Annotated in this window: 56 protein-coding genes and 1 tRNA gene (1 of these 57 running past the window's edge); 22 read left to right on the forward strand and 35 right to left on the reverse strand. The window is 58.8% G+C overall.

Translation table 11 applies throughout. From position 1 onward, the window contains the following. Positions 1–239: 239 nt before the first annotated feature. Positions 240–749, reverse strand: coding sequence for a flavin reductase (locus AC1DYF_RS10040; protein WP_477876579.1), 510 nt, complete (start codon positions 747–749; stop codon positions 240–242). A gap of 141 nt (positions 750–890) precedes the next feature. Here AC1DYF_RS10040 and AC1DYF_RS10045 point away from each other — a divergent pair, with 141 nt between their 5' ends. From AC1DYF_RS10045 to AC1DYF_RS10095, 11 genes are all read left to right on the forward strand, one after another. Next, a complete protein-coding gene (locus AC1DYF_RS10045) occupies positions 891–1964 on the forward strand; it encodes a branched-chain amino acid ABC transporter substrate-binding protein (RefSeq protein ID WP_477876580.1) in 1074 nt (357 codons plus the stop codon). A 68-nt stretch (positions 1965–2032) separates the two neighbouring features. Beyond that, positions 2033–3034 (forward strand): P1 family peptidase, encoded by a 1002-nt coding sequence (locus tag AC1DYF_RS10050; protein WP_477876581.1) that lies wholly within the window; start codon positions 2033–2035, stop codon positions 3032–3034. A gap of 89 nt (positions 3035–3123) precedes the next feature. Continuing rightward, entirely contained in the window at positions 3124–3630 is a 507-nt protein-coding gene (locus AC1DYF_RS10055; protein WP_477876582.1) for a hypothetical protein, read from the forward strand. Positions 3631–3825: 195 nt separating this feature from the next. Further along, a complete protein-coding gene (locus AC1DYF_RS10060; protein ID WP_477876583.1) occupies positions 3826–4227 on the forward strand; it encodes a hypothetical protein in 402 nt (133 codons plus the stop codon). Between the two features lie 99 nt (positions 4228–4326). Beyond that, positions 4327–4794 (forward strand): YaiI/YqxD family protein, encoded by a 468-nt coding sequence (locus AC1DYF_RS10065; protein ID WP_477876584.1) that lies wholly within the window; start codon positions 4327–4329, stop codon positions 4792–4794. Between the two features lie 53 nt (positions 4795–4847). Then, complete coding sequence (gene crcB / locus AC1DYF_RS10070; RefSeq protein ID WP_477876585.1) at positions 4848–5225, forward strand: fluoride efflux transporter CrcB; 378 nt, start codon at positions 4848–4850, stop codon at positions 5223–5225. A gap of 42 nt (positions 5226–5267) precedes the next feature. Further along, positions 5268–6263 carry an RluA family pseudouridine synthase gene (locus AC1DYF_RS10075; protein WP_477876586.1) on the forward strand — a complete coding sequence of 332 codons (996 nt, stop codon included), beginning with the start codon at positions 5268–5270 and terminating at the stop codon, positions 6261–6263. Between the two features lie 66 nt (positions 6264–6329). Then, positions 6330–6980, forward strand: a complete 651-nt coding sequence (locus tag AC1DYF_RS10080) for an HAD-IA family hydrolase (RefSeq protein ID WP_477876587.1) — start codon at positions 6330–6332, stop codon at positions 6978–6980. Between the two features lie 8 nt (positions 6981–6988). Further along, positions 6989–7771 carry an ATP12 family chaperone protein gene (locus tag AC1DYF_RS10085; protein ID WP_477876588.1) on the forward strand — a complete coding sequence of 261 codons (783 nt, stop codon included), beginning with the start codon at positions 6989–6991 and terminating at the stop codon, positions 7769–7771. Positions 7772–7852: 81 nt separating this feature from the next. Next, on the forward strand, positions 7853–9046 hold the full coding sequence (locus tag AC1DYF_RS10090; protein WP_477876589.1) for a GH12 family glycosyl hydrolase domain-containing protein: 1194 nt from the start codon (positions 7853–7855) through the stop codon (positions 9044–9046). A 68-nt stretch (positions 9047–9114) separates the two neighbouring features. Continuing rightward, the gene (locus AC1DYF_RS10095; protein ID WP_477876590.1) at positions 9115–9903 is read left to right on the forward strand and encodes a hypothetical protein; all 789 of its coding nucleotides are present in this window, start codon (positions 9115–9117) and stop codon (positions 9901–9903) included. Between the two features lie 46 nt (positions 9904–9949). On the opposite strand, the gene fghA is transcribed toward AC1DYF_RS10095, so the two are convergent. From fghA to AC1DYF_RS10125, 6 genes are all read right to left on the reverse strand, one after another. Beyond that, positions 9950–10786, reverse strand: a complete 837-nt coding sequence (gene fghA / locus AC1DYF_RS10100) for an S-formylglutathione hydrolase (RefSeq protein WP_477876738.1) — start codon at positions 10784–10786, stop codon at positions 9950–9952. 14 nt (positions 10787–10800) lie between these two features. Continuing rightward, positions 10801–11859, reverse strand: coding sequence for a hypothetical protein (locus tag AC1DYF_RS10105; RefSeq protein WP_477876591.1), 1059 nt, complete (start codon positions 11857–11859; stop codon positions 10801–10803). Continuing rightward, positions 11856–13163: a replication-associated recombination protein A gene (locus AC1DYF_RS10110; protein WP_477876592.1), complete on the reverse strand. Its 1308-nt coding sequence runs from the start codon at positions 13161–13163 to the stop codon at positions 11856–11858. The genes AC1DYF_RS10105 and AC1DYF_RS10110 overlap by 4 nt, the downstream gene beginning before the upstream one ends. Continuing rightward, complete coding sequence (locus AC1DYF_RS10115) at positions 13160–14551, reverse strand: DegQ family serine endoprotease (RefSeq protein ID WP_477876593.1); 1392 nt, start codon at positions 14549–14551, stop codon at positions 13160–13162. Before AC1DYF_RS10115 ends, AC1DYF_RS10110 begins: the two co-directional genes overlap by 4 nt. Before the next feature lie 125 nt (positions 14552–14676). Continuing rightward, the gene (locus AC1DYF_RS10120; protein ID WP_477876594.1) at positions 14677–16305 is read right to left on the reverse strand and encodes an FMN-binding glutamate synthase family protein; all 1629 of its coding nucleotides are present in this window, start codon (positions 16303–16305) and stop codon (positions 14677–14679) included. 82 nt (positions 16306–16387) lie between these two features. Further along, entirely contained in the window at positions 16388–16942 is a 555-nt protein-coding gene (locus AC1DYF_RS10125) for a cysteine hydrolase family protein (RefSeq protein ID WP_477876595.1), read from the reverse strand. 422 nt (positions 16943–17364) lie between these two features. Between AC1DYF_RS10125 and AC1DYF_RS10130 the strand changes: the two genes are divergently transcribed. Next, the gene (locus tag AC1DYF_RS10130; protein WP_477876596.1) at positions 17365–17730 is read left to right on the forward strand and encodes a hypothetical protein; all 366 of its coding nucleotides are present in this window, start codon (positions 17365–17367) and stop codon (positions 17728–17730) included. Positions 17731–17752: 22 nt separating this feature from the next. Here the strand turns inward: AC1DYF_RS10130 and AC1DYF_RS10135 are convergent, their stop codons facing one another. The 3 genes from AC1DYF_RS10135 to AC1DYF_RS10145 all read right to left on the reverse strand — a co-directional run bounded on the left by AC1DYF_RS10135 (position 17753) and on the right by AC1DYF_RS10145 (position 19983). Beyond that, positions 17753–18232, reverse strand: coding sequence for a hypothetical protein (locus tag AC1DYF_RS10135; RefSeq protein WP_477876597.1), 480 nt, complete (start codon positions 18230–18232; stop codon positions 17753–17755). Positions 18233–18712: 480 nt separating this feature from the next. Further along, the gene (locus AC1DYF_RS10140; protein WP_477876598.1) at positions 18713–19162 is read right to left on the reverse strand and encodes a DUF2272 domain-containing protein; all 450 of its coding nucleotides are present in this window, start codon (positions 19160–19162) and stop codon (positions 18713–18715) included. 161 nt (positions 19163–19323) lie between these two features. Beyond that, positions 19324–19983 carry a glycoside hydrolase family 25 protein gene (locus AC1DYF_RS10145; protein WP_477876599.1) on the reverse strand — a complete coding sequence of 220 codons (660 nt, stop codon included), beginning with the start codon at positions 19981–19983 and terminating at the stop codon, positions 19324–19326. 390 nt (positions 19984–20373) lie between these two features. Between AC1DYF_RS10145 and AC1DYF_RS10150 the strand changes: the two genes are divergently transcribed. From AC1DYF_RS10150 to AC1DYF_RS10160, 3 genes are all read left to right on the forward strand, one after another. After that, positions 20374–20739 (forward strand): helix-turn-helix domain-containing protein, encoded by a 366-nt coding sequence (locus AC1DYF_RS10150; RefSeq protein WP_477876600.1) that lies wholly within the window; start codon positions 20374–20376, stop codon positions 20737–20739. Beyond that, positions 20736–22700, forward strand: coding sequence for a VIT domain-containing protein (locus AC1DYF_RS10155; RefSeq protein ID WP_477876601.1), 1965 nt, complete (start codon positions 20736–20738; stop codon positions 22698–22700). Before AC1DYF_RS10150 ends, AC1DYF_RS10155 begins: the two co-directional genes overlap by 4 nt. 238 nt (positions 22701–22938) lie before the next feature. Then, positions 22939–24114 (forward strand): RDD family protein, encoded by a 1176-nt coding sequence (locus AC1DYF_RS10160; protein ID WP_477876602.1) that lies wholly within the window; start codon positions 22939–22941, stop codon positions 24112–24114. 129 nt (positions 24115–24243) lie between these two features. On the opposite strand, the gene AC1DYF_RS10165 is transcribed toward AC1DYF_RS10160, so the two are convergent. The 13 genes from AC1DYF_RS10165 to AC1DYF_RS10225 form a co-directional block, all read right to left on the reverse strand. After that, complete coding sequence (locus AC1DYF_RS10165; protein ID WP_477876603.1) at positions 24244–24483, reverse strand: hypothetical protein; 240 nt, start codon at positions 24481–24483, stop codon at positions 24244–24246. 95 nt (positions 24484–24578) lie between these two features. Then, the gene (locus tag AC1DYF_RS10170; protein ID WP_477876604.1) at positions 24579–25283 is read right to left on the reverse strand and encodes a TfuA-like protein; all 705 of its coding nucleotides are present in this window, start codon (positions 25281–25283) and stop codon (positions 24579–24581) included. Next, entirely contained in the window at positions 25283–26524 is a 1242-nt protein-coding gene (locus AC1DYF_RS10175) for a YcaO-like family protein (protein ID WP_477876605.1), read from the reverse strand. Before AC1DYF_RS10175 ends, AC1DYF_RS10170 begins: the two co-directional genes overlap by 1 nt. Before the next feature lie 2 nt (positions 26525–26526). Continuing rightward, positions 26527–26772, reverse strand: a complete 246-nt coding sequence (locus tag AC1DYF_RS10180) for a hypothetical protein (protein WP_477876606.1) — start codon at positions 26770–26772, stop codon at positions 26527–26529. Positions 26773–26811: 39 nt separating this feature from the next. Next, complete coding sequence (locus tag AC1DYF_RS10185) at positions 26812–28755, reverse strand: tetratricopeptide repeat protein (RefSeq protein WP_477876607.1); 1944 nt, start codon at positions 28753–28755, stop codon at positions 26812–26814. 24 nt (positions 28756–28779) lie between these two features. Next, positions 28780–29220, reverse strand: a complete 441-nt coding sequence (locus AC1DYF_RS10190) for a helix-turn-helix domain-containing protein (RefSeq protein WP_477876608.1) — start codon at positions 29218–29220, stop codon at positions 28780–28782. A gap of 398 nt (positions 29221–29618) precedes the next feature. Beyond that, on the reverse strand, positions 29619–33389 hold the full coding sequence (locus AC1DYF_RS10195; protein ID WP_477876609.1) for a vitamin B12-dependent ribonucleotide reductase: 3771 nt from the start codon (positions 33387–33389) through the stop codon (positions 29619–29621). 628 nt (positions 33390–34017) lie between these two features. After that, the gene (locus AC1DYF_RS10200) at positions 34018–34635 is read right to left on the reverse strand and encodes a cache domain-containing protein (protein ID WP_477876610.1); all 618 of its coding nucleotides are present in this window, start codon (positions 34633–34635) and stop codon (positions 34018–34020) included. A 254-nt stretch (positions 34636–34889) separates the two neighbouring features. Beyond that, complete coding sequence (locus tag AC1DYF_RS10205; protein ID WP_477876611.1) at positions 34890–35471, reverse strand: hypothetical protein; 582 nt, start codon at positions 35469–35471, stop codon at positions 34890–34892. A 57-nt stretch (positions 35472–35528) separates the two neighbouring features. Next, positions 35529–37409 carry a methyl-accepting chemotaxis protein gene (locus AC1DYF_RS10210; protein WP_477876612.1) on the reverse strand — a complete coding sequence of 627 codons (1881 nt, stop codon included), beginning with the start codon at positions 37407–37409 and terminating at the stop codon, positions 35529–35531. A 205-nt stretch (positions 37410–37614) separates the two neighbouring features. After that, positions 37615–38112, reverse strand: coding sequence for a xanthine phosphoribosyltransferase (gene gpt / locus AC1DYF_RS10215; protein WP_477876613.1), 498 nt, complete (start codon positions 38110–38112; stop codon positions 37615–37617). A 148-nt stretch (positions 38113–38260) separates the two neighbouring features. Continuing rightward, complete coding sequence (locus AC1DYF_RS10220; protein ID WP_477876614.1) at positions 38261–39091, reverse strand: universal stress protein; 831 nt, start codon at positions 39089–39091, stop codon at positions 38261–38263. A gap of 74 nt (positions 39092–39165) precedes the next feature. Beyond that, complete coding sequence (locus AC1DYF_RS10225) at positions 39166–39945, reverse strand: competence/damage-inducible protein A (protein ID WP_477876615.1); 780 nt, start codon at positions 39943–39945, stop codon at positions 39166–39168. A gap of 227 nt (positions 39946–40172) precedes the next feature. Here AC1DYF_RS10225 and wrbA point away from each other — a divergent pair, with 227 nt between their 5' ends. The 6 genes from wrbA (at position 40173) to AC1DYF_RS10255 (ending at position 46294) form a co-directional block, all read left to right on the forward strand. Beyond that, positions 40173–40772 (forward strand): NAD(P)H:quinone oxidoreductase type IV, encoded by a 600-nt coding sequence (gene wrbA / locus AC1DYF_RS10230; protein WP_477876616.1) that lies wholly within the window; start codon positions 40173–40175, stop codon positions 40770–40772. A 283-nt stretch (positions 40773–41055) separates the two neighbouring features. After that, a tRNA-Leu gene (locus AC1DYF_RS10235) sits at positions 41056–41141 on the forward strand. A gap of 229 nt (positions 41142–41370) precedes the next feature. Then, positions 41371–42450 (forward strand): DNA cytosine methyltransferase, encoded by a 1080-nt coding sequence (locus AC1DYF_RS10240; protein ID WP_477876617.1) that lies wholly within the window; start codon positions 41371–41373, stop codon positions 42448–42450. 2 nt (positions 42451–42452) lie between these two features. Next, positions 42453–43535: an HD domain-containing protein gene (locus tag AC1DYF_RS10245; protein ID WP_477876618.1), complete on the forward strand. Its 1083-nt coding sequence runs from the start codon at positions 42453–42455 to the stop codon at positions 43533–43535. 7 nt (positions 43536–43542) lie between these two features. Beyond that, positions 43543–45339, forward strand: coding sequence for an ORC-CDC6 family AAA ATPase (locus AC1DYF_RS10250; protein WP_477876619.1), 1797 nt, complete (start codon positions 43543–43545; stop codon positions 45337–45339). After that, entirely contained in the window at positions 45329–46294 is a 966-nt protein-coding gene (locus AC1DYF_RS10255; RefSeq protein WP_477876620.1) for a hypothetical protein, read from the forward strand. Before AC1DYF_RS10250 ends, AC1DYF_RS10255 begins: the two co-directional genes overlap by 11 nt. A 209-nt stretch (positions 46295–46503) precedes the next feature. On the opposite strand, the gene AC1DYF_RS10260 is transcribed toward AC1DYF_RS10255, so the two are convergent. Beyond that, positions 46504–46827: a helix-turn-helix domain-containing protein gene (locus AC1DYF_RS10260; RefSeq protein ID WP_477876621.1), complete on the reverse strand. Its 324-nt coding sequence runs from the start codon at positions 46825–46827 to the stop codon at positions 46504–46506. Between the two features lie 97 nt (positions 46828–46924). Here AC1DYF_RS10260 and AC1DYF_RS10265 point away from each other — a divergent pair, with 97 nt between their 5' ends. Then, positions 46925–47734, forward strand: coding sequence for a hypothetical protein (locus tag AC1DYF_RS10265; protein ID WP_477876622.1), 810 nt, complete (start codon positions 46925–46927; stop codon positions 47732–47734). A 29-nt stretch (positions 47735–47763) separates the two neighbouring features. Here AC1DYF_RS10265 and AC1DYF_RS10270 read toward each other — a convergent pair whose 3' ends face one another. The 11 genes from AC1DYF_RS10270 to AC1DYF_RS10320 all read right to left on the reverse strand — a co-directional run. Then, complete coding sequence (locus AC1DYF_RS10270) at positions 47764–48075, reverse strand: hypothetical protein (protein ID WP_477876623.1); 312 nt, start codon at positions 48073–48075, stop codon at positions 47764–47766. Next, entirely contained in the window at positions 48072–48341 is a 270-nt protein-coding gene (locus AC1DYF_RS10275) for a hypothetical protein (RefSeq protein ID WP_477876624.1), read from the reverse strand. The genes AC1DYF_RS10270 and AC1DYF_RS10275 overlap by 4 nt, the downstream gene beginning before the upstream one ends. A 1-nt stretch (position 48342) precedes the next feature. Beyond that, positions 48343–49086, reverse strand: coding sequence for a hypothetical protein (locus tag AC1DYF_RS10280; RefSeq protein WP_477876625.1), 744 nt, complete (start codon positions 49084–49086; stop codon positions 48343–48345). Positions 49087–49299: 213 nt separating this feature from the next. Then, on the reverse strand, positions 49300–49539 hold the full coding sequence (locus tag AC1DYF_RS10285) for a hypothetical protein (protein ID WP_477876626.1): 240 nt from the start codon (positions 49537–49539) through the stop codon (positions 49300–49302). 23 nt (positions 49540–49562) lie between these two features. Beyond that, the gene (locus AC1DYF_RS10290; RefSeq protein WP_477876627.1) at positions 49563–49844 is read right to left on the reverse strand and encodes a hypothetical protein; all 282 of its coding nucleotides are present in this window, start codon (positions 49842–49844) and stop codon (positions 49563–49565) included. A 696-nt stretch (positions 49845–50540) separates the two neighbouring features. Then, positions 50541–51035 (reverse strand): hypothetical protein, encoded by a 495-nt coding sequence (locus AC1DYF_RS10295; RefSeq protein WP_477876628.1) that lies wholly within the window; start codon positions 51033–51035, stop codon positions 50541–50543. A 926-nt stretch (positions 51036–51961) separates the two neighbouring features. Continuing rightward, positions 51962–54346 carry a bifunctional DNA primase/polymerase gene (locus AC1DYF_RS10300; protein WP_477876629.1) on the reverse strand — a complete coding sequence of 795 codons (2385 nt, stop codon included), beginning with the start codon at positions 54344–54346 and terminating at the stop codon, positions 51962–51964. Beyond that, positions 54343–54591 carry a helix-turn-helix transcriptional regulator gene (locus AC1DYF_RS10305; RefSeq protein ID WP_477876630.1) on the reverse strand — a complete coding sequence of 83 codons (249 nt, stop codon included), beginning with the start codon at positions 54589–54591 and terminating at the stop codon, positions 54343–54345. Before AC1DYF_RS10305 ends, AC1DYF_RS10300 begins: the two co-directional genes overlap by 4 nt. 174 nt (positions 54592–54765) lie before the next feature. Beyond that, the gene (locus tag AC1DYF_RS10310) at positions 54766–55908 is read right to left on the reverse strand and encodes a tyrosine-type recombinase/integrase (RefSeq protein ID WP_477876631.1); all 1143 of its coding nucleotides are present in this window, start codon (positions 55906–55908) and stop codon (positions 54766–54768) included. Positions 55909–56389: 481 nt separating this feature from the next. Beyond that, the gene (locus AC1DYF_RS10315) at positions 56390–57070 is read right to left on the reverse strand and encodes an alpha/beta fold hydrolase (RefSeq protein ID WP_477876632.1); all 681 of its coding nucleotides are present in this window, start codon (positions 57068–57070) and stop codon (positions 56390–56392) included. A 288-nt stretch (positions 57071–57358) separates the two neighbouring features. Continuing rightward, positions 57359–57671, reverse strand: the 3' portion of a protein-coding gene (locus AC1DYF_RS10320; protein ID WP_477876633.1) for an AraC family transcriptional regulator. 569 nt of this gene lie beyond the right edge of the window; 313 of the gene's 882 nt are visible here — the last part of the coding sequence; its start codon lies beyond the right edge, outside the window; the stop codon is at positions 57359–57361.

Genomic DNA, 57671 nt, shown 5'->3' on the forward strand with positions numbered 1-57671 from the left:
GGAGCGGAGCAAACCGCAGTCGGACCCGCCGGTCCGGCGAGGATTTTCGACGACGTCCGGAAGCCAAAAGCGCCCGGCCCGCAGGGTGACCCGGAAATCGGCCACCGGGGGCGTCAAAATCCTCGACCGATGCCAAGCATCGCTCTGCGGTATTTTCCTACTCGGATGACCGTTTCCGGGTCACGCAATAGGTTCATATCATCGACACTTGGTATTACCGGCATGCCGCTGAGATCGCGTCAGAGCGCCTGATACGACCGGTCCAGATAAACCAGCGCCGGGTGATTGCCGCCCATCCTCAATGCGGCCACCTCGCCGATCATGATCGTATGCGTCGCATGCGGGATCAGCTTGACGATTCGGCAGTCATAGGTAGCGATAGCGTCGGCGAGCGCCGGCGCACCGGTCACCAGCGTGTCCCAGTTGCCCTTGGCGAAGCGTTCGTCGGTCGAGAGTTTTTCCAGCCCGGAAAAGGCGTGGCTCAGCACCTGATGGTGCGACGACAGCGAATTGAGCGCGAAGATGCCGCTGTCGAAAAAAATCTTGTTCTTCTCATTGCCATGGTTGAGGCAGACGAGCACGGTCGGCGGGCTGTCCGACACGGAGCAAGCAGCCGTGACCGCCACGCCGCGTCTTTGGCCGTTGAATGCAGTCGTGACCAGTTGCACATGGCCCGCATAGCGCGCCATCGCATCGCGATAGAGTTTGCCGTCGGCCACCGACAGTTCCGCCAGGTTTCGCTTCAACATGATTTTCCTATATAGGAGAAGGATTGAGAATTTCGAAAGCCGGAGCCGACAAATCAACGGTTATTTTTAACGCCGACCGGCCTTTCGCCTTGCGGAAGCCCGTCCCGGGGTTACAAAGGGATGAAATCCGGAACTGCGCCCATGCCGAAACTTGCCGCTCTCTTATTCGCAACCTCGCTGGCCGTGCCGCTGCCTGCTTTCGCCGCAGGCCCGAAGATTGCCGTCGTGGCGCCGCAGTCCGGCAATCTCGAAATCCTCGGCCGCCAGGTGATTGCCGGGGCGACGCTTGCGGCAAAGGACAAGGCCGAACTCGTCCTGATCGATGAGACCTGCGCCGACAATTCCGGACCGGACGTGGCGGCCAAGATCCGCCTCTCGGGTGCCACGATCGCCATCGGCTTCCTCTGCTCGCAATCGCTCGAAGGCGGCCTGCCGCTGCTCGCCCAGGCGAACATCCCTGCGATTTCGCTCTCCGTGCGCGCCTCTATCCTGATGGAAGACTCGCTCAAGAAAGGCTGGCCGTTCTTCCGCCTTGCCCCCGGACCATCAGCCGAGCGGGGAAAACTGATAGAGGCGATCTTCCAGAACTGGAAGAACGAGCCTTTCGCCATCCTTGACGACGGCACGATCACCAGCCGCGAGACGGCGGAAACGGTGCGCGAAGCGCTTGAACAGAAAGGCATGAAGGCCACCCTGGTCGACAATTTCAGTCCGGCACAGGAAATGCAGACATTGCTCGTGCGGCGGCTTGCCAAGGCCGGCGTCACCCGTGTCTTCGCCGCCGCCGACCGCAGCGATATGGCGGTGATGGCCCATGATGCGCACGAGGCCGGGCTTAACCTGATCTTCCTTGGCGGTGATGCACTCAACGCCGCCGACCAGAACCTGCCACTCGAAAAGGGCGTGCTTGCCGTGACCCTGCCGGACGACCAGACGCTTGCCTCCGCCAAGCCGGTGGTCGATGCGCTCGCCAAGGACGGCAAGACTGCCGACGGCTATACGTTGCCGGCCTATGCGGCGGTCACCGTCGCGCTCGACGCCAACGAGATCGCCGCCGGCAGCGGCGCGCCGCTCGTCCAGGCGCTGGTGGACACACCGTTTCAGACAGTCATCGGCGAGATCAGCTTCACCAAGGCGCATGAACTGGCCACCAATCCTTTCGTGCTCCTGGAGTGGAATGGCGTGGAATTCGTCGTACCGACGGTGACGCAGTAGCTGCTCGTCAATATTTCTATTCCAACTTCCACTGCAAAACCGGCGCGATGCAGACGATGGCAATGATCATGAGGACCGGACCCAAGAATCTGATCACCGATGTCGCCGGCCTGCGCGTCGGCAATGCCGAGGATCGGCGGCTGAAGTCCGGCGTCACCGTTGTTATCGCCGACCGGCCCGCCGTCGGTGCCGTGCATGTCATGGGCGGGGCGCCAGGGACGCGTGAGACAGATCTGCTTGAACCGCACAACACTGTGCAGGCCATCGATGCCATCGTGCTTTCCGGTGGCTCGGCCTTCGGGCTCGACGCCGCCTCGGGCGTGCAGGCGGCGCTTCGGGAGATGGGCCGCGGCTTTGCCGTCGGGCCGGTGCGTGTGCCGATCGTGCCGGCCGCGATCCTCTTCGACCTGATCAATGGCGGCGACAAGGATTGGGGCCGCTATCCGCCCTATCGCGAGATGGGCCACGCGGCGACACTTTCGGCTGCCGAGACCTTTTCGCTCGGCAGCCACGGCGCCGGCACTGGCGCACTGACGGCCGGGCTGAAAGGCGGGCTGGGTTCGGCCTCAACCGTGCTTGCCGATGGCACGACGGTGGGCGCGATTGTCGCCGTCAACGCGCTCGGCAGCGTTACCTGGGGCGAAGACCGCCGCTTCCGCGCCGCTGTCCACGAGATCGGCGACGAATTCGGCGGCCTTGGCCTGCCTTCCGTCCCGTCGGACGAGGCGCGGGCGATCCGTACCAAGCTCAATCTCGGCCAGCCGAAAGAGGCCAATACCACGATCGCGGTGATCGCCACCGACGCGGTGCTGACCAAGGCCGAGGCGAAGCGGCTGGCGGTCGCAGCCCATGATGGCTTTGCCCGAGCGATCTGGCCGTCGCATACCCCGATGGATGGCGATCTGATCTTTGCATTGTCGACGGGCGCTTCCAAGCGCACGCCCGACCCGGCTGGCGCGATCGACCTCTCGGCCGCGGCCGCAGCGACCATGGCGCGCGCCATAGCCCGTGCCGTCTATGCGGCCACAGCCGAACTCGGGGATGTCATGCCCGTCTGGAGAGACCGTTAGCAGCGCCTGTTAACATGGTGTAAAATGGATCGGCCTAGGATACCGCCATCTGCCGCCCTCACCCCAGTTCGTCCGATCGGAGAGATTCGATGCGCCTGCCAACCGTTGCTGTCGCCCTGCTTGCGCTTGCCCTTCCTGCGTCAGCCATTGCCGATCCTGCGGGTACCTATGACCTGACAGGTCTGAACCCCGATAGCGGCGACACCTACAAAGGAACTGCGACCGTGACCCGCACCGGCGAGACCTACAGCGTCGTCTGGAAGATCGGCGATGACACGATTTCCGGCATTGGTATCGGTATCAGGCTGGTCGATGGCCGGGCAGTGCTCGGCCCTGCCAACGATGGCGATGTCGGCTTGTCCGTCTCCTACGAATCGGGCGACGACCATGGCATTGTCACCTATTTCGAACAGCCTGATGGCACATGGCATGGCACCTGGGCCTATAATGGCTGGCGACGCATCTCCACCGAGGACTGGACGCCGCGCGATCACAAGCCGGTCACCAAGGTCGAAAACCAGACCCTGACGACGGTCAAATCGATCAATCGGCAGAAGTCGGCACCCGAGCCGCAGCAGGTCGGCCCGAAGAATTGATCTTGAGCCCCGGCAATCCCGGCAGAAATCCGCCTTCGGCGGCCGCAGACACCATCCGCTTAAGATTTTTCCGGCGAAACGCAAGAATCTCCCCAAGAAAGGTCAGTCTGATCCGTCTTACGCAGGTCGACAAGACGATGTATCAAAACCTCGGACGCGGGATCGGCTGTCGTCCGAGACAAACGGGAGAACATCATGCGCATTCGTACGATCATCGCCGCCGGCCTTCTGGCTCTGGCGCCCGCCCTGGCATGGGCGGACCCGACCGGCACCTTCAAGGTGCAGGGCGTCAATCCCGACAACGGCCAGCAGTATACCGGCACGGTGAAGGTGGTTCGCGAGGGCGAAACCTATGCGGTGGCGTGGAACATCGGCGGTCAGCAATTCGCCGGCACCGGCCTTGGCGCCAAATTCAACGGCAATCGTTTCGAAATGGGTCCCGCGAGCCCGGACGACACCGCGATCTCCGTCGGCTACATCTCCGGCAATTCGTTCGGCATGGCAATGTATTTCCTGCAGCCCGACGGCACCTGGCAGGGCGTCTGGACCTATGCTGGTTCGAAGAAAGCCTCGTCGGAAAACTGGCTGCCGAACTGAGCTTGCCGCCCGGCGGCAATTGCCACCTGCCAACATGCCGCCTAAGTTTGCCAACGGAGCAGTGACCCTGCTCCGTTTTTCTTTTGGGAATTCATCTCGATGTCTGACGCACCCACAAACGAAATCTATGTCGACGCCGATGCCTGCCCGGTCAAGGCGGAAATCCTCAAAGTGGCGGAGCGGCACGGCCTGCGCGTGACCTTCGTCGCCAATAGCGGGCTCAGACCGTCGCGCGATCCCATGGTTCGCAATGTCATCGTCTCCGCCGGCTTCGATGCGGCCGACAATTGGATCGCCGAGAATTGCGCTGAAAACGATATCGTCGTCACCGCGGACGTGCCACTGGCCTCGCGCTGTGTCGCCAGGGGCGCGCATGTGACCGGTCCGACCGGCCGGATTTTCGACCCGTCCAACATCGGCATGGCATCGGCGATGCGCGATCTCGGCCAGCATCTGCGCGAGACCGGCGAAAGCAAGGGCTACAACGCCGCCTTCTCCCAGCGCGACCGGTCCGCCTTCCTCGAAACCATGGAAAGACTCTGCCGGCGGGCGAAAGCGGTCGGCTGACGCAGAGTGCGGTCCGGCTTGACCGGCATAGTCTTCTATGCAAAGCCTCAGCCATGCTTAACATCGTCCTTGTCGCTATCGGCGGTGCCATCGGCTCCGTCGCCCGCTATCTCACCGGCATGTATTCCGCCCGCCTGCTCGGCACGGGTTTTCCCTGGGGCACACTGGCCGTCAATGTCGTCGGTTCGCTGGCCATCGGCATTTTCGCCGAACTGATCGGCCGGCGCTTCAGCGCACCCTTGGAATGGCGGCTCTTTATCATCACCGGCTTTCTCGGTGGCTTCACCACCTTCTCGGCCTTTTCGCTCGACGTCGCGACGCTGATCGACAATGGCAATCTGGCATTGGCGCTGACCTATGTTGCGCTTAGCATGCTGGTGTCGCTGTTTGCGGTTTTCGCGGGACTGGCAATGATGCGCGCTTTGCTCTAAAGCCTGCCCCAGAGCCTTTCATAGGCTGTACAGGAAGGCGATATGGCAGGCGTAGAACACAAACAAGTCGATGGCGACGAAGCTGGCATGCGGCTCGACCGCTGGTTCAAGGTGCATTATCCGGGGCTCGGCTTCGGTCCGCTGCAAAAACTGCTGCGTTCGGGCCAGATCCGCATCGACGGCGGCCGCGCCAAATCCGACAGTCGCGTCCAGCCCGGCCAGACGATCCGCATCCCCCCGATGAATATCGACGAGAAGCAAAGCGACAAGCCGCTGTCCGGCAAGGAGCTCTCGCATTCGAGCGATCACGAACTCTTGTCGCGCATGGTGCTTTACGAAGACAAGAAAGTTATCGTCCTCGACAAGCCGGCAGGCCTGCCGGTGCAGGGCGGTTCTGGGGTCCATCGCAATATAGACAAGATGCTGGAAGCCTGGACCAGCCCCAAGGGCGAAAAGCCCCGCCTCTGCCACCGCCTGGACCGCGAAACATCCGGCGTGCTGGTCGTGGCCCGCACGCGCGGCGCAGCGCAAGCGCTGACCGGCGCCTTCCGCGAACGCGATACGCACAAGGTCTACTGGGCGCTGGTGAAAGGCGTGCCACGCCCGGCCGAAGACAAGATCTCGACTTGGCTGGTCAAAGAACAAACGCCGGACGGCGACCGGGTACGCGTTGCCAAGCATGGCGAGGACGGCGCCGACCATGCCGTTTCCTACTTTCGGGTCATCGAGCAAGCGGCCCAGAACCTCGCCTGGCTGGAAATGCAGCCCTATACGGGCCGTACCCATCAATTGCGCGTCCACGCCGCCCATATCGGCCATCCGATCATTGGCGATCCAAAATATTTCGAGGCCGAGCAGAGCTGGACCTTTCCGGGCGGCATGCAGAACCGGTTGCATCTGCATGCCCGCTTCATCGACATCCCGCATCCTGATGGAGGCAGGCTGAGGGTGACCGCGCCGCTGCCGCCGCACATGGTGCAGAGCTGGAACCTCTTGGGCTTCGACGAGGAAAGCGGCGGGGACTTTGAGAATGGGTAGTGAGGGGCACGGGCTTTGCGTGCTGATCGCACTCAACCGTCAAATCCTTGAAAGGCAGGACTGCTCTTGAAACTCGCCCTCTTCGATTGCGATGGCACGCTGGTCGACAGTGGCAAGCTGATCCACGAGGTGATGGTCCGCACCTTCGTTCACCACGACATGCCGCAACCGGACTACGCCGCGACCAAATCCATCATCGGCATATCCCTGGACTCCGCCATCGCCCGCCTCATGGGGCAGGACCATGTCGATCAGCGCGTCGCGGGCATAACCGCCCACTATAAGTCGATCTTCGGCACCGTACGCGCCGAACCCGGTTTCGAGGAGCCGCTGTTCGACGGTATCGCCGATGTGATGGCCACGCTTGTCACCCGCGAGGAACTGTTGCTGGGCGCCGTCACCGGCAAGTCACGCCGCGGCCTCGACCTGATCGTCGAGACCCACGGTTTCCAAAAATATTTCTTCGTCAGCCGTACCGCCGACGATTGCCCCTCCAAACCCCATCCGGCCATGGTGCTCGAATGCTGCCGCGAAACCGGCATCGATCCGGCTGATACGGTTGTCATCGGCGATGCGGTTTACGATATGATGATGGCAAAGGCGGCCGGCGCACGGGCGATCGGCGTATCCTGGGGCTATGGCGGTGTCGACGATCTGCTGGCCACCGGCGCAGATGCGATCGTCCACAGACCCGCCGATATCCTCGCCCAAATCTGAGGTCGACCATGCGAGACATATTTTCCGAACTTTCCATCCCGCCGCTCTCCGACGCCGATCCGGTGCGCCGTGCGCAGATCCAGATGCGCCAGCCGCTGCCGAAGCGCTTTTATGAGGAAGTCTCGGTCACCGAGGCCGACGACGGTTTTGCCATCCGCCTCGATGGACGCACGGTCAAGACACCTGGAAAGCGGCAGTTGGCAGTGCCGACACGCGCCGCAGCCGATCTGATCGCCTCGGAATGGCGCGACCAGGTCAACGAGATCAATCCTGCGACCATGCCGGTCACCCGGATGGCCAATACCGCGATCGACGGCATCGAGAATGAGATCGACGCGGTCTTCGACGATGTGGTGAAGTTCGCCGGCACCGATCTCCTCTGCTATCGCGCCGGTGGGCCGGCATCACTGGTCGAGGTGCAGGCCATGCATTGGGACCCGGTCCTCGCCTGGGCGGCGGAGGCTATTGGTGCCCGCTTCATCCTCGCCGAGGGTATTGTGCATCAGGAGCAGCCGCGCACGGCGGTCGAAGCCTATGCTGGCGCGCTCGACAAGCATCGCACCGCGCTCAAGCTCGCCGCGCTGCATACGATCACTACGCTCACCGGCTCGGCATTGCTTGCGCTCGCCTTCGCCGAAGGCCGCCTGACCGCCTCCGAGGCCTGGGAGGCGGCGCATGTCGACGAGGACTGGAATATCTCACAATGGGGCGAGGATGCTGAAGCGCGTGCCCGCCGTGAGACAAGCTGGCTGGAAATGCAGGCGGCCGCGGCGCTGTTTAACACGTTGTGATGTAAAATTTGACTTTTTCTGATATTCCAAAATAAGACGCCAGTTCTACTTTCGTATTTCAAGTGTGGGACTGGCGTTCAAATGACTTCAAAAGTGTTGTCTGGACATTTTGAAAAAAGCGACCAGCAGGGCGACTACATTGTCGTCAACAACGACTGGGGCAATGACGGCCGGTCCCATTCACAGACTATAACAATCGACGACACGAGCAATCTCAGCAGCGGCATTCACATGAGCTGGGATTGGGGCGCTGTCGGTCAGAAGGTACTCGCCTATCCGGAAGTCAGCGTTGGCTACAAGCCCTGGGATGCATCCGGTACCGGCACCAGCACGCTCAGCGCCAAGATCAGCGATATCCGGACATTCAACCTCTCCCATGATCTGGCGATCAACGGCAGCACGAATGACTTCGACGTTGCATATGATTTGTGGTTAACCAACACGCCCCTGGGAAACCAGAATACCATCAACACAGAGCTGATGATCTGGACGCATAGAGGCGGCCCGGATGACTTTGGCACAGACCAGGCTACAGGAAATAGCGCTATCGTCGGTACGTACGAGCATAGTGGCATTACCTTTGATCTCGTCAAATACGAGAACTTTAGCAGCAATGACGTGAACTGGCGCTATCTCGCCCTCGTGCCGCAAACCGACATTCCTGACGCCACGATCAATGTGCGCGATATTCTCACCGACCTGATCAACCGAGGTTACGTCTCCGAAAGTGATTATGTCACTGGCTTCGAACTCGGCGCCGAGATTGTCGGCGGCCAAGGCAGCCTCGACATCAACCACATGTCCTTCGGCCTCAGCCGCTACGGCGCAAACGACAGCAGCAACATGCTGACCGGCACGTCGGGTCGCGACCGTATATTCGGTTATGGCGGCAGTGATACGATCTCGGGAAAGGCCGGCGGCGACTGGCTGGTCGGCGGTCTGGGCCGGGATCAACTGACCGGCGGCGGCGGCAACGACACCTTCGTCTTCAACGATCTGAGCAAAGGGCTCGACAGGATCGTAGACTTCAAGCCCGGCGCCGACCACATCGCCGTCGATTCCGCCGTATTCACGGCCTTCGTCAAGGGAGACCTGCCGTCAACGGCGCTTGAGATCGGCGGCAGTTTCGATGCCGACTCGCAGCTTCTCTACAAGCAGGGCTCCGGCAAGCTTTATTATGACGGCGACGGTTCGGGCACGGCTCAGCAGACGCATCTCATAGCGGTGCTCGAAAACCACGCTGCGCTAAGTTCTTCCGATTTCTTAGTGCTGTGACCCCATATTAAGGCTTCACTAACCACAATTGATAAATCTAGAACAGGAGTGTTCTCTGGGGATTCGTGATGTTCGGCCTGCCGCTTCGTGCTTTTGTCATCCTGATGTTCGCGGTCGCTTTGACCGCTTGCGGCACGCGCCCGAAGCCGGCGCCGGAGGAGCTCCAGGTCTATGACATCCGCGGCGCTACCGTGGCGGCCAAGCCGGGAATCCCGGCGGCCCTGATCCGCGGCATCAAGATGCGCCTCGACCGCTCCATCCATGATACCGTTCGCCCGGACGCACTCGCGCCGGCGATCATGAATGTCGCGGTCACGGGCGTCACCACCATTCCCGGCTATGACGGCACGCGCACCGAAACGCAGGTGAGCGTCACGCTTGCCGATCCCTCGACGGGCCAGCCGATCTTCGGCAAGAGCTTCACGGTTTCGAGCTTCTCGATCAGCGATCGCGATGCCGCCGATCTCGCCGCCGAGGCGATCGTGGCGCGACTGCGCATCGAATATCAGCTCAGCCAGCCGGTCATCCAGCCGATACCAGCCAATGCACCTCGCATCTCCACCCGACTGGGCGACGACACGCTTGTGCCGATCGACAACAGGAAAGCGGATGTCATCCCGTTGAAACAGGCCCCGGTCGTCGGCGCTAATCAGGATCCCATCCTCAATTCCAAGACGACGGTCACCCCGGTCAAACAGCAGGTCACCATCGTCAAGAAGCAGCCCGTGGTCAGCAAACCGAAGCAGGTCGATCCGACCGTGGAGGATGGAGCCAAGGCCAAGGTCGTTTTCAAGGCGAAAACGACCAAGCCCGCGGCCGATGAACCCTGCGTCGAAACGATGGACAAGAAGTGCTGACCTATCGTCCGGCGAATAGAATTGGAAAAACCCGCTTCGGGCTTTTCTATTTCGCCAGCCGCTCCGCATGCCATTTCAAATGATCGTCCATGAAGGTCGAGATGAAATAGTAGGAATGGTCGTAATGTTCGTGGTTCCGCAGCGTCAATTTGATATCCGTGTCCTCGACCGCCTCTTCGAAGAGCCAGGGCCTGAGGCCGGTCTGCAGGAAGCCGTCGGCAAGGCCCTGGTCGATCAGGAATTCCGGAAAGCGTGCGCCGTCCTCGACCAGTGACACGGCATCATATTGCCGCCATGTCGACTGGTCTGCGCCGAGATATTTCTGCAAGGCTGGCGCCGACCAATCCGCCGTCGAGGGCTGGACGATCGGTGCGAAGGCCGAGCAACTCCTGAAACGATCCGGATGCTTGAGTGCAATCGTCATCGCACCATGACCACCCATGGAATGGCCGAAAATGCCCTGGCGGCCCATGTCGGCGTTGAAATTCTCGCCGATCAGCTTCGGCAGTTCCTCGCTCACATAGCTGTACATCCGGTAATTCTCGGACCAGGGCGCCTGCGTGGCGTCGAGATAGAAGCCCGCACCCTTGCCCATCTGCCAGTTGCCGGCCTCGTCGGGGATATTGTCACCGCGCGGCGACGTATCCGGGCAGATGACGATCAGCCCGAGCTCAGCCGCAAGCCGCCGGTATTCACCCTTTTCCATGACATTGGCATGGGTGCAGGTGAGGCCCGACAAATACCAAAGTACTGGCAGATAACCGTCTTTCGCCCTTGGCGGCGCGAAGACCGCAAAGGTCATGTCGCAGCGGCAGGCCTCCGAGGCATGCGAATAAACACCTTGTACGCCGCCATGCGACGCGACTTCCGAAATCTTGCTCAGCAACATCACTCTCCCTATTCGGCCTTGTCGCTCTGGCCCTGCACCGCGGCGAACCAGTGGACATATTGTTCGTAGAGGCCCGGCTTCAGCCGGTCGGCGACGCGCGCCGCCACGTCGAAGACATTGATCAGATAGTCGTCCGGCTCCTTCAGCACGGCGCGGATCATGCCGAGTTCGCGCTCAAAACCGACATATTGCTGCGGCTGGTTTTCCGACTTGTGCAGCGTTCGCCCGAGGAAGATCACCACCGAGGCATAGAGCGACTTGATCCTGTCCAGCTCGGAGAGCCGCAGGGTCCGCCGGAAAGCCAGCACATAGCAATCGAGAAAGCGGAACAGATGTTCGAATGCCACCGCCTCCGGCGGTAGACCCGCCTTCTCGTAGATGGAGCGGATCGACGCCTCGATACCCTCCGTCCAGCGCCAGCGGCCGACATCGTAGCGGAAACAGGTCGAAGGGTCGAAAGCGACCTTGCCGTTGCAGACCAGCGAATAGACCACTGCCCAGTCCATATCGCCGGTGACGATCGGATGGCCGATCAAGAGCCGGATCAATTCCTGGAAATCGTCGCGGCGAAGGTAGGAATAATAGAGCGTGTTGTCGCCGGCGACCTTCTGGCGATATTCATACATCCGGTCGGCCGCGGTCTGACCGTCGATGGTGAAGGAATGCGTGCGCAGCACCCCTTCGCCCACGGCAAACACCTGCGTCAACGGCCGGACCCCGATGAAATCCTCGCCGAGCGAGGCAAAGTCGAAATCCGGCTCGCCGGACAGCGCCTCGACATAGTCGTCGTCGCCGATCGGCAGCACGAATTCGGTCTCCGCCTCATCGAGACAGGCGAGCACATTCTCGATCGCGGTCGGGGCAAGTGGCGTGATATAGGTCACATGCTCCGGCAGATCGGAGAAGTAGGCGATCTTCGCACCCTCGCCCGAATTGTCCGATATCACCAGGCGATAATTCTTGGCGGCGCTGAAACGGATGGCGCTTTCGAGTGGTCCCTTGGAGAGTGCCAGGGGCCGGTTGGAGGGGACGATAACGGTGACCAGGCTTTGGGGCCTCACATTCACGTACGGTTCCTTTCCTTGCGGAGATTGGCCCAGTAGGCGAGCCTCTTGTTGATCTCCCGTTCGAAGCCGCGATCCGGCGGCTTGTAGAATTGCCGGCGACCCATTTTTTCGGGAAAATAATCCTGACCGGAAAAGGCGTCAGGCTCGTCATGATCGTAGCGATAGCCGTCGCCATAGCCTTCATTGGACATGAGCTTGGTCGGCGCGTTGAGAATATGCTTAGGCGGCAGCAGCGAGCCATTGAACTTCGCCGCCTGCGTCGCCGCTTTGAAGGCGGTGTAGACGGCGTTCGACTTGGGCGCCGTGGCGAGATAGACGACGGCATTGGCAAATGCCAGTTCCCCCTCCGGCGAGCCGAGGAAGTCGTAGGCGTCCTTGGCGGCATTGGCGACGACCAGCGCCTGCGGGTCCGCCAGGCCGATATCCTCGATCGCCATCCGCACCAGCCGCCGGCCGAGGAACAGCGGATCCTCGCCCGCGTCGATCATCCGGGCGAAATAGTAGAGCGCCGCATCGGGATCGGAGCCGCGCACGGATTTGTGCAGCGCCGAGATCAGATTGTAGTGGCCGTCCTGCCCCTTGTCATAGATCGGCGCCCGGCGCTGCACGACCTGCAGGAGCTGCTCCGGCGCGAAAACCTCGCTCTCGCGGGCCGCACGCCAGGCCTCTTCCGCGAGGGTGAGCACTGCGCGCCCGTCACCGTCGGCAAGCGTGATCAGCAGCGCCCGTGCCTCGTCATCCAGCGGCAGCGGCTTGCCCATTTCGATAACCGCACGATCGAGCAGTGCGGACAGGCTCTCTTCGTTATGCGGCTGGAAGGTGAGCACGCGGGCGCGTGAGAGCAGCGCGGCATTGAGTTCAAAGGAAGGGTTTTCCGTCGTCGCGCCGACCAGAACGATCGTGCCATCCTCCATGACCGGCAGGAAACTATCCTGCTGGGCGCGGTTGAAGCGATGGATTTCGTCGACAAACAGAAGCGTCTGCCGGCCCTGGGAACGACGCAATCGCGCCGCTTCGAACACTTTCTTGAGGTCGGCAACGCCGGAGAACACCGCCGAGATCTGCTCGAAATAGAGCTCGGTCTCGTTGGACAGGAGCCGTGCCACCGTCGTCTTGCCGGTGCCCGGCGGCCCCCAGAAAATCATCGAGCCGAGCGATTTCGACTCGATCATCCGGGTCAGCGCCCCGTCGGGACCGGTCAGATGCGGCTGGCCACTCACCTCGGCCAGCGTCTTCGGTCGCAGGCGGTCGGCAAGCGGCCGCGATTGATCAGATTGGCTGGCGGGGGCGAAAAGTTCATTCATCGGATGAATTGCCTGATCCTCTGGCCGTCGCGTTCGATCTCGACGCGCCAGATTGTCGGACTGTCCTGGGTGATCTCGGCCAGGATCGCCGTCGTGGTGACATCCTTGCCGTTGATGTTGATGATGATGTCCTTCGGCGCAAAGCCGAGCCGGGCGGCAGGCGAACCGTCAGTGATCCTCTCGATGACCACGCCATGCGACTCGGTCGGCATTTCCAGTGCGTCAGCGACACGTGGCGAGAGGTTGGCAACCAGCGCGCCGGCAAACGGATTCTGGCCGTCGATCAGCCGCTCGTCCTTGGGCGTGCCTTCCGGTGCCTGATCAAGGGTCAGCGATGCCGTGCTCTCCGCGCCGTCGCGCAGGAAAGTGATCTTTACCGTCGAGCCGATGCCGGCCGTTGTCAGGCGATAGGTGAGCGCATCCGGATGCTCGACCGGCCGGCCATTGACCGCCGTCACTACATCGCCGGCCTTGAGCCCTGCTTTGTCCGCCGGGCCGCCCTGCACGATCGACTGCACCAGCGCACCGCGGGCGATCTTCAGGCCCAGGGACTCGGCAATATCGGAGGTGACCGCATCGAACGAGGCGCCGAGATAGGGCCGGATGAAGCCAGGCTGGCCGCCCATGGCAGAGGCGATGAACACTTTCACCAGGTTCACGGGGATGGCAAAGCCGATGCCGTTGGAGCCGCCATCGCGTGACACGATCGCTGTGTTGATACCGATCAGCTCACCCTTCATGTCGATAAGCGCGCCGCCGGAATTGCCCGGATTGATCGAAGCATCGGTCTGGATGAAATAGGAGAAATCGCCCTCGCCGATCTTGCTGCGCGCCAGTCCGGAGACGATGCCCGAGGTCACGGTCTGGCCGACGCCGAACGGATTGCCGATCGCCAGCACGAGATCGCCGACATCGACCGCATCGGAATCGCCGATCGGCATCGCTTCAAACGTTGTGTCGCCAGCCTCGATATGCAGGATGGCGAGATCGAGCCTGTGATCCTGGAAGGTGACCTTGGCCGGGAATTCGCGTCCATCCGCGAGCGCGATGCGGATATGATCAGCGCCGTCGATCACATGGTAATTGGTGATCACCAGGCCGGACGCGTCGAAGATCACGCCGGAACCGAGCGAACTCTGCTTCTCGGTGCGGTTGGGCAGCTGCTGGCCGAAGAACTCGTCGAAGAAGGGATCGCCGGTCAGCGACGGCCGCTCCACCTGCTTGTCGGCAAACACGTTGACGACGGTGTTGGCGGTCTGCTTGACCAAGGGCGCGAAGGAAAGCTGGATTTCCGCCTTGCCCTGCGGCACGACCTTGGTCTCTGCGAATACCGCGGACGCCGAAGCAATGAACACCAACAACAGATACGCGCCGAACCGGATCAACATGTGATTCCTTCCTCTCCGAAATGACATTTTCTCACCAATCGAGCGGGCTTGGAAAGGGTTAAGTCCCAGTCAACCCCAATGATTGGCGATTTCATGTCGGCTGACGTTCGGCAACGCGGAAACATTCAGTTCGTTGCAGCGGCAAAACTGTCGGCGCGGGCGATCTCCCACGGAATCTTGAAGCGCACGTCAGATGTGCCGCTCAGCAATTCACCCTGCACCAACGGCGGGTAGAGATGCGTGAAGGTCGTGACCTGACTGTGATTGATGCGCTTGTGGAAATGGAAGAGTTCGAATTCCTGGGGGTGGTTGATGCCGGCGCTTTCGACCACTTCAGCCAGCGCTTCCATGGTCTTGTTGTGGAATTGTTTCACGCGCTGCGCCTTGTCGGCCGGCACCAGCGCCCGCTGGCGATGCGGATCCTGCGTTGCCACGCCCACCGGGCACATATCCGTGTGGCAGGACTGGCTCTGGATGCAGCCGACCGCGAACATGAAGCCACGCGCCATGTTTACCCAGTCGGCGCCGAGCGCCATCATCCGGGCAATGTCGAAGGCTGAGATCACCATGCCGGAACAGCCGAGCTTGATCCTGTCGCGCAGGCCTGCGCCAATCAGCGCATTGTGGACGAAGGTCAGCCCTTCGCGCAGCGGCATGCCGATGTGGTCGATGAACTCCTGCGGCGCCGCCCCGGTGCCGCCTTCCTTGCCGTCGACGACGATGAAGTCCGGCGTCGTACCGCTTTCCAGCATAGCTTTGACGATCGCCAGGAATTCATGTGCATGGCCGACGCAGAACTTGAAGCCGACCGGCTTGCCGCCGGAGAGCGCCCGGAGCTGGCGGATGAAGGCCATCATTTCAAGCGGCGTCGAAAAGGCCGAATGCGAGGCCGGAGAAATGCAGTCGCGATCCATCGGAATGCCGCGGATCTTCGAAATCTCCTCGGTGATCTTGGCCTTCGGCAGCACGCCGCCATGGCCGGGCTTGGCGCCCTGACTGAGCTTGATCTCGATCATCTTCACCTGGTCGAGCGTCGCCGTCTCAGCAAACCGCTCCGGCGAGAAAGAACCATCCGGATGGCGACAGCCGAAATAGCCCGAACCGATCTCCCAGGTGATATCGCCGCCATGCTCACGATGATAGGGCGACAGACCGCCCTCGCCCGTGTCATGGGCAAAGCCGCCGAGCTTGGCACCATGGTTGAGCGAGCGGATGGCATTGGCCGACAGCGAACCGAAACTCATCGCCGAAATGTTCAGCACCGAGGCGCTATAGGGCTGCTTGCAATCCGGCCCGCCGACGGTGATGCGGAAATTGTGGTTGGCGAGCCGGGTCGGCGCCAGCGAATGCGAGATCCATTCATAGCGCGGTTCATAGACATCATATTCGGTGCCGAACGGGCGCTTGTCGAGCTGCCCCTTGGCGCGCTGATAGGCGAGCGACCGCTTGTCGCGCGGAAACGGCCGGCCGTCCTTCTCGCCCTCGAAGAAATATTGCCGGATTTTCGGCCTCAGATCTTCCATGATGTAGCGGGTATGGCCGGCAATCGGATAGTTGCGCAACACCGCCCGCTTCGTCTGGGTGATGTCGTGCAGGCCGATGGCAGCGAGCGCCGCAAAGATCAGGAATGGCACGATCACGACCGTGTACGAGGCCTCGCCCGTGAGCAGCAGCGCCCCGAGGATGATCGTCACGACGAGCGAGAACGTCAGCGGCAGAAAACGCGGCGAGACGCTAAGCTTCAATGTTTCCACGGATTTCCCCCCATTATGACATGATCATTATAGGAGGGAGGACTAATCCTGCAATATTGCGCGAACGTGACAGCGCCAGGGCCTAGAACGCGATGGTGTATGACGCCTTGACGTCGACCATGTGCTCGCCCGCATCAAAACCGTCGAGCGTCTCGTTGTGATGGGCGATGATCTGTTCGAAAGACAGGCCGCCCCGATCGGCCGTCATGTGTCCATCAGACACTAACGTAACGTCATAACCCAGGGTAACTGCGCGCCGCGCCGTGGTATCGACGCAGAACTGGGTGGCGCACCCACCGATCACCAGATGGGTGACGGCGCGCTCCCTGAGCCTCTGGTCGAGATCGGTGTCGAAAAAGCTGTCGCTGGAACGCTTGTTGACGAGAACCTCTCCGTCGACCGGCGCGATCTCCGGCCTCAGTTCCCAGCCCGTCGTCCCCACTGCAATGCTCGACCCCGCCGGATCGTCATGCTGGACGACGATGACCGGAATGCCGGCGGCGCGTGCCTTGTCCTTGAGATCGGCAAGCCTGCCGACCACATGATCATAGGCGGCGTCGATCGCATGCTTACGCTCCGGCGCATGGCTGCCAAGAACACCCTTCTGGACATCGATAATCACAAGTGCTCTGCGCATGGCAGCCTCCCTATTGCGCCCGGCATCCCACCGCCGGGCAGTTGCCGGCGAAACCGCGCGCGTCCCACTGACAAGCCACGACGGATTCACCTGAATAGCGCACCGCCACACATCTCTTGTCGGCGCGGCAATCGGCTTCGTTGAGGTGCGTTCCGCAAATGCCGTCGCTTGGCTTCGTGCACCAGTCATCCGGTGACATGCCGCACGGATTACCCGCCCGCGCCGCCACAGCAGGAACGGCGAGCGCAAGCACAAATGCGAGCCGTATCAACTTCATCTGCGCAAATTACCGCACAGCGCCGTTAGTCGCAAGAGGTCCGGCGGCCAGCTCGGACGAGTTCGAAGACAGGCGGGATGTCCAGCGCATGTTTCCCTCCTCTGGTCCGTCTTAGTCTGAGACACAAAGCGTCAGGAGGACATTCATGCGAGCAACACATTTTGCGCTGGCGGTTGCGATTGCCGCAATCGCAGGCAACGCTGTGGCGGGGACACTGCAGGACGGAGACTACGGCTGCACGATCGACAATTCATTCCTCGGCACCATCCAGATCGCCGGCAAGGTCTATCGCGGCCCAGCCTTTGACGGCAAATACGAGGGAGACTATTCCTATTCGGTCTCCGACCAAGGCACGATCGATTGGGGCGGCCCGCTGGGCGGCATTTCTGCCGGCGGCAACAAGATCGCCAGCACGGTCCTGACCGATGCCGGCAACGGCCGCCACGGCTTCGACATCACCATCCAGAATTCGGAAGGCAATTTCCAATCGATCAGCTGCTTGCCGCAATAAGCTGCCGAGCCCACCTAGCCAGTCACGGCTTCGGCTGGACCGGCGCGCGGCTGCCCAGCGCATCGGCGACGCAAGCGTCGACAGTGCTGACGCAGAGCCCGTTGATATGGGTGCTGGTATTGTTATCGCCGGCGAAATCGATCTGCACAACCTTGCCGTCGACGAAGCGCACCTGCGTGTTGCAGAATCCCTCGGCGCCGGTGGCGGTCGCCCCGGTGACGCCAGGAATCGGACCGACGCCCAGCGTGGTCATGCCGACATTGAGGCTGCCGCGCGAATAACTGCGCTGATAGGTCCAGATCTTCTCGTTCTTGGAGACGGCGACCCCCATGGTCGGAAAGCCAGCGCACATCCTCACATCCGCCTCGCTCATGCCAACCATGACCTTGCGGGCCTGATGCACGGTCTTGTCTTCTTTGATCAGGTGGGACGTATCGGGCGGCGTGGCGCAGGCGCCGATGCTCAGCAAACCGAACACCGCAAGATTTCGAAGTTTTGGCATCGCTCGGTCATCCCTCGCGTTGTTCGACATCGTCAACTTTCCGGCTCTGGCCCGCAGTGCCGGACATGCCGGCGAGGCTCAAAAAGCAAAACAGCGCCCCCGGGGCTCGCCGGGTAAAGCCGCGAATCGGCTGATCGGTTCCGCGGAAAGGCGAAAATGACGCAGTGCAAAAGCGCGTGTGGCTGATAGGGAGACGCGGTTGAGGCGGAGTTCGGTTGAGATCCCATCTGCGAGGGAGAATACCGCCGAACTCTTTGCCGCTTCAGATGCAAAGTTTTCCCGGGCGTGGGCGTAGCGCCTTTGATCGGAGCAGCATCGCACCGGCAACGATCGTTGAGCGGAAGCAACCCAGACAATAACCCGAAAATCGGCCAGGACGGTTTGCTGCCCGCTTACCCAACTCGCCGACGTCCCTCGGGGCCACGGACGAGGGATCGCGAATACCGCGCGTGGCCGTCATTCCTCGCCGTGGGGCAGTGCTCACATGCGATCTTCGATAATGCCTATGAATGGCAAGTGGTTACGCTGGGGGATTAACCCGTTCTTCAAATAGATGATCTTCTCGCGGACTGAATCGCCTTCATTGCCGCCCACCGTCAGGATGTACTCTCCGGTGTGGTCGTGACCGCGTTCAATCACGATCGCGGAGTGCGAATGATAGTCGTCGTGCTGACGGGCATATGCAAAATCGTAGGAATGGCCGGGCTGATTATCCACGACGATGTCGCCGAGCTGAGGCGAGTAGATCTCGATCGGGTGGCCACGAAATGAACCTGTATCTTGGTCGGCATTGTGGATAGCCCAGTTCATGAAGATGGCGTGCCGTTCGGCAAATTTGAAATCGTGTTTGGTCGCTCCCGCCTTCAAGAGGTTCCACGAAACGAACACTGCGGACCACTGCTCCTGGACACCTGGGAAATGGTATCCCAAATCTGTCCAATAACGCCTGATTTGAGGTGCGAGGGTGTCGTCCCCTCGCTATGCAGGTGATATGTCTGGAATTGCTCTTCCGCGATTTTCGCGAGTTTCATCGTGAATGCACTCGGCATTTCTCATCTCCGTTCAAAGATCGCAATTGCAATGCAGAATCTTCAGCTCGCCCAGATCGCTCGCAATTGCTGCTCGCTGCCGTCGAACACCGAACGGTCCCAGGAACCAAAACCGTCGATGGGTTTCGGGTTGTGATGCGGCTTTCCGTCCGTGTATTGCCAAAGCGTCCAATCGTTCCACGACCTCTGGATCTTCAGCTTCGGTTCGTTGACATACCCGGCCGCCCAGAGTTTGCATTGGGCGAACTTGGCGTTGGTCTTGCTGCCGAGAATGTCGCGGACGGTGCTGCCGGAATAGAAGAACGGGAAACGCCCCAGGCGCTGATGCACCGCATCGATGAAATCTTCCGCGTCCGCTACGGACATGGTCAATTCTACTTCGGGCTTGTCCTTATGGTGATATCCCTCGAAATCGAGTGACAGGAACACATTCTTGGGATCGCCGATCCGATCGAGAAAGTATTTCGCCTGCTGGGCGCCGGTGCCGCTGTCTTCGCGATTTTCGGCGAAGTGATAAGCACCCCACAGAAGCCCGGCTTGCTCGGCGGCCGCTCGCCTCTGGTCGTATTTCGAATCCTTGAAATGGCTGCCCTGCGTGGCCTTGTGCATCACGGCGACGATGCCTGCGGCTTTCAAGGCATTGAAGTCGATTTCGGCGCTTTGATGATGCGAGATGTCGACGATGGCGTCCAGACGAGACATATTCTTCCCTCCAAAGCGCTCCACCTCTGAGCGCAATGGAATTACGTTTTCGCGTCTATGCTTTATTCATAGTGGATGGAAATAATTCTTAACTACACCCAGTTTGACAGCGTTGCTCTTTCAGGAATTGACAAAGGTTAAAACTGCGCGACCGAATGTTGAAGAGTCTGAATTGGCTTCACCAGCGTCGCGCGACACCTTACCCTGGCGCGCCCCGCCCCACGCGAAGTCAAGCCCCTTCCCTAATCAGGGCGCGTGTTGGGCATCGTAAAATAGGCAGGCAAATTCAAATACATATGTTTATTCGACACAAAAACTGTCGTTTTAACTTGAACACGGTCGCCTTAAATGACATATGAACTGTCATAAAAGATTTGATTGGACGGGGCGATGAACCTTAGGGAACTCGCGGAAGCGAGCGRCACGCCGGAACGCAACATCCGCTTCCTTATCTCGCAGGGCATTGTCCCTGCGCCGGATGGATCGCGGAAATTCGCTTCGTATGGCGACGAGCACGTCAGAGCGCTCGCCGTCTATTCCGAAGCGAAGGCGGAAGGTCTGTCGCTCGAGGCAATAAAGCGACGGATCGATGCCATAAGGCGCGGCGGCGCTATCGAGCGAGAAGTTGCTCCCGGTGTGGTCGTCAAGGTTGATCCGGAGGCCGTGCCTGATGTCGAGGAACTGTTCGTCGCCATTCAGTCCGTCGTCGAGGAAATGCAACAGCGCCGAGCGCGCGGGGAAGGAGAACTGACATGAGAACAGCCATCCGCGAGACCGAAGAAATGCTTCAGGCCTTCGTCCAGAGAGGAACCCCACCCGTACCACTCAAAGCCATCACCTATGATGTAGAGATCGTGTCTGCACTGGCAGTCGTTACCCAGAAGCGTGTCTTCAGAAACGAAGAGACAATCCCGATCGAGGCGACAATGACATTCCCGGTCGGTTACGATGCCGTGGTCGCATCGGTCAAAGCCATTGTCGACGGCCGCAGGCTCGTTGGTATCGCCAAGGCCAAGCAGCAGGCACGCGCGACATATGAGAAGGCGCTCGACGACGGCAAAGCCGCCGTACTGCACGAGGAGTTGCTGCGCGGATTGCACATGATATCCGTTGGCAATGTCGCCCCGGGGGCTGAGATTGTCGTCGAGACTGTATCCGTCGCCCAGTTGCAGATCGTTGGAGGCAAGGGCCGAGTGCGCATTCCTCTCACCATTGGCGCGGTCTACGGCGTCTCGCCGTTCCTGCCCTCCGACGATCTTGTCACCGGCGGCGAGGTTTTTGACGCAGGCGTCACGGTCAAGGGGGCAAGCGACGTCACTATCAATGGATTTCCTTCCACCGACATAACATCGGTCAAGACCTCTTACGTCATAGATATAGAAGTGGCGGCCCCTGCCCTCTACCCAGTGACCGCCAAGACCGCCGGAGACGGATACGCGACCATCACGTTCGCCGCCTCCAGCCCCGGTCTGTCGCCTTTGACGGCGAAATTGCTTCTCGACGCATCAGGATCGATGGAGACGATGAACTCGCGCGGCAAGTCCAAGTGGGACGCCATGTGTGAGGGCCTGACCATTGCACTCGGGGGTGCCGACATCCAGTCCGAAGACAGTTTCGAATTCTGGACATTCTCGGACGACACGACTTTCGGTGGAAGAGCTAAGAGCACAGCGGCAAGCAGCCTCGTTAAACATCTGCCGATGGATGGTGGAGGCACACAGATTGGAGCCGCGGTGCACAAGACTGCTGGCGACGGCTCCAACATACTTCTCGTCACCGACGGACTTTCCTACGATGCCATCGATTTCGATCTCGTCAAGAGGACAGGTTGTCGGTTCACCGTCGTGCTGATCGGAGGTTCTTCACTCGATGCCAGGGTCGCCCAACTCGCGGCGGTCACCGGCGGGCAGGTCTTTGTCGTGCCGGAAGCGGGCGACGTGGCAAGCACCGTCGCCGCATCGCTCGCGGCGATGCGAGGCTCAGCGTCGCCGGTCCGGACACGTTCGTCGAGGACGGAAGCCTTGTCGCGTGCAGTCGGCGGTCTGGATATCGCGCTGTCCTATTCGGACGCCGCGGAACCGGGCACTGTTGTACATCCCGCCGCAGCAGCCTATTCCGCCTGGCTCGGCGTCCAGACTCTCGACGAGGCGACCGCTGCGCAGATTGCCGCGGAGGAAGGCATCGTGACTCACCTGACCTCGATCGTGTTGGTCGACCAGCAAGGCGACACGGTCGACGACATCGCCGTCACCCGCAAAATCGCGCTTTCGGCGCCTGATGAGGATTTAGCCGGCGCGTTCTTGGAAGAACGGGCATTCGCAGCGGGACCTGAGTCCCAACCGAGGGTTTCTTACGGGAGACTGCGCAAAGCGCTCCCTCGCTCCATGCACCACGTACCCATGCCTGCGGCGCCGGCTTTCATCGTCTTGCCCGCGACATCTTCGAAGGATCCAATCGACTGGAACAAGGTGGCCGAGTACGTCAGCCTAGACCGCCAACCCGAGGCGTTGCGCGATTTAATCGCCATACTGTCCGGCAAGAGCGAGATCAAGGCACTGGCAGACGCTCGCGGCATTCCTGAATGGAAGGTCGTCGTGGCCGTCGTGGCGATCCGCTGGGGCGGCGGCAATCGTACTGCCCAACGCATCGCAAGAAAGCTCCTCGGAGCGGCTGACAAGGCTTTGCTGTCGGCCGCAGAGGCTTGCATTCCGGCCTGACACCGGAGGAAATGCTGGTGAAGATCGAAAGGGAGCCTCCTTCCGGGCAGGCTCCCTTTCTCCCACGCATTCCGGCCCGCTATATATGGAGAGAGCTCAAATGCTTTTCGCGCCACAGAAATCATGATGGCGGGCATTTTCGTTTCCCAGGATCGATCAACGTGACGTATCGCAATATTATCCGGTTGCATTGCGCTTTCGATCTCGCCTAATGACGTCGGACGATTGAGGGGCGAGAATGACGACGTGGTACCATTGTGCCGTGGACGAGGAAAAGCGACCGCGTAAGTGGGACGAAGTTGTGGCAATGATCAAGCACGGCCAGCTTGACGGCGGATCTGCGATCAGCCGGGATGCTTACGCCGACTGGAAACCACTTTCCGAATTGCCGGAGTTTGCAGCCGCGCTCAAGGATCACGGCCGTATCGGACCGCCGGCTCCGGTTCCCGCAAGGCCATGGCCTCGCTTTGCGGCGAAAATGATCGATCTCATCCTGCTCGAGATTGCGCTCGTCATTGTCATCGTGCTGTGGGCGATGTTTTTTTCACCTGTCACCCTGGCGTGGGTCACGCAATATTCGGACCTCGCGTCGAAGATTCTGTTGCCATTTTCGATGATCTTTATTGCGATCTGCATGACGGCTTTCGGAACGACCCCTGGCAAGAAATGGCTCGGCCTGGATGTGGTTCTGACCGTACCCGGCAATCGTCTCCTGCTCCATCTCAAGCGCGAACTCGGCTTCTGGCTTCAGGGGATGGCGATCGCGCTGCCAATCGCCAGCTATTTGACGATGCTCTACCAGCTGCGGCGTGTTTCAGAAGGCCAACCGACAAGCTATGAAAAGGGCTTCGCCGTCGTTCGCAGCCGCAAGATATCCCGTTTCCGATCCTATTCGGCGACAGTCGCCGCCATCGCGGTCATCGGCGGCGGTTTTTACGGGACGTATGATGGCCTGAAGGACAAGAGCGATGTATGGATCATGCAGACATGGCAGAATCCCATCACGAAAAAAACGACCGAACTGTCCAGGACCTGGTCAGTCACCGTGCTCGCGGGATCGGAAGGCAAGATGTTCGAGTTCGTTTCGGATTATCTCTCCGCGGACGCCTTTCTCGGCGAAGAGATCGTGACACCTGGCGCGATGGATGGCCCAACCTATGCCTCCGATTTGCAGGAAGCTCTCAACGACGACTTTGTCTTCAATGCTCCATGGAAACCGGTAACGGTGGCAGGCCATTCCGCATGGCGAACATCGATGACGCAACGCAAGGATCCGACAACGGAATTTGAAGTGACGGTTTCGGTGCTTGGCCGTCGCGCCTGGCGAACGGTCGTTTCGACGACAGGGCGCAGGATCACCGACGTACCGGCGGCCGCAGCGTTCTCGGAGGCAGCGATGAAGACGATTGATTGATGGCGTCGAAAATTGGTTGCCTTATGGCCTTGGCTGCCTGCCACTCGACGTCCCTTGTTGTCGAGCACCTCCGCAAAGGAAGCCATTTAAGCAGACGCCTCGATCCCCGATCTCTGAAGACCAGCTCGTTCAATGATATCCGGTGACGATCAGCGTTGGATCACTGTCGGCGCCAACAATGGACGCGACGTCTATGCCGGCGATCTTCATTTCGTCGATGACTGCGTCCAGAGCCATCCCGAGACAGTAGGTCGGCAGTTGCACGTTGAGTTCCTGGGCGGTTCGACGAACGAAAGCGACCATCCGGGCGAGAGATGCCAACTCTTTCTGACGTTCGAGCGAGACTGCCGCGACGAGTTCAAGCGTCATTGAATTACCCTTCCGGTGGCGATCAAAACTATCACAAGACAGTTCGATATCACTCTTGGCCGTGACACGACCGTGACAGGGCGCTGAGCCGGTGGTCAGCCGACGATGAAACGGTCAAACAGGCTCGTTCGTTCTAACGTCCACGCAGGCGGCTCGCATCGCCGGTCTTCGGCACGAACCACAGCCTCGACAAGGGCCTCGGCGTCCTCCCGCTTCGGGCTGCGGCTGTAATGCAAGAGAAGATTCCGCACCTCTCGCTCTCGCATGGCATGGAGCCCGGCGGAGGCGGCCACGACCGCCCATGTTCGATCCTTGAAGAAAACGGCGGAAGCCCCTTCCACCAATGTAGCGGCTTCCTCACGAGTGAGCAGCGCCTGCTGCATCAGAGTGCTGACCGTGGCGCGGACGTTGACGAGTGGCACGCTTAGCGGCGCATATCCCAGCTCCTTTGGGCCGTGACACAGGGCGACGTCGGCGTCATCGACGAGATCGCCGTCACGATACGATGCGAAAATCTGCCCTACCCCGATCATGCCGAAGTCGGCGCATTCCGCGGCGCGGAGGGCGCCCATGCTCGCGGCGCCGTAAACCTGGACGCCCAGTGACAACGAATGAAGAATTTCCTTGTGCCAGACGCTGGCACAGTCTTCGAACACCCCGTCCACGAGGCCGATCACGTTTGCGCCGCTCTTGGCCTGGCGATAGACGTCGCCCTGTGCGGCAGGGGGCAGCAGGACAATGTCGGAGGGGACGGGCCTGATACTGCCATGCAGCGAGGGACCGGCAAACACCACTTTCATCAGAAGACCATCATTTTCGGCAATGCCCTGGCACCAAACCTGCGTTTGCGATTACCATCGGGGCTTTCGAGCTCCGGGATCAAAAGCTTGACGACGGAAAACCGCGTTTCGCCCGGTGCAAGATCCACGGCCAACACCCGGCTGACGCGCCGCTCTTCAAGCATGGAAAGGAGGAGCGTGATGCGTTCGGAAATCGCTCTGCCTGCCACCTCGATATCGCGCGGCGGGCGGGCGGTAGGCGCCAGTACCAGATCGGCGGCTATGGCGGGGTGCAGCGGCATGGAGAAAAGCGAGGGTTCGACGTCATCCCTCGCGCCACTGATAAGCGTGAGGCGCGATTGCACTGCCTCCGTCAAGGCGCGGACCGTCGCCCTGGCGGCGCTGAAATGCGTGCCGCTGCCGAGGGTGACGTCAATGTAGCGCAAGCCGGATGTTTTGCCGGTGCGCGGATAGAGGTAGGCGAGAACCGAGGGAATGCCTACATCGCTCGTGATGTCAAGCGTGACGACAGCAAAACCTGCCGCCGAAATCAGCGAGAGCAGCCGGTCCACCGAAGGACAGCCGAGCGCGTGCGGATCGAAACACGCTTTCGCCCGGATCGCCGGTTTGGAGAGCCGGAACAGCACGTCGGCATCACGCTCGATCCGCTCGAGCACGCCGTGCAGCACGGCTTCCTCCCAGGTATTGCCGGATGCCAGCCCATCCGAAGACTGCCAGTAACGTCGGGGTTGTGTTCTGTCGATCGTCACGGCTTCGAGCGGCACGAAAACGGCTCGTCCGGTCGACAGGTTGGTTCCCTCAACCCAGGCGATTGCCGTCGATCCTGGTAAAGACTGCCGTGCGGCGAGGAATTCCTCGACGGGATCAAAATGCACGCCTCCGGCCGACAGTTCATCGCTGCTGCATGTCCTGCTCTCGAGCGGCRGCACCTCAGCAACCGCGCGCTCGACAGCTTCCATGCATGCCGACGCCTTGGCGTCGGCGTCGGTCAGTCCTTTGCCCTGGTGAACGGCGATCGAACGTGCATTGGGGCGTATCGCGTTCCACACGGGAATTCCGATACGATCGAGGCCCGTGATCCGTGCCAGCCGCGTCACGCCATATGTCCCGAGAGCAGTGCTCACCCTCTCCAAGGTCTCGCTCGGCGCGCATATCCTGTCGACAAGCGCGCCCGGATCGGAAGCCAGATCCTCGGATCGACCGGATGGCCTTTCCAATCGCGCCACCGAAGGCTCAGTCATATCTAGCCATCGTACCTGGCCGCGAACACGACGGTGTCATAGCGCCCGGCGAACGCGTCGTTGCGGTCACTGACAGTGACAGCGAGATCCACCCCTGCCGTCAGGACCGCACCATGTGACCGGGCGTCGGTGCTGTATCCAAACGGCTCGGTGACCGTGCCCGGCATGGCCGTGACCGTGCCGTTGTCGAAATCCACCAACCAGAAACCTGTCTCACCCGACAGACCCAGAACTGTAAACTTTGCCATTTTATCTCCTCTGCGGTTGCTACTGAAATGTTGCGGTTGCTACTGAAATCCGGCCCTCTTCAGGCCCTCCCTATACTGTTCCTTCTGCCAATTCTCCTTCACGGGCATGATCGACAACCATTTGTCGATGCTGAAATCCGGATAGGTTTTCATCGTGCTTCGCATGAACGACCGCGCCTTCTTGACGTCGCCGAGCATGCCCCAGCAGGCCGCCGCCAGACGGCCGGTCGTCGACTTGTCCGTCATCTTGCCGATGCAATCGAGCGCGACATCGAAGCGCTCGAGACAATAATTCGCCCCTGCCGCGGTCCACCAGTAGACGTCTGGGCAAAGAGGATTAAGTTCGATCGCCCTTTCGATGGTTTCCAGCGCACGCTCCGGTTCGGAGGCGTGGACCAGCGTGTCGGCATAGTCCGCAATCAGGTCCGCATGCGAGGGGGCGATATTGACCGCCTGCTCGAAAGCGGCCACGCTCTCGTCGAACGCGCTGTTGTAAAGGCGGACTACGCCCAGTTGGTGATAGCCGCTGGGATGTGCCGTATCGGCATCGATCGCCTCGCGAGCGTGCCGCTCCGCCGACATCAGCAGGTCGTGGTCGCCGCGCGCGGTGACGAGCCACTCCAGGTGTTCCGCGCGTGCAAGACCGCCGAGCGCCTGGGCGAACCGCGGCTCCGAGTGAAGCGAATTCCTGAACATTTTCCGAGCGCGGCGAAGTTCCGCAAGGCGTATGTTTCGGAGATAGTGCTGTCCGAGCAGATAACTTTGATAGGCGGTTGGTTCATGACTGCCTATCTGGCGCAGTTCATTGTGCTCGATCTTATGCGTCAGCGTGGAAACGATAACATTGACGATGTCCTTGTACGCATTGCCAAGCTTGCCGGCCCTGACATCGAACCTGTCCGCCCAGACGTATCTGTCGTTCGTTACGTCAACCAGCCCGCCGAAAAGTTCGAATTCGCCGCCTTGGATCCGTAGTCTGGTTTCAAACGCGTAGGACACGGTATGTCGCGTAAATGCTTCGGCGCGCGGTGCGGGGGACATGGCGATCAGCGACGCCGTATGATGAGCCACGACAGCCATCGTACGAGCCCGGCATAGCCCGATGGTGACGTCTTCAATCAGCGCCATCGCCAGATTGCCGGCTTCGCCGGTCGCATTGGACGGAGGAAGCAGGATGACACGCGGCAGGATGCTCCTTTCGGGACCAAGCGATGAAAGATTTTTACCAGCGCCGATTTCGCGAACCTGAACCGCGGCTCGCAGCCTATCCGGATAGAGGTCTTCCGCCAGCGCAGAGGTCTGCGCATCCGGACGGGTTCCCAACTCCTTTCTCAGCCGCTCTGCGTGCCGCCGAAAAAGAACCTGCGCTTGAAGGTGCTTGCCCGCCACGAAATGACATCGCATCAAGGCGCGAACCGCCACCTCGTTGTAGGCGTCCATCTCCAGCAATCGAGCACTCGCCTCGGCGATCAGCTCCGACACAGCCAGGAAGTCCTCTGTTGCGGCAACGCTGTCGACGGCTCTTGATAAAGCCGAGACATGTCTGTCACGCTGCATATCGAGCCATTGGCTCGACCTTTCGGATGAAACGTCGACTCCCGCCAGGAACACACCCTTCTGAATTTCGATGCGCCTGCGAAGGGCGTTGATGTCGTCCGGCTCGCTCTCCGGAAGAAAGCTCATGAAATCGAAATCGATGCTCTCGAGGGCAGCGACAATGTCGCCGCCTTCGCTGCGGAGCAACGCGTCGCCGGAAGCCGGCAGTCGGGATCTGGACCTCACCAGGAGCTGCCGGAGATTGGCCGAACTATCCGTTTTCTCCGGATCCCAGAGGAATTCCGCCAGCTCTGAACGCGATATCCTGGGCGTCCCCTGGGCAGCCATGTAGACCAGCGCGAAAATCGCCTTCTCGGGTAATGCCAACGGCTTGCCGTTCTCGCCAACGAGCCGAGGTTCAGCAAATGTCGTCAGTCTAACTGCCACCCCTCGCCGCCCCTTCACAACGAGCTAGAGTTGAATGCTATCTTCGTCGTCGTCATCAAGTTCGTGAGACCCCATTCTGTCCTGCTCCGCCAACGACTTGGTCAGCGCGATGACGCATTTCCTGATCTTTGGGTCTTTGATCTTCATGAAGGTTTGGTTCAGCTCCAACGCCTGCCTGGTCATGAGCGGATTGATATCCGGGTCGTCACCGTGATCGATGGCGGACAGATCGAGCGGACCGTCACCTTGCTCGAAGAAGAAGCTGATGGGCACGCCCAGCGCCGTAGAAATTGCCTGGAGTCGCGAAGCTCCGACTCTGTTGGCACCCTTCTCGTATTTCTGGACCTGCTGAAACGTGATACCCAGCAGCTGCGCCAGCCTCTCCTGCGACATGCCGATCATGACGCGCCGCACCCTGATGCGCGCGCCGACAAATGCGTCCATATTGTCAGCTGGCTTCTTCATTGTTCCCCCGAAACACAGGAAGGTCGGCGGCACCGAAAGTTGTGCGGCTGACCATCACACCCATATTTAGACTAAATATCGGCGCCTGTGTAGGTGGAAAATAAAAATGCGACAACCGAATGCGAACAATGCTTTTCCGCCGTCGCTTTTGAAGAAACGTCGATCAAATCAAGAGGTTTGGATTCTTGCAGTTTGAGTAAGCAACAAATTCGGTGTGAGTAAGGACGGTGAATATGCGGCGCCCATTTTTTTGACTACGCTTCGGAATATATGATGTTGCTTTTGCCCTAATAGCAAAACTGATTTCCAGAGTAGAAAACCCCGCGGCAAAGTCGATCACCGCGGGGAGAGGGTTACAAATGTTCTATATCGTTTGCCTGGTGCGGCATCTAGTCCGATCAGCTGCACCCACTCGTCGCGCCGCACGTGTCGCATTTCTCACACGTGCCATTCCGCACCATCGTGAAATTCTGGCACTCCGAGCACATATTCCCCGTATAGCCCTGCACGATCGACCGCGCCCGGCGTTCGCTGGCGAGCGCCTTCGCATCCGACTTGGCAGCATTCGCCTCCGCGGCGGCCTGTTCCGAGAACAGTTCGCTTGCCACTTCCTCGGCAATCACTTCGCGCAGTTCGTTCTGCCGTTCCTCATAGTCGCGGCGGAAGGAGACGACTTCTGACGTCGAGATGGCCGTGACCGGCTCCAGGCGGCGCACCGCGCTGCCACTATAGCTGACGCCACCCGAGGCCTTGGCGGGTGCGGCAGTCGCGGCACCCTTGGGCTCGGCACCGCCGTGGCTGGACACCAGGACCGGCTTGTAGGCGCCGCGCGTCAGGCCCTTGGAGACCGCCTCGCCCTTGCCCTCGTTGATGTTGCGGCCCAGCGACGTGTTGGAGAAATCCGACTGGTCGACATGCGCCAGGTCCTTGCGGTCGAGATAGGAGACGGCGAGTTCGCGGAAGACGTAGTCGAGGATCGACGTGGCGTTCTTGATCGCGTCGTTGCCGATGACCATGCCGGCCGGCTCGAACTTGGTGAAGGTGAAGGCCTCGACATATTCTTCGAGCGGCACGCCATATTGCAGGCCGAGCGACACGGAGATGGCGAAGTTGTTGATCAGCGCGCGCAGTGCCGAACCTTCCTTGTTCATGTCGAGGAAGATTTCGCCAAGGCGGCCGTCATCATACTCGCCGGTACGCAGGAAGATGGTGTGACCGCCGATCTTGGCCTTCTGGGTATAGCCCTTGCGGCGGGTCGGCAGTTTTTCCTGTTCGCGCACCACGCGTTCGATGACGCGCTCGACGATCTTTTCCGTGATGGTGACGGCCTGCGCCGCCTGCGGCATGGCCAGCAGTTCCTCCATCGCGTCCTCGTCCGCCTCGTCCTCGATCAACGAGGCATTGAGCGGCTGGGAAAGTTTCGAGCCGTCGCGGTAGAGCGCATTCGCCTTCAGGCCGAGCTTCCAGCTCAGCATATAGGCGTTCTTGCAATCCTCGACGGTGGCGTCGTTGGCCATGTTGATGGTCTTCGAGATAGCACCGGAGATGAACGGCTGTGCCGCCGCCATCATGCGGATATGGCTTTCGACCGAGAGATAGCGCTTGCCGATCTTGCCGCAGGGATTGGCGCAATCGAACACCGCCAGATGCTCCTTCCTAAGGAAGGGGGCGCCTTCGAGCGTCATCGCACCGCAAACATGGATGTTGGCGGCCTCGATGTCCTTCCTGGAGAAGCCGAGATGGTCGAGCAGGTTGAAATCAATCGCCGCCATCTGCTCGTCGGTGACACCAAGCGTGTCGCGCAGGAAATCGGCGCCAAGCGTCCACTGGTTGAAGACGAACTTGATATCGAAGGCCTGCTTGAGCGCTCCGTTGACCGCCTCCACCTTCTCGTCGGTGAAGCCGCGCGCCTTGAGCGTCGACGGGTTGACGCCAGGCGCCTGGTTGAGATTGCCGTGGCCGACGGCATAGGCTTCGATCTCGGCGATCTGGCTCTCGGGATAGCCGAGCGCACGCAGCGCATCCGGAACGGCGCGGTTGATGATCTTGAAATAGCCGCCGCCGGCGAGCTTCTTGAACTTCACCAGGGCGAAATCGGGCTCGATGCCGGTCGTGTCGCAATCCATGACCAGACCGATCGTGCCGGTCGGCGCGATCACCGAGACCTGCGCGTTACGGTAGCCGTGCTGCTCGCCCAGCGCCAAGGCCTTGTCCCAGGCGGCGGTGGCATGCGCGATCAATTCCTGGTCCGGGCATTCCTTGTGGATCAGCGCCACCGGCTCGACCGAGAGCTTCTCATAGCCCGAACGCTCGCCATGCGCCGCACGGCGATGGTTGCGGATGACGCGCAGCATGTGCTCGCGGTTCGGCTCGTACATCGGGAAGGCGCCGAGTTCGGCGGCCATCTCGGCCGAGGTGGCGTAGCAGACGCCGGTCATGATCGCGGTCAGCGCACCGGCAATCGCCCGGCCTTCCTTGCTGTCATAGGGGATGCCGGAGGACATCAGCAGGCCGCCGATATTGGCATAGCCCAGGCCGAGCGTGCGGTATTCATAGGAGAGCTCGGCAATCCGGCGCGACGGGAACTGCGCCATCATCACCGAGATTTCGAGCACCACGGTCCAGAGACGGACGGCATGTTCATAGTCGGCAATGTCGATCTGGCCGGATGCGGCCTTGAACTGCATCAGGTTGAGCGAGGCAAGATTGCAGGCCGTGTCGTCGAGGAACATATATTCCGAGCACGGATTGGAGGCGCGGATGGGGCCGGCCGCCGGGCTCGTATGCCAGTCGTTCATCGTCGTGTTGAAATGCAGGCCCGGATCGGCCGAAGCCCAGGCAGCGTAGGAGATCGATTCCCAGAGATCGCGGGCCTTCAGCGTCTTGACCACCTTGCCGTCCTTGCGGGCGGTCAGGTTCCAGACGTCGTCACGTTCGACGGCGCGGAGGAAGTCGTCCTTGATCGAGACGGAATTGTTGGAGTTCTGGCCGGCCACGGTCAGATAGGCTTCGCTATCCCAATCCGTATCATAGGTCTTGAATTCCATATCCGTATAACCCTGGCGGGCGAACTGGATGACGCGGCCGATATAGTTTTCCGGCACCATCGATGCCTTGGCGGCCTTGATCTCGCGCTTCAGCGCCGGATTCTGCTTCGGGTCGAAGCAGGCGTCATCGGTGCCGTCGCAATTGACGCAGGCCTTCATGATCGCCTTGAGGTGCTTGGAGACGATCTTCGAGCCGGTGACGAGTGCGGCCACCTTCTGCTCTTCCTTGACCTTCCAGTCGATATAGGACTCGATATCGGGATGGTCGATGTCGACGATCACCATCTTGGCCGCACGGCGCGTCGTGCCGCCCGACTTGATAGCGCCGGCGGCCCGGTCACCGATCTTGAGGAAGCTCATCAGGCCCGACGAACGGCCGCCGCCCGAGAGCTTTTCGCCCTCGCCGCGCAGGTTGGAGAAGTTCGAACCGGTGCCGGAGCCATACTTGAACAGGCGCGCCTCGCGCACCCAGAGGTCCATGATGCCGCCCTCGTTGACGAGGTCGTCTTCGACGGACTGGATGAAGCAGGCATGCGGCTGCGGATGCTCATAGGCCGACTTGGACTTGGTCAGCTTGCCGGTGAATGGGTCGACATAGAAATGGCCCTGCCCCGGTCCATCGATGCCATAGGCCCAATGCAGGCCGGTGTTGAACCATTGCGGCGAATTCGGCGCAACGCGCTGGGTGGCGAGCATATAGGCAAGCTCATCTCGGAAGGTGAGCGCATCTTCTTCGGACGAGAAATAGCCGCCCTTCCAGCCCCAATAGGTCCAGGTCCCGGCAAGGCGGTCGAACACTTGGCGCGCATCGATTTCGGAACCGAGCTGTTCGTCCTTCGGCAGCTTGGCGAGCGCGTCCTTGTCGGCCTCGGAACGCCAGAGCCACGACGGCACGTCGTTTTCCTCGACCTTCTTCAAAACTGTCGGTACGCCGGCTTTGCGGAAATATTTCTGGGCAAGAATGTCGGCCGCGACCTGGGAAAACTGCTCCGGCACCTGGATATCGGCCAGCCGGAAGACGATCGAGCCGTCCGGATTGCGGATCTCGCTGGTGGCGGTGCGGAAGGCGACGCTGTCATAGGCCGACTTGCCTGCCTCGGTGAATTTCCGTTCAATGCGCATCTCAATCCCCTTGCCTAAGCGTCGCGCCATTTTAGGCGCAAACTGTCCTATCAAGCTGTGCGAACTTCCGCTCGATCAGCCAGTGTTCCCTCATCAGTTTTGGGAAACCCGTTCCAGCTCATGCTGTATATGGTGGCTAGAATGATCGGCAACACTAAATATAGTGTTAACAACAGATTTATTCCAGCTTTTCTTCCCACTGCGACAGAAAAATGACAGGTGGCTTTTTACACGCGCAGACACAGCTTCGCCGTGGCGCAAAACGCCCCTTCACCCGCTCATTTTTCCACTGGGAAGGGCCAGACCTCGTTACCTTCTGACCCTGTCGCCGCCGCAACCTCCCCAATAGAGATCAGGCGGCTGATTCCGTCAAGAGGTGGTCTGTGACAGAAATATTAACACCACATCTAGTATGCACAGCTTGTGGATAGTGTGGACGGCGTCCAACGCCATAAAATGCAAGGCTTTGGGTGATCCCGCGGTCGGTCTGGGCGGGACTTTGTACACAGAGCAGCCCTTTCGAGATTTATTTTTCTCCACRGAGCCCCCCGATTGTTTTATTTCAAGGACCGTTGTGGCAGCGGCAAACCAAAGCGATTCGGACCGTAAAATCAGCGGATCGACGTGGCTAAAGCTGGTCGAGATTAACACCGACCGTGATCGCGCCGATCGGCTTGCCATGCTCGTCGACAATGGTCATCGACACCTGCGACTGCAGCATCTGGGTCGATTCGTCCTTGCGCGCGTCGTCGACGAAAACGGCGGATGGTCCCTTGTCGAACGTCTTTTGGAATTTGGCCTCGTCACCCTGCCAATAATCGGAGGTGATGCCGCTCTGGCCGACATTGAGGCCCTTGGCGTCCATGACGAAGATTTCCGTGATGGCGCCGGAGGCCTGGTCTTCCTTGTGCCTCAGGAAGGCAGACACCGGCGTGGCCAAAACCCGATCGATCAGCGGCCGACTCGGTCGATTGACCTCCTGCCGCCATTCGTCGTCCAGTGCGTTGATCTCGGTGCCGGTCAGACGTGCATCGATCGCGTTCTGCGCCTTGATCGCGGCTATGATGATCGGATCGGAAACCCAGCCACGAACATTGGCGTCGAAGAAAGCGAGCACGGGTGCCACGTGAATGTCCTGGGCACGGCCAGGAACTGCGACAGACACGATCGCTGCAATCACCGTCATGGCGCAGACTTTCGCATGCCGCGGTCGCCAGGACCGCGCAACGCCTTCACGGGCAAGCATCGCCAATCTCCATTCTGGTCCAGGGCAAATGGGCGGACGCGCCCTGGAGCCAATATACATTACGGCACGCTAATTAAATAAAGTTAAATGCACCCCAAACTCGACACGCAAAGTATAGCCCGTCAAATGATCGAAAAATAATACTATTACTCACGCCAAATTTAACAATCATCTTAGTGCTCGCCTTTCGTCGAAAAGACAGAGGGGCCTTAAAGCCCCTCTAAAGGATGAAAAGACATCGTTCCGCCGGAGGATCAAAGCTTGTCGAGATTGATGCCGATGGTGATTGCTCCGATCGGCTTGCCGGTCTCGTCGGAAATGGTCATCGACGCCTGCGACTGCAGCATCTGCGTCGACTCATCCTTCTCCGCATCATCGACGAATATGGCGTCCGCGCCCTTGCCGAACGATTTCTGGAACTTGCCCTCGTCTCCCTGCCAGTAGTCGGACGTGATTGAGGACTGGCCGACATTCAGACCCTTGTTGTCCATGACGAACATCTCGGTGATCGTGCCATCCGATGCACCCTGCTTGGCTTTCAGGAAATCGGACAGTTGATTGCCCATCACCTTGTCGATCATGGGATGGCTGTCTGCATCCACCTCGGCACGCCATTGCTTGTCAAGCTTGTCGATATCGGCCTGCTGCAACTTCTCATGCTCGGCGTTCTGAGCCTTGATGGCGTTGATGATCACCGGATCATTGATCCAACCCTTGACATTGGCAGCAATATAGTCCTTGACCGGCCCAACATGCGCAGCCTCGTCTGCCCTGACGGGCAATGCAATGGCCATGGCAAGCGCAACGATCGCGCCGGTAATGAATGAGTATTTCATAGAATGTCCTCCTGATCGCGTTCTTCAAGACGCAAGGTTAACCACGCACGCTTACACTCAAAATTCTTGCCACTCGTTCGCAACTGCTGCCGTGGCGGTCCTCGAGACCGGCATGGCGCGCTTGGGTGCCGAGCGAGCGATTGCCACGGCAGGCTGCGCAATTGGCCGGTTCGGCTGATGCGGAGCGGTCGCTGCATGACTGCCGGCAAAGCGGAAATTCCCCAGCGCCGCCTTGAGATGGTTGCTCTGCGTCTGCAATTCCTGGCAGGCGGCATTGGTCTCCTCGACCATGGCCGCATTCTGCTGGGTGTTCTGGTCCATACGACGGATGGCGTCGTTGACTTCGCTGAGAGCCGTAGACTGCTGCTGCGCGGAGGAGACGATGGAGTTGATCGAGCGATCGATATCGCGGATTTGCCCTTCGATCGTCAGCAAGGACTTGCCCATCGTGTCCACGAGCGTGACGCCCGCTCCCACTTCGGTGCCGGAATTGGTGACGAGTTGCTTGATTTCCTTGGCAGCGGAAGCGGAACGTTGAGCCAGTTCACGCACTTCCTGGGCCACGACAGCGAAACCCTTGCCCGCTTCGCCTGCACGCGCCGCTTCGACGCCGGCATTGAGCGCCAGCAGATTGGTCTGAAATGCGATCTCGTCGATCACGCCGATGATCTTGCCGATCTGGCTCGATGATTCCTCGATGCGGTCCATTGCGGCAATCGCATCGCGAACGACGACAGACGAGCCTTTCGCACTTTCCTTCGCCGCGGCAACCAGCCGACTGGCTTCCACCGCTTCGTTCGTCGATTGACCGACGGTCGTGGTGATCTCGTCCAGCGCCGCTGCGGTCTCCTCAAGCACTGCAGCCTGGGATTCGGTGCGCCGCGCAAGTTGATCCGCCGAACCGGCAAGATCAATCGCGCCTCCATCGAGCACCGTGGCGGTATCGGCTATGTCCGACAGCGCCGCGGCAACGGCTGAAATCATGGTGTTGAAATCTCGCCGCAGTTTTTCGAAGTCCTCATCCACGTCACCGAGACGCGAAGAGAAATCCCCCGCGGCGACCGTCTCCAGCGCCGCGCCCAGCAGTGCGATCGTTGCGGCCTGCCTGTCGGCGGCGTCACGCGTCTGCCGCGCAAACTTGCCGCGCTCGAGCTCAATTTCCCGCTGCCGCTGTTGCGCCACGCGCTCCTGCTCCGCCCGATCCTTCATCGACTGGACGGAATCGCTGACAGCCCGGGCAATCACCCCAACGGCGTCGCCGCGCTCCATCAGCGGCACCGCGCTGTCGAGATCTCCCTCGGCGATACCGGCAATACGGCCTGCCAACGTGGCGAGCGGCCTGCCCACGAACCGACGCATCGCCAGCATGAAGGCAGCAATCACAAACGCAAGGACCAGTGCCTGTTTGCCCGCAAACATGCCGGCCTGCAAACGCGAATTCGAAACCACCTTTTCAGGCGACCAGGATGTCGCGATATAGCCGATGCGATTGCCCTTCTTGTCTAGGCTCAGCGGCGCCACGACCACGATACGATCGCCAAGCGATTCATCGACAACCGGCTTGTCCGGATTGCCGGCAACGAGCGATTTCACCAGCGCCTCGGAAGATGGCTTGTCGCCCTCCTGCGCCGTCCAGGCGTCGATGACGTCGCCCTTGCCGCTCATGGCTACGAAATATCGCAGCCCGAGATCCGGGTTGCCGCGATAGGTCTTGTAGGCATCTTGAACAACAGCGGCCTTCTTCCACTTGACGGCGCCCTCTGCCGTCGCGCCGATCTGCTGCGTCGCCTGCTGCCATTCGCGTTTCGCGCGTTCCATTCCAGCCGAATAATCAGCGGACCATGAGAGCCAGGTCGTAATCGCCAGGCCCGCCAAATTGGCGCCGACAATCACGACGGCGACTTTCGCCGTTAGCGACAATCTGGAAAATAGCGTCAAATCCGGCCCCCTATGTCGAACGCGCGCTGCAATACTGATCACCATCGCGTCCCGGCCGAGCCGAGGCGGAAACCAGATTACACCCGCAGGGTTGAACTTAGGGACAGCTCATTAAATTTTGTTTAAATTGAACAATATCCGCATATTCGGGTCTGAAATCCCCGCAAATTTTGCGATGCCTCAAACGAGGAAAGGCCGGCACCGCTCAGCCGCGATGGTCCTTGGCGATCGGCTCCTGGTAGGTGAAGCCCATGTCCCAGGGGAAATAGATCCAGGTATCCTGCGACACCTCGGTGATGAAGGTATCGATGGTGGGCACGCCCTTCGGCTTGGCATAGACGGTGGCGAAATGCGCTTTCGGCAGTATGGCGCGCACTTCCAACGCGGTCTTGCCGGTGTCGGTCAGGTCGTCGACGACAAGGATGTCCACGCCCTCATTTTCCAGCAGCTGCGGCGCAATGCCCTTAAGCACGCTCATGTCGCCCTGGTTGAGATAATCGTGATAGGAGGCGATGCACACGGTTTCGATAAGCCGGATATTGAGCTCGCGTGAAATGATCGCCGCCGGCACCAGACCGCCACGGGTGATGCAGACGATCGCCTTGAACTCGCGCTTCATCCCCGATAACCGCCACGCAAGCGCCCGTGCATCGCGATGAAACTGATCCCAGGATACAGGAAAGGCTTTGTCGGGCAGGGACATGGCGGCTTTTCTTTCTAAAAAGGATGAAAACGCGAGAGATTTCCAGCGATTCGAGAGCCGTCATTATGATAAAACGGCACCATCCGTCCAGATCAAACCTGTCGCGTTTGCACAATCGCCTGTCCCATGGCACGGACCCGTTACGCCATCATCGCGACATCAGCACCGGCACGGTCATCGATTCGAGCAGCGTCTGCGTCACACCGCCGAACAGCCGCTCCCGGATACGGGCATGGCTATAGGCGCCCATGACCAGGAGATCGGCAGAGAAATCGCTGCAGCGGTTCTCGATGACGGCGGAAATCGGCAGTTTCTGCGATTCCTGCGAATTGACCGTCACCTTGAGGCCACGGCGCGCCAGTGTCTCGGCAATGTCGGCGCCCGCCAGCACGGAACTCTGCACCCGGCTGTCGGGCGCGTCGATCGAGAACACTTCCACTTCGGCGGCAGCGCGCAGCAGCGGGATCGAATCGAAGATCGCCCGCGTCGATTCGCGCGACCCATCCCAGGCGACCAGGATGCGGGTAAACGGCTTGCAGTCACGCTGGATCCACGGAACGAACAGCACCGGGCGGCCGCTTTCGAACAACACGTCGTCCATCTCCCCTACCCGGCCGGCCGCCGGCTGCGAGGCGACGACCAGATCGGCGGCGCGACAGCTCTCCACCACGCTATGGGCGGCAAGCCCGCTCGTGCCCCTGAGCGTCCGCCAGCCGGCCGAGACGCCGGCGAGCTGGGTCATCTCGTTGAAACGATTTTCGATGTCCTTGCTGCGCCGGGCCGCGGCTTCGTAGAGTGTCGCGATCACAGTCGCGTCCGGCAGGTCGAAGGGCGACAGGACCGGCGGCGGATCGATCGCCTCGCCATGCAGCCCCACCAGATGCGCCTCATGGCCCTGGGCGAGGCAGATGGCGGTGTCGATAACGATCTTTGCCGTTTCCGGGTCGTTGAGAACCACGGCGATGGTCTTGATGGGCATGGCAATCTCCCTGAATGTTAGGCTTCCAATAAGACTATAAAACAAGGAAGAAACGCGTGGCGTTTTGATCTAGTTCAATCCTGGCTGGATTTTGCGCTGCCGGTATTCTTCTTCAGTGCCGCGACCTCGTCGACCATGGCGCGCACCGCGGCCTCCGCCGCATCGAGCACTGCCTCGTCGCGGGCACGGATGACCAGGTCGGTCGAAAAATACATGCCGTCGAATTTCGGATAGGAGCCTATCACCGTCTGAGGATGCGCTTTCTGCACAGCGGCCAGCGGCGCGCCGATATCGCCCTCGCCGAACGGGCATTTGACCGTCCGCGACAGCGTCTTGGCACCGCTGCGCAACGTCGGCAGGACATTGTCGAGCATCGCCTGGAAAATATTCGGCACGCCGGCCATGACATAGACATTGCCGATGTTGAAGCCCGGCGCCGTCGAGACAGGATTATCAATATGCAGGCTGCCCTCGGGCATGCGCGCCATGCGCTTGCGCGCATCGTTGAATTCGATGCCGCGCCGCTCATACATGGCGCCGAGCATCTGCATGGCCTTTTCGTCATGGATGACAGGCAGGCCGAAGGCGCCGCCAATCGCATCGGCGGTGATATCGTCATGTGTCGGCCCGATGCCGCCGGACGTGAAGACGTAATCGTAACGCGGCCTCAACGCGTTGAGTGCGGCAACAATCTCGTCATGGTCGTCGCCGACGATTCGAACTTCCTTGAGGTCGATGCCCGACAGCGTCAGCATATCCGCGAGATGGCCGATATTCTTGTCCTTTGTCCGCCCCGACAGCAGTTCGTCGCCGATGGCGAGCATCGCGGCGGTCACCAGATTATCCGTGTTCATGCATATCTTCCTTGCCCGGTCACAATTGAAGTTGGTCCCGGCCATGACAACTGTCAAGGTTGGCCACGCGTGGTTTTGTCGTCATCTCAGCGATCATTGAAATTCCATTGTTCACTGAGATCGAACACTACAGCCGCAATTTGCTATCCTGCCAGCCGCCGTGCCGCGGAATATATAGAAGCCGTCCAATTCGAAACGTCCGCTCCTACGCGGGGAAAGAACATACGATGGCAAAGGTTCTCGTTCTCTATTATTCGGCTTACGGCCATATCGAAACCATGGCGAATGCGGTTGCCGAAGGCGCCCGGTCGGCTGGCGCCGAGGTCACCGTCAAGCGCGTGCCGGAACTGGTTTCGCCCGAAGTCGCCAAGGCTTCCTATTACAAGGTCGATCAGGAAGCGCCGATCGCCGATCCGAACGAACTCGATCAGTATGACGCGATCATCGTCGGCGCCGGCACGCGATTCGGCACGATGGCTTCGCAGATGCGCAATTTCTGGGACCAGACCGGCGGTCTCTGGGCGCAGGGCAAGTTGGTCGGCAAGGTGGGCTCCGCCTTCACCAGCTCCGCCACCCAGCATGGCGGCCAGGAATCGACCATCCTCGGCTTCATCCCGACGCTGCTGCATCACGGCCTGATCGTCGTCGGCCTGCCCTATGCCTTCCAGGGCCAGATGGGCCTCGAAGAAATCAAGGGCGGCTCGCCCTACGGCGCCTCCACCATCACCGGCGGCGACGGCGCGCGCCAGCCTTCGGCCATCGAACTCGAAGCCGCCCGCTACCAGGGCGCCCATGTCGCCAAGATCGCGGCCAAGCAGGCCGGCTGAACGAACGTCCAGGCTTGACATTCGAGGCGGCGCCCCAAGCGCCGCCTTTGCTTTATCTGCCATTTACGCTTGATCGAATCCGGGCTCTGGGCTACCGGAGGTGGGATAAGCGGACGTGGCGGAACTGGTAGACGCAAGGGACTTAAAATCTTCGTGTGTCTACCGAAAAGGGTAATCGGATCATGCTCTTAAGGCCTATTCGCGTTCTAGAAAGCCTGATATAGGCCCGATGCGCATGGCTGTCATGAGTCGTAGACATGGGCAAAACAGCTGGAAAACAGCAGGCCGCTTGCCGAAATTGGTAGACGGAAGGCACTTAAAATGCCTCGGGCTCCGCCCGTGCGGGTTCGATTCCCGCAGCGGCCACCATCTAATCTTTCCAATTTACGTCTTGCGTAAGACGCCTAACACAATCTTTAACCCAGGTGGGATGGCTGCCCAGGTGGGATAGCTACCGATTTTCCTCTTCATCTCAACGCCCTCCTCGAAATCAAGCTCTCGTAGCCATTTCGTTGAAAAAAGCCACCGTTCCGGCATGAGCGGTTGAACTTTTGATTGTTTTCAGCTTTAAATCGATCCAGCTTCTTAGGGGGACTATGTGCGGGGATTTGATGTATTCTCTGGGGCAGGCGGTATGTCTGTCGGCGCCGCCTGGGCTGGTGTGCAGACCGCGTTCGCCGTCGAAGCTGACCCCTTTGCTGCGAAAACGTACTCTTTCAATCATCCGAAGACCAAGGTTCTGTGCGCGGACATCAGAACTATCGATTTTAGCCCTTACCGGTCGACAGAAGAGAGCGTGCTATTTGGCGGCCCGCCGTGCCAGGGTTTCTCAACCTCAAACCAACGCACCAGGAATTCTGCCAATCACAATAATTGGCTCTTTCAAGAATTTCTAAGAGCGGCAGAAGAGCTCCAACCTGAGTGGATCGTGTTTGAAAATGTTAAGGGTATTTCCGAGACAGAAGGGGCAAAATTCCTTGACCTTGTGATCTCAGGGCTGCGCAGCCAAAGGTATTGCGTCACGACAACAATACTGAACGCGCAAGATTTCGGGGTTCCGCAAACAAGATCCAGGCTATTCGTAGTGGCAGGAAGGTCCTTGGAAAAATTTTCTTTCCCGGTCCCAGGCCTAAGAAAAACCATCACCGTACGGGAGGCAATCTCAGATCTTCCTCATCTAAGAAATGGAGCGGTAGAAAGCTTGCTAAAATACGAAACAGGGGCTGCGTCCGCCTATGCCAAGCACATGAGGAGAAATCGCAAATCAGTAGGTGGCAATCTGGTCACGAGAAACTCTGAGGATGTTATTGCCCGCTATGAGCACATTCCCGAGGGTGGCAACTGGGAAGACATTCCCGCAGATCTTATGAAGAATTATAAGGATGCGTCGAGATGCCATACTGGTATATACCGCAGGCTTGAATGGGATAAACCTGCAATAACTATCGGCAACTTCCGAAAGAACATGTTGGTACATCCTAGCGAAAACCGGGGGCTCTCCGTTCGCGAGGCAGCAAGATTGCAATCTTTTCCGGACCATTTTGAATTCTTTGGTTCCATTGGATTTCAGCAACAGCAGGTCGGAAACGCAGTGCCCCCGCTTCTCGCTAAAGCAATGTTCCAACGGGTTATGATCGCTAGTCAGGCCGGCGATAGCGCCTTGGCGGCTGCGGAGTAAATATGCAGATAATTGATCGCAGCCTGGAAAAAACTCTTGGAAAATTATGCTCGGACAACCCGAGTGAGCTGCCTTTCGACAATCACAAATATTCGTACTTCTCACGCTATTCTGAGATGGCAGCAAAACTAGATCGCGATTATCATGTCCATGTGCAAGCTGGTAGCACGGCGGTAGATGGGGGGATGTTGACTGACCACGGACCAGATCATATCCGGACGGTGATTCAGAGAGCGGCCGCAATTCTCGACAATTCAAAGAACCAATATCGCCTTTTGGGCTATGAAATCTACCTTTTACTCTGTGCGATCCATTTCCACGATTTAGGTAATATTCATGGTCGAGACAAGCACGAAGCACGTATTACCGAAATGATGGCTCATGTGAGCGAATATCTTGGCGACTCGTTTGAGAAGAACGTGATTCGCCAAATCGCGGCCGCGCATGGAGGCAAGGTCGGAGACGATCAAGATACAATTTCATATCTTCTTCCTATCGAGCCGCTCAATGGAATAGATGTGCGCCCGAGAATGCTCGCAGCAATATTACGGTTTGCGGATGAACTCGCCGATGATCACTATAGAGCAAACAAAGCTCTTCAGCGGTTGAACTCAATACCTAAGTCGAGTGAGATATTCCATAAATACGCATCATGTTTGCATTCCGTAATGGTTCGAGACGAATGTCAGTCGATTGAGCTGAACTATTCGATATCGGTTAATGACTTAAACGAAAAATTTCCCAAATTTAACAAAATAACAAAACGATATTCAAATGTTTATATTGTTGACGAGATATTGAATAGATTGTTTAAGATGTACAAAGAGAGAATATACTGCAATCGGTTCATGATTCCGGCTGTAAATATTCAATCGATCAGCGTTAAGATCAGATCGACAAAATCAAGCCAGCAGATTGGCGAAAGACTTCCCGAGATTGCATTTCGCCTGGAGGATGCGGGATATCCAAGCGGCGAAACCGATGAGATTTATTCACTTTCGACTGATCTGGAGCATTGGGGACGGCGAAACTCACGTTTTTCGGGCACCAGTTTCGCAAAAGAACTAGAGTCATTTTCAAGGTAGCTCAATAATGGCTAATCCGTTCGACGTCCAAACTCCTGAGAACCTGTCTACATCAGATATGGCTGATCTCTTTGTTCAGTCCGATAGTGACTATCTTCAAGTTGAAAAGGCCGGCCACACATTCATTTCTGGGCCAAGGGGCGCTGGAAAGAGTATGTATTTCAGGTTTCTGGAGCCGGATTGCCAGTGTCAGTATAATGTATTGCCTCTTCAGGCTTTACGGTTTTACGCCGCATACGTTCCAATTAAAGAAACTGACCTGAATTTGCCCGAACTTTTTAGATTGCAAGAATCCAAGCATGCAGCAATTGTGCTGAATGAACATGCGTTGGTTTTACATATTGCGACCAAAATATTCGTTTCTCTCAGAGAGCGAACACCCCTTCCAAAAGAGGATCGCAAAGCTGATCAAGAATTCAGACAATWCTACGAGGGCCTTATCAAAAGTCTTCTAGACAGATCCGGCTACGATTCCGATCAGAGCGTCGCAAAGACCTCCGCAACGATCGAAGAGACTTTAGCACTCATCATTGAAATTTTCGACGACATATTCTCGGATTTAAACAGCTACACGCGGCGCATCGCATTTGTAAAAGAAATATTGCCGTACGATGGTGCACTCTTCGGCTTCTCAGACTTTCTTGTGCCTTTGGTAAAAGGACTTATGAGTTTGTCCTTTATGCCAAATGGGCCGCTATTCCTCCTAATTGACGACGCCGACAACTTGAACGAATCACAAGCTATGATCCTGAATTCCTGGGTTGCCCGCCGAACAACCGGCTACATGTGTTTTAAGATTTCGATCCAAGAGGGTGAGTATAAGACCTATAAGGCAGTTGGCGGACAGCGCATTGATGCGCCACATGACTACTCGGAGTTCAATATCTCCGATAAATACACGACACGAATAGATAATTACCTCAGCCGCGTCACAGAAATAATTCACAGGCGTCTGCGGAAGTTCGATTACGCAAAGTCACCTCATGAGTTCTTCCCTGAAGACATCGAGCAAGAAAATCGGATCAGGGAAATAGCCGAAGATCTGACAGCAAGATGGGCGAAAGAAGGTAGGGGATATCGTCCAAACGACGATGCAATTCGGTATGCGCGGCCAAACTATATCCGCTCCCTCTCCGAGGGGCGCAGCAAGAGCGGATCAACATATAGTTACGCCGGATTCGAGCAACTTGTTCATTTATCTTCCGGCGTCGTGCGTCATTTGCTTGAGATGTCGTCGCTCATGTTTGCCGAGGCTAGCGCCAAAAATGGCGGAAACAGGCCGAATTACATCTCACACTCTATTCAAGACGAGGTGGCAAAATACTATTCGAATAGATTGCTCTTTGACGAGTTTAAGAAATTAGAACTGGAGGAAGGCGACGAAACGCTCCCCCTAGACGGTCCCAAAAAACTCAAGAATTTGATCTTTGCGCTGGGTGGAATGTTCAGAACGATTCTCGTTTCAGATGCGTCTGAGAGAAGGGTCTTCAGCATAGCGTTTTCAAATGGCCCCGACGATGAGGTGTCCAAAATCTTGAAGCTCGGCGTAAAGTACGGCTATTTTCACAGGTCTTCGATCGGCAATAAGGAGGGTACAGGCCGGGCTGAACTTTACATTATGACCCGAGCTCTGGCTCCGTCATTTAAGCTGGACCCTACCAGTTTCGCCGGATACAAGTTCGTTACGAATGAGAAGATTCAAACTGCTCTCCATTATCCCAAAAGGCTCTTAAACGAGGTTCGCATCAAAGGTTTTGATAGCGTTATGGAGTCGCCCCAAGGGGAATTGTTCAATGGTGACTAAGGTGTTCGAAAAGGAGAGTGTCCCCCTTGCGGACCTGCGTCTCAGGTTTGAGGGTGGATTTGATCTGTTTATTTGTGCGGCAAGCTATGAAGAGCGCTGCTTATCGGCCCCTTTAAATATTTCAGCATCAGGCCAGCAACGAGTCCTCATTTTAAAGAATGACGATGTAGCGGGTGCTGGTGATGCGCACGCGCATAAGCTACTTAATCACTTCCGTGAGAACGCTAAGATCGTAGAGATTACGAAACGGATAGCGATCAAGACCGCAGATCAGCTTGAGAAGGAGATTACCGGCTGTAGAATCTCCTCCGCATCTCGCGTGTGTGTTGACGTGACGTGTATGACCCATGAGACAGTTCTCATACTTTTCTCCCTGCTGATGCATATTTTTCACAAAGATTTCAACCAGATACAATATTTATACTGCCCTGCAAAAGAGTATGATCCCGGCACGCCGGCTGATGAGAAATGGCTTTCAAAAGGAATCAAGGACGTTCGTTCTGTTCTGGGATATCCCGGAAAATTGCTACCCTCGCGAAAAAACCGATTGCTTGTGCTTGTCGGCTTTGAAGTTCGGCGTGCAAGCAGCCTAATCGACATCTATGAACCTGCAAGTCTTGGGCTCGGTTATGGTGATGGAATGCTCGATCAAAACCATCGACTGATCAATGAACGCAAACATTTGCGTTTAGCGACAGCATATCCGTTAGCTGATAAATTTGAGTTCGCGCCTGGCGATGCATATTTAGTTCGGGATGTAATATTGAATGACGCTAGTAAACATCGAGAATTTAATCTGATCGTTTCTCCCATGAATTCAAAGATTTCGACGATAGGAGCCGCTTTGGCGGCAATACAAAACCCCGAAATTCAACTATGTTATGCGCCCGCTTCTACCTATAACTTCAACAACTATTCAACCCCAAATGATAATTGTATTGCTTTCCATGTATAGTTTTCCATGAGAAATTAAAAGTTGCATTGCGAAAAACTAATGCCTGGGATTCAAGGTCGCGCGCCAGACAGAATGGAGAATTGCTGGACAGCGCAAATTCGTCCGGCACTTTGCAACGGATCGTCCCACTGAGCCCGATAAGAACTACTTCAAAAACTTCATGTCTCAATTGTCCCCAACATCGGCAACGCGGACGCCCAGCGAACAACTCATCTTGCTGCGAGAGCCTGAATTTGGATAGCAAGGTAATCGAGAGTTTCTTCCGGTAGCCCATCTAATGCCAACGCAATGCGATCAATTAGAAGACTTTTCCGGTCGGGTTTCACGTCGTCTAGTGGCCGTGCTACGAGCTCGTCAATAGTCAATTTCAGCACGTGCGCTATGCGAACTAGGGTACCCAAATCTGGTTCTCTAGCCCCGTTAACATAATGCGCATATCTCCGCTCGCTCAGGCCGCAACGCCGCGCCACCTCGGAGTTCGATATTTCCAGTTCGTCCGCCCTTCGGCGCAAATTTTCGGAGAACACAGTCATCAGAACAAAATGTTCAAAATGCCTGTGGGCCGTCTACGAACGATATGTTCCGTGATATAAGAACAAAACGTTCCAATCGGCTACTCTTAGAGGAAATATGGCGACCCTGTTCTCCGCTTTCATGATCGTTTTTCTTGCCGTCACCGTTGTAGGCTTGGCCCTCCTACCCTTTCGAGCAAGCCGCAGGCGGGGCAAGCGCCTAGCAGGTCTCGGCCTTTTGATGTTCATTGCATCGACAGCTGGCGCTTCATACCTCGATGGAATCGAAGCCAAGAGGTTGGGTTTCGAAGACAGCACCGATATGCGTGATGCGCGAGCCGAGGGAGTTGCCGACCCCGAAGCGTGGCATGCCTTGACCCGTGAGCGCGAGACTCGACGGCAGGCGCTCTTCGGCAGAGAAAAAGAACTTCGTGCGTTGCGGGAAAAAGCCGAGGCCGAAGCAGCAGACGCGAAGCGTGCGCAAGAGAAGAAGGCGGACGCCGAGGCGGAAGCTGAACGCAAAAGGTCACAGTGGAAGCACGATGCGGAGAAGCGCGCTGCCGCGGCTAAGCAAAGACAGGAGGAGGCTGCGGTTGAGAAGGCGGAGGCCGATCTGCAACTTCATCCCAAGTATGCGGCACTGGACAGCACGACGGACCCAGCACAGACCTGGCTCATGTCGAAGGCGATGGATGCTGTCAGGCTGCGCCTGCGGGATCCGCAGTCCGCGCAGTTTAGAAACGTCTTCTTGGCGACCGGTTCCACGGGGATAACCGTGACCTGTGGAGACGTAAACGCCAAGAATGCGTTTGGAGGCTTCATCGGCTATGAGAGTTTTATTTCCGATGGGATGACTGTGTCGAAGTTGGCGTCGGAATTTAAGAGCACCAAGGAGTTCTTAAAAGCATGGAAGAAGTTCTGTCAGTGATCGAAAGGCGGAGACGACCGCACGAATATTCAGTCCCCGCAGAGCGCAGTGAATTCGTCGTCATCTTCCATCCACTGCCGGTCCTCCGGCCAAATTGACGTCCGACACCATTTTGTGACCGCCGGACGGCCACAGAATTGCGTGACCTGACGCTCGGCGTACCCGTGGGTTCGCAGATGCCACTCCATGAGCGCCTGATCTCGCTCGTTGAATTGTTCGTAGTCGCCGCCAAGGAAGATGAACAGTTCAATCGGCGTTGTCTGGAATGCGCCGGCGAGTTGCCGGCGGATTTCGCGTTCGAGGCGGGCCAGAGGGCTGAGACTTTTCTCCGCCATGTTCATGCGCCCCTCAATGGATCGCCACCGCGACCGAGCGTCGGCCAGACAGCTTGGCCGCGGGCGCCGACGGGAGGGTGCCCCTCAACCACGAACGCCGGCGCTGTCGTGAGATCGACCACCGCGAAGGTGCTCAGCGCCCCAGGCTCTCCTATCAGAGCCTCACCCGCGCCACGGGCAGCCTGGGCGTCGGTACCGGAAACTACTACGGTGTTGCGTCCGTCGGCACGAAATTTATGCTGAGCATCCGCATAGAAAGCGTATATCGGCATATTAGTCCTCCTGGATTTGGTCTTCGGTTTCGTCTGCGATCGGGGCATCGAGAGCTTGTTCTTGTCGACGCATGAGCGCTGTCTGGATCGATCGCGTGGGGTTGCGCTGACCTGTCTCGAAGGCACTGTCAGCATGTACGGCCTCGGTTCCAAGACGGTCGATTTCCATCAAGGCCTGCGTTACCTTGCGGTGCTCCTCGCCTATGAGGGCATCGGCAAGTTCCAAGACAGAAATGGAGCGCTGGTCCCTCGGAAGGTCGGCAATGCGTCCGCACAGGGCAGCAGCTAACTCGCGGTCGTTCGTCGATGCGGCCAGAGACGCCAACGACGCCAGCTCAGTCGGGCCAGACTTTTCGATCTGGTGAGTGAGCCTGCTGCGGCGCTCCGAACCCAGCCCTTCCCGCATCAGCATCTGGACCGGGTTTTGATAGTGGGCGCGAACGTTCGCGACCTCTTCGCTGATCCGGCTGACTTCCATCAAGTGCGCGCGCCGCTTCTCAGCACTATCGCGTTTGACCTCACCGCGGCGGCCGTTAACCGTCCGGTGAAGGACTGATGATCGCTCATTGGGGGAAAGATAGGCGAGCGACCGCTCCACACTGGCGCGATGTTGTGCCACTCGCTCTTCAAGGTCATCGAGCAGCGTTGCCTGCTGCTCGCGGTTCTGTCGAGCCCGGCGCAGCCGATCGACAATGTCCGTCACGGACATCCATCGGCTCGCAAGGGCCACTTTCTGTATCGCCATGCTGGTCTCCTTCGCTTCACGTCGCGTGAGGGCCTGGAATCGAGCAGGCGCGGCACAGCCGTCGATCGTCCCCGCCCTCGCGGTTGTCACCGGCCATTGCCGATGTGGACTTTCGCAGAATGCGATACGGCTCGCACGGTCTACACCAGCGCTCCGACAGGGCGGGACCGAGTGAAGCGGCGCGCCGAACAACCGTCCGACGCGCCTGAGCAATCAAGCCGCCTTGCCAAGCTGCTTCTTTGCCCAATTCCGGCGATAGGCCTCGGGAAGTACCGAAGTCACTACGTCCAGGGGAACATGGCCGGGCCCGGTAGCAGCCGCCAGCTTTCGCATACCGCCCAGGATAACAGCAGCAGCCTCCGCGGCATCCGGCGACAGGGTGTCCGAAAATTTAGCTACGTCCGCCACCTTCGCCCGCACCGTAAGGCACTTCCTCTTCTTCGCGCTCATCATGGTTTTTCGCCCTCTCAGTTGATTTAGGTGGTCGGCTCGCCGCTGGAAATCAGCGCGTCGAGGAAGTAGCGCAAGACACTCGTTTCGCGGACCTTCCGGACCGTTGCCACGAGCTTGGCTCCCAACATGACCTCATCGAAAGACAAGTCGTCCAACCACTGGAGAGCCTCGGCATCCGGAATGATCTCGGGCTTGTCTTTCAAAGCATGGGAGCGCATCGCCGAAAGAGTGATTTGGATATCCTGCAGATCGACAGGCACCGTTACATCACCTGTGGCTTTGCTAATCGAATTGTAGTTTTGCATGTTGGTTCTCCTTGAAGTGCTCGGGTGAGTACCCGAGCGGGTGCGAGGAGATCTTTGGCATTGTGTCATCGTGCGGACCATCAACACTTGCTCCTCGCATCCAAGTGTTGGATAACTCGTCAACCAGTTGACGGAGTTGGGATGAACGGTTGGCAGAAGCAGGGCATTGTCAGCAAGAGGGACAGAATAGAGGACCTATTGCTTGGTGGGCACGACTACGCCCAAATTGCCCGCATACTGCACGAGGAGAGGGGTTGCCAAACCACGCGGGCGGAAGTCAGCCGCGTTCGAGCGAGGAAAGCAGACGGCGGCATGCTTCCACGTCAGAGCCACCCGGTCATGGCCGACGGCGTACAGTACAAAAGCATCAGCGAGGCTGCGCGGGCAAACGGGATATCTACTGAGGCCGCCCGAAAGCGCCTAATCAACGACCGATTCGAGGATTGGAAGAGGTTGCCCAACGGTCCTCAACGCGGCTCCTAGCCGCGATGCAGCCGCTGGTTCTCGGCGGCCATCGCTTCCCAGACAGCCTCTGGAAGTTGTGCGGCCCAGAACCCCGCCCCTCCCTTTTCACCATACCTCGACACAAGCTCGGCGGGTCCGCCCGCAGCGCGAACGGCTTCGGGTGCCGTAGAATTCATCCTTTCGGCAAGGCTTTCAAAACCTGCCAGGTCCCGGAGCATGCCGAGGGCGACGCTAGATGTCGATCGTGAGCGCATTGTCGGCCCTCATGTCTATCTCATGTTCGACATAGCGGCTGAGCGCGCCAGCGAGCGAGACCCTGTCGCTCGCACTCATCCTAGCGATCACTCGCGGATCGAGGCCGAGTGGCCCGTCCGTCCGAACCGTGTCCATGGCACTCGGGTCAAATGCCGGTGCCCTGTCGACAAACCTAAACTTCAGAAGAACCTCGATTAGGCGATCGGACGGCTCGTCCTCATCGAGCGAGCGGTCGAACGCGCGCCCAAGCACCGCGTGGAACGCTGTATCCATGGCCTGACCGTATTTCACGCCAAAATCAGGGTCCCGTAGCTTATGATCGTGGATGGTGCTGGCCGAAACACCGATCGTCTCGGCGGCGCGCTTAGGGCTGCCGGTCTTGGCAACGATCTCAAGAACTCGTGCCTCGACCTCTGGCGTCCACCGCCTGTCCAAATTAGGTTTGCGGGCAATCGCCCTTGGTCTCGCCATCCCCAACTCCTATCGTTCGCGGGCAGATCGTGCAGTGCGCAGGACACATAGCGAGCCAGCATCACGACGGAGAAATTACGATTTTGGGCCTCGCGCCAGGCTTCAAATCTGGTTTCTGGTAAGCACATGATTTTCTTGCCCAATTTGAACTAGTTTTTGAACAAGTGACACTCAATCCCCTGTGTTTACGGTTCTACGGCCTCCTGAAGGCTCGCGCGCGAGGCTTGCGGAGGGTGCGGATGCGCTGTGGACCGTTTCGAGGGGCCGAGGGCCTATGGCGGACAGCCAAAGCACCGACTCGACCTCCTGACATCTTTTCGAGGTCGATGTTCCAAAGTGGCCATCATCCACCGGGGATGTTACGCGTACATAGCCCGGCTCCGCCGAAGTGTAGTCGACAAGCCCATGAAATCGTTACCTTTATACGCTTCATACTAATTACGCTTCGTCTCGTTTGCGTACGGATTTTTCTCTCGCCGCCCCGGCCCCCGGCTCCAGGCTCCAGGCTATCTATCTTATTTATCTTTTTTGAAGTGTAATAAGCGTAATAAGTGTAATAAACATAGCAATATTAATGGCTTAGCCATTACGCGTCGACCTTGCCTCCATTTCTAAAAGCGTATCATGCGCGAACCCTCTGGGGCGCACGTTCACCCGCGAATTTCGCAGATTTGACCGCGAATTCGCGTGCATTTGCAGGTCCAGTGCATCCCGACATTTTGAGTCAAGATTTCATGGAGGACGGTGGATAGCGAGCCGACATGGGCATGCCGACGCCAGGAGAAAGGCCCCGCTGCATGGTGCGAGAGGCAGAATGACTTCGTTCCGCGAACAGTGATCGTCGCACCGGCAGAGGATCCCTCCCTAATGCTCCTGAGGCTGGGACGACCCCGCCGATAACGGCGGGGGCCGATGGGTCGAGCGTCCTAGTAGCTGAACAGGTCCGCGCTTCCAAGCGCCTGCTCGAACCGACGCCGCGCCTCGTGAAGCGGGGGCAGTGTCCACTGCCGCTCCTTCCCGTCCTTGTTCACAGTGTCGAGTCCCAGGATCTTCCCGGCGCCGACGRGCGCCTTGGCCGTCGGCCTTCGGTTGTAGTGTCGTCCTGTCTTGAGGTAGCTATCGTACTCGTCGATCACTTCCTGCTTGGAACTGGCGTCGATTATGACCGCGCCACCCGCCCAATCGATTAGGCTTGTCGTCGGCAGGGTTCCTCGCTCAAGGAGCGACCTCCAGAAGAGCGTCGCGGGGTCCAGGCTGTGGAGCTTCTGGTCTGCCAAGGCCTGAGTCTTCGGAATCTCGGTCGACGGATGCCAATCGCCGAGATCCATGGACAGCAGGTCGTGGAGCATCGCCGCGTAGCCGCCCCCTCGCTCCATCTGTTGTTTCAGCTTGCCGAAGAAGGTGCGGTCTCCTCGCCGCTCGTCCGTGACGTCGAACACCGCGAAACGGCGTGCCTCCACACTGGCCGGCGTGATCCAGTCGTTGTTCGACGCCATCATCAGATGCACGAGATTGCGGCCCGCAACGATGTTTGCTCCCTTGCCCTCGTAAGCGATGACCGGCTCAGTCAGGAGTTGCTTGAGGATGCCCTCGCACTCCTTGTTTCCCGGCACGAAGGCCTCGTCAGCAAAGAGGAATGCGACCGAGCGGAGGTGCGCGTTAAATCTGCCCGCGAACTGGCTGGGAGATGACACGGTGAGGCCATGGGTGCCGGCGATGCCGAGCAGCATCCGACCCAGCGTGCCTTTGCCCACACCCTCGCCGCCGCGGAACGTGATAGCGACTTCGGGCGACGTGCCCGGCTTCTGGAACATGAACGCCATCCACTTGAAGACGTACGCTGCATGTTCAGAATTGCCGGCGCAGAGTACTTTCTCCGTTAGTTCTTGCAGATACGTCCAGCTACCTGCCTTCGGGGTGACGGCCCAGCCCTTCCAGAGGTTCAACTTCTTAGGTTCTCGACCGTCTGGGTCCAGCACGATGCCGGGATACTGTCGTCGCCGCGGGCTCTGGAGCCAGAATTCGGCCTGCGTTAGCTCTCGGCGGCTGCCAATCACCTTGACGCGCGTGTTCTCGTGCCAGTGCATGAATGTTGTCCGAGACATCGAAGTCCAGACCGGTCGAGGCGGATCGTAGAGGGCGTCCGTGTCTTCCTTGAAAATTTCGAAGCCGCTGGCGCCGATCACGGCACAATATTCCTCGTTCATGCGGTCTATGAGGTCTCGGTCGTGCGCCCCCGGTAGGTTCCCGATGTCGGGCTCGTCGCCGGAGAAGTCTTCCTCGGCAGACGAGCGGTAGAACTCGTCCACCAAGTCTCCACGGCCAAGGTTGTTCAGTTCATGGAAAATGGTGCCGAGCCTGATCTGCTTGCCATCCGTCATCTTGAATGTCGACCATTTAGCGCGCGTCTCGTCGTCGCGGTCCACATAGATAGGGTCACGCTGACTCCAAGCAACGAAAACTTCCATGCCTTCTTCGGAGCCACCCGTGGCATGATGAGCCGCCATGGCCATATTCAACCACGCGGAGTAGTCGCTGTAGTCGCTCGGATCGAGCGCCGCGAGAAACCGTTCAAGCTGCTCGACTGAGCAATCCATGGGCTCGGTGCTCGCAGCTCTTGGCCTCGTCGTTAGGAAGTCGAGCAGCGCCTGAGAAGCCATCGGCACTTGCGAGGGATCGGTAACATCCAAGAGCGGATCCAGGTGATAGGTCCGTTCGGTCTCTGGATGGACCGAACCTGCAGCAACCACATATCCGCCCTTCTTCTTGAAATCGATGCCCGGATACCCCGGTAGACCGCCGACGATTTCGAAGGTGTCGGGCTTCCGCAGGAAGATGTGCTGACCGTCCGTGCCGGTGATTACCGTGGGGGCATCAGACTGGGGAAAGTCCTTCATGAGTCGCTCGTAGGACTCCCGCCCGCCGTTGCGCGGATCGACGTCAATGACGAAGTGGCTGTCCCCCAGTCGGATTCCGATATTGCCGCCGTCAGCCATGTGGCGCCGAAGCGCGGACGAATCGAGCGGAGGCTCTTTCTGCCATCCTCGTGCTAGCGGTGTCTTGCCCCGAGGCTTCAACCGCCCCTTAAGATCTGTATAAACGACGTTGTAGCGGTGGAGCCGGAACAGCTCGAAGCCTGCTCTGAGGAAGGCTTCGGCCTGCTTGACATCAAGCGATGGCACCTTGGAGGCAGTGTGCATGGCAGAGTCTTCTTGTTTACTGGATTGCAAGTGTCCGGTCCTTGTCTGCGAGAAGATTTCGGGCGCGCCGATGTCCACGGTGCGCCCGTTTTCGTTTGAATAACCGCTCATCGCAGCGCCTCGACACGCGAGGCGGATGCGAACGCTCGCAGGTCTGCAATCGAGTAGACGACGCGTCGTCCGATCTTGTGGTAGGCAGGACCACCGCCTCGACTACGCCATTCATCCAGCAGCACTTTCGAGACACCAATGAACTGGGCGGCCTCTTCGACCGTGAGATATTCCTTCCGCGGGGCAGCGAGCGTTGCCTCGATGCGGACGAGGCGTTCGATCACCTCTGAAAACAGGGCTTCCATGCCGTCGGCACTCCTATCGTTGAAGACGAGTGTCGGGGCGCAATCTCTCTCTATCTTGCTCGCTATGTCCGCAGGCTTCTCAGCCTGCGGGCGCCTCAACAAACACAAAATAGCCCACCTGAAAACGGAATCGTATCAACGTTTCATGCTGAGTCGTGTCAGATGTGTATTTTCCTATTGACCGCGAAAGCGGGTCATGGCCGAACAGATTAGTTCCTGGGACTCCCGCRTCGTCCCTACGAGGTGGGCGCGGGTAATGTAACCCCAGGTCACACCCGCAGGTCTGTGGTTCATCAGGAGCGTTATGGTCTGCATGTCCACCCCCGCCTCAAGGGCAGCCGTCCTGTACGTGTGGCGCATCTGGTGCGGAGCGTAGGGGAACTCGTTAGTCCTTCTCATCTCCTCGATGTGGCCCGACTCGCTGTTCAGCGACGGGAAGACGAACGGGCTTGCCAGCCCCTTGGTCTCCTGCCTGACCATCTCAAGGTTCTGAAGGAGGAAGCGGGGTAGCGGGAGCTTGAAGGCTCTGTCTTTCCCTCCCTTTGGAGACGGGACCAGAAGGACGCCATGGTCATCCAAGTGCTGCCACTGCATGGAGCGGGCGTCGTGGGAGCGCAGGCCCGTTAGAAGCATCACCATCCAGCACGTCGCACGGATGCGGTCTTCCATCGCGTCTAGGCGACGCCACGCCTGGGGCAGACCCTCCGGACCAAGGGCCCATTGGCGCGGGCGCTCCTTGTTCATCCGCACGGCCCGCGAGACCGGGTTGGGTGGAAGGTCATGTGAGCGAGCGGCATCGTTATAGACGGCTTTCAGAGCCCGCATCGCCCCATTGGCGCAGTAGGCGCCGTGCTTCTTCGTGATCTTCTCATGTTGAGCGCGGGTGGCTTCGCGGTCTAACTTGTCGAAGGGGATGTCCAGAAGTGGCTTAAGCGGGCCGAAAATCTTTCCCTCGTACCAGACGACTGTACTCTTCTGAAGCTCGGCCGCCCGGGAGGACTTATACCTATCCCACGCCGTCCGCAGGGTGGGCATGGAACCTTTCGGGCGCCTCGGATCCTCGCCGCGTCGAAGCGCTAGCTTCAGCTCCGCCGAGCGCTCTCTGGCCGCCCTGAGGCTCACTTCGTCCGTCCTGCCGACGATGATCGAGATATATCTGTCGCTCCCGTCGTTGATCCTCCCCACGAGCTTGTAGCTGGAAGACTTACTCCCCACCACGATCCTGAGGCCGGAGACCTCATCGTCGTACACCTGGGCTCCCTTGGCAAAGTCATCGGCAATCTTGTTCACGGCGCCCTGGGTCAATTTCGTCGTCATGTCTGCTCCTTTCAGCATCTTAGACCCGATGCGAGGCCCGACACGAAGCCAGGTCCAGCACGGTTCAACATGACCATGATGTCGAGAAAAGCATTGGAAGTACGCCATGAAACGGGCCCGGCATGGCTCTACACGGCGCAGTTGGTGAGACTTAAAATCCCTCGATCCTCGATCGTACGGGTTCGATTCCCGTCGTCCGCACCAAGTTGATTTTACTGAATAAATATCCATTTTTCAGGCAAGCCGGCTTGCCGGGTTGGGTGTATGGGACGTTGACGCCGAACAGTGTCGACGTGCCGATGCAGAATACACCCGGTGCCAGACAAACAAGGTAACGCCGCGTCGCTGTTCCTGCGCAGGATCGGAGCAATACACTTCTACGCTCTGGCACTGAGAGCTTCGCATCCCGTACATTTTACCTCCTACGGATAACGAACGTCCTTTTCTATTCGAAATCGGAAAGTAAAAGCGAAAGCCGGGGCTACAGGGCAGCAGCGGCGCCGGCGATGAAATCGGCTACCGCCGCGGGCTGGGAAAGCATCGGCACATGTGAGCTTTCGAGCACCAGCGTCTGGGCACCCATCCGCGCCGCAGAGTCGCGTTCGACATCGGGAGGGATAGTCCGGTCGTCGGCAGCGACGATGTACCACGACGGCCTGGAACGCCATGCGGCGTGGCTGATCTTGTCGCCAAAGCAACGCACCGCAAGCGGCCCCTGAGTGGCATAGACGATATCTGCCTCGGCGGAGGGAATATCCTGCACGAAGTGCTTTCGGGTGCCCTCTGCCGTCAACGCAACATAGCCGTCGCCGTAGGGAGCTATCGCCTCGCCGGCCACCGGCGCATAATTCTTCCACCAATCACTGAAAGACTGATCTGTGTCCGGAGCGCCCGCCGCGACATAAACGAGACCCTTCACCCGGTCGTGGTTGCCCGCTTCCGTGATGACGGCACCGCCCCACGAATGCCCCACGAGAAGGACCGGGCCGTCCTGCATTTCGATGACGCGGTGCGCTGCCTTGACATCGTCGCCGAGCGAACTGAGCGGGTTTTGAACGGCAACAGCTCTCAGACCTTTCGCGGTCAGAAGGGAAATTACCTTCGTCCAGCAAGATCCGTCAGCAAATGCACCATGAACGAGAACGATCGTACCGATTGCCATCTTTTTCTCCTAAATCATTGAAAATACTTTTCAACTTTCTGGACGCTGCCCCAGCCATATGTGCGAAGGATGTCGGCTGGCGTCACGATGTCGCAGACGTTCGATCACGACATTATCGAGCCGGACGAAGCGCACGCCCAACCTCACGCCTCGATCGTGCTCCGAAACTTCTCTCCCACGCTGTTCAACACCGTAACCCAAGCCTAGAGCGCAAAAGGGTCGCGGTATTTCCGATTCTTGCGGAGCCATGGGCAATTCTTGCTATTGGAAAGGTGATGGCGGTCTGCCCTAACGCCTGCGTAGCTCGCGATATTGGCCGGGCGTAAGTCCAGTCGCCTTGCGGAAAACCCGGATGAAATTGGCCTGAGACCCGGAACCCGCTTCCAGAGCGATCTCAATCAGCGAGGATTCGCCAAGCTCGAGCCGCTTTTGCGCCTCCTGCACCCGACGAAAGGTCACGTAGCCGTGAGGCGAAAGGCCGGTCGCCTCACGGAACAGGCGCGAGAAGTGAAACTGGCTGAGACAGGCTTCTTGTGCCAGATCGCCCAGCCTGATGTCGCCGGTGAGATGGGATTCGATATATTCGAGTACGCGCTTGAAC

The sequence above is a fragment of the Rhizobium sp. P2_G9 genome, from assembly GCF_056403475.1.

Excerpts from the sequence above, each read along its gene's own strand:
- AC1DYF_RS10220 (WP_477876614.1), bottom strand. The coding sequence starts at position 39,091 with ATGCCCATCAAGACCATCGCCGTGGTTCTCAACGACCCGGAAACGGCA.
- AC1DYF_RS10165 (WP_477876603.1), bottom strand. The coding sequence starts at position 24,483 with ATGACGCTTGAACTCGTCGCGGCAGTCTCGCTCGAACGTCAGAAAGAG.
- AC1DYF_RS10290 (WP_477876627.1), bottom strand. The coding sequence starts at position 49,844 with ATGCAAAACTACAATTCGATTAGCAAAGCCACAGGTGATGTAACGGTG.
- AC1DYF_RS10190 (WP_477876608.1), bottom strand. The coding sequence starts at position 29,220 with ATGAAGAAGCCAGCTGACAATATGGACGCATTTGTCGGCGCGCGCATC.
- AC1DYF_RS10155 (WP_477876601.1), top strand. The coding sequence starts at position 20,736 with ATGAGAACAGCCATCCGCGAGACCGAAGAAATGCTTCAGGCCTTCGTC.
- AC1DYF_RS10265 (WP_477876622.1), top strand. The coding sequence starts at position 46,925 with ATGGCGACCCTGTTCTCCGCTTTCATGATCGTTTTTCTTGCCGTCACC.
- AC1DYF_RS10245 (WP_477876618.1), top strand. The coding sequence starts at position 42,453 with ATGCAGATAATTGATCGCAGCCTGGAAAAAACTCTTGGAAAATTATGC.
- AC1DYF_RS10095 (WP_477876590.1), top strand. The coding sequence starts at position 9,115 with ATGTTCGGCCTGCCGCTTCGTGCTTTTGTCATCCTGATGTTCGCGGTC.
- AC1DYF_RS10200 (WP_477876610.1), bottom strand. The coding sequence starts at position 34,635 with ATGCTTGCCCGTGAAGGCGTTGCGCGGTCCTGGCGACCGCGGCATGCG.
- gpt (WP_477876613.1), bottom strand. The coding sequence starts at position 38,112 with ATGTCCCTGCCCGACAAAGCCTTTCCTGTATCCTGGGATCAGTTTCAT.
- AC1DYF_RS10275 (WP_477876624.1), bottom strand. The coding sequence starts at position 48,341 with ATGCCGATATACGCTTTCTATGCGGATGCTCAGCATAAATTTCGTGCC.
- AC1DYF_RS10280 (WP_477876625.1), bottom strand. The coding sequence starts at position 49,086 with ATGGCGATACAGAAAGTGGCCCTTGCGAGCCGATGGATGTCCGTGACG.
- AC1DYF_RS10145 (WP_477876599.1), bottom strand. The coding sequence starts at position 19,983 with ATGTCTCGTCTGGACGCCATCGTCGACATCTCGCATCATCAAAGCGCC.
- AC1DYF_RS10065 (WP_477876584.1), top strand. The coding sequence starts at position 4,327 with ATGTCTGACGCACCCACAAACGAAATCTATGTCGACGCCGATGCCTGC.
- AC1DYF_RS10115 (WP_477876593.1), bottom strand. The coding sequence starts at position 14,551 with ATGTTGATCCGGTTCGGCGCGTATCTGTTGTTGGTGTTCATTGCTTCG.
- AC1DYF_RS10135 (WP_477876597.1), bottom strand. The coding sequence starts at position 18,232 with ATGCCAAAACTTCGAAATCTTGCGGTGTTCGGTTTGCTGAGCATCGGC.
- AC1DYF_RS10125 (WP_477876595.1), bottom strand. The coding sequence starts at position 16,942 with ATGCGCAGAGCACTTGTGATTATCGATGTCCAGAAGGGTGTTCTTGGC.
- AC1DYF_RS10085 (WP_477876588.1), top strand. The coding sequence starts at position 6,989 with ATGCGAGACATATTTTCCGAACTTTCCATCCCGCCGCTCTCCGACGCC.
- AC1DYF_RS10055 (WP_477876582.1), top strand. The coding sequence starts at position 3,124 with ATGCGCCTGCCAACCGTTGCTGTCGCCCTGCTTGCGCTTGCCCTTCCT.
- AC1DYF_RS10040 (WP_477876579.1), bottom strand. The coding sequence starts at position 749 with ATGTTGAAGCGAAACCTGGCGGAACTGTCGGTGGCCGACGGCAAACTC.
- crcB (WP_477876585.1), top strand. The coding sequence starts at position 4,848 with ATGCTTAACATCGTCCTTGTCGCTATCGGCGGTGCCATCGGCTCCGTC.
- AC1DYF_RS10170 (WP_477876604.1), bottom strand. The coding sequence starts at position 25,283 with ATGAAAGTGGTGTTTGCCGGTCCCTCGCTGCATGGCAGTATCAGGCCC.
- AC1DYF_RS10110 (WP_477876592.1), bottom strand. The coding sequence starts at position 13,163 with ATGAATGAACTTTTCGCCCCCGCCAGCCAATCTGATCAATCGCGGCCG.
- AC1DYF_RS10045 (WP_477876580.1), top strand. The coding sequence starts at position 891 with ATGCCGAAACTTGCCGCTCTCTTATTCGCAACCTCGCTGGCCGTGCCG.
- AC1DYF_RS10285 (WP_477876626.1), bottom strand. The coding sequence starts at position 49,539 with ATGATGAGCGCGAAGAAGAGGAAGTGCCTTACGGTGCGGGCGAAGGTG.
- AC1DYF_RS10260 (WP_477876621.1), bottom strand. The coding sequence starts at position 46,827 with ATGACTGTGTTCTCCGAAAATTTGCGCCGAAGGGCGGACGAACTGGAA.
- AC1DYF_RS10225 (WP_477876615.1), bottom strand. The coding sequence starts at position 39,945 with ATGAACACGGATAATCTGGTGACCGCCGCGATGCTCGCCATCGGCGAC.
- AC1DYF_RS10160 (WP_477876602.1), top strand. The coding sequence starts at position 22,939 with ATGACGACGTGGTACCATTGTGCCGTGGACGAGGAAAAGCGACCGCGT.
- AC1DYF_RS10255 (WP_477876620.1), top strand. The coding sequence starts at position 45,329 with ATGGTGACTAAGGTGTTCGAAAAGGAGAGTGTCCCCCTTGCGGACCTG.
- AC1DYF_RS10050 (WP_477876581.1), top strand. The coding sequence starts at position 2,033 with ATGAGGACCGGACCCAAGAATCTGATCACCGATGTCGCCGGCCTGCGC.
- AC1DYF_RS10060 (WP_477876583.1), top strand. The coding sequence starts at position 3,826 with ATGCGCATTCGTACGATCATCGCCGCCGGCCTTCTGGCTCTGGCGCCC.
- wrbA (WP_477876616.1), top strand. The coding sequence starts at position 40,173 with ATGGCAAAGGTTCTCGTTCTCTATTATTCGGCTTACGGCCATATCGAA.
- AC1DYF_RS10090 (WP_477876589.1), top strand. The coding sequence starts at position 7,853 with ATGACTTCAAAAGTGTTGTCTGGACATTTTGAAAAAAGCGACCAGCAG.
- AC1DYF_RS10075 (WP_477876586.1), top strand. The coding sequence starts at position 5,268 with ATGGCAGGCGTAGAACACAAACAAGTCGATGGCGACGAAGCTGGCATG.
- AC1DYF_RS10295 (WP_477876628.1), bottom strand. The coding sequence starts at position 51,035 with ATGGCGAGACCAAGGGCGATTGCCCGCAAACCTAATTTGGACAGGCGG.
- AC1DYF_RS10270 (WP_477876623.1), bottom strand. The coding sequence starts at position 48,075 with ATGAACATGGCGGAGAAAAGTCTCAGCCCTCTGGCCCGCCTCGAACGC.
- AC1DYF_RS10130 (WP_477876596.1), top strand. The coding sequence starts at position 17,365 with ATGCGAGCAACACATTTTGCGCTGGCGGTTGCGATTGCCGCAATCGCA.
- AC1DYF_RS10315 (WP_477876632.1), bottom strand. The coding sequence starts at position 57,070 with ATGGCAATCGGTACGATCGTTCTCGTTCATGGTGCATTTGCTGACGGA.
- AC1DYF_RS10195 (WP_477876609.1), bottom strand. The coding sequence starts at position 33,389 with ATGCGCATTGAACGGAAATTCACCGAGGCAGGCAAGTCGGCCTATGAC.
- AC1DYF_RS10180 (WP_477876606.1), bottom strand. The coding sequence starts at position 26,772 with ATGGCAAAGTTTACAGTTCTGGGTCTGTCGGGTGAGACAGGTTTCTGG.
- AC1DYF_RS10305 (WP_477876630.1), bottom strand. The coding sequence starts at position 54,591 with ATGGAAGCCCTGTTTTCAGAGGTGATCGAACGCCTCGTCCGCATCGAG.
- AC1DYF_RS10205 (WP_477876611.1), bottom strand. The coding sequence starts at position 35,471 with ATGAAATACTCATTCATTACCGGCGCGATCGTTGCGCTTGCCATGGCC.